Annotated in this window: 36 protein-coding genes and 1 pseudogene; 29 read left to right on the forward strand and 8 right to left on the reverse strand. The window is 36.9% G+C overall.

Going from position 1 to position 40,622, the window contains the following annotated elements:
• A pseudogene (locus IE867_RS14985) lies at nucleotides 1–237 on the forward strand (hypothetical protein); the annotation flags it as partial.
• Between the two features lie 30 nt (nucleotides 238–267).
• Here the strand turns inward: IE867_RS14985 and IE867_RS09945 are convergent.
• Nucleotides 268–426, reverse strand: a complete 159-nt coding sequence (locus IE867_RS09945) for a hypothetical protein (protein WP_192484575.1) — start codon at nucleotides 424–426, stop codon at nucleotides 268–270.
• Nucleotides 427–1,147: 721 nt separating this feature from the next.
• Here IE867_RS09945 and IE867_RS14830 point away from each other — a divergent pair.
• Nucleotides 1,148–4,231, forward strand: a complete 3,084-nt coding sequence (locus IE867_RS14830; RefSeq protein WP_235998616.1) for a hypothetical protein — start codon at nucleotides 1,148–1,150, stop codon at nucleotides 4,229–4,231.
• Between the two features lie 112 nt (nucleotides 4,232–4,343).
• Here the strand turns inward: IE867_RS14830 and IE867_RS09955 are convergent, their stop codons facing one another.
• The gene (locus IE867_RS09955; protein ID WP_192484576.1) at nucleotides 4,344–5,039 is read right to left on the reverse strand and encodes a helix-turn-helix domain-containing protein; all 696 of its coding nucleotides are present in this window, start codon (nucleotides 5,037–5,039) and stop codon (nucleotides 4,344–4,346) included.
• A 311-nt stretch (nucleotides 5,040–5,350) separates the two neighbouring features.
• Here IE867_RS09955 and IE867_RS09960 point away from each other — a divergent pair, with 311 nt between their 5' ends.
• From IE867_RS09960 to IE867_RS10040, 17 genes are all read left to right on the forward strand, one after another.
• Nucleotides 5,351–6,190: a DotH/IcmK family type IV secretion protein gene (locus tag IE867_RS09960; RefSeq protein WP_192484577.1), complete on the forward strand. Its 840-nt coding sequence runs from the start codon at nucleotides 5,351–5,353 to the stop codon at nucleotides 6,188–6,190.
• Between the two features lie 2 nt (nucleotides 6,191–6,192).
• Entirely contained in the window at nucleotides 6,193–7,338 is a 1,146-nt protein-coding gene (locus IE867_RS09965; protein ID WP_192484578.1) for a DotG/IcmE/VirB10 family protein, read from the forward strand.
• A gap of 34 nt (nucleotides 7,339–7,372) precedes the next feature.
• Entirely contained in the window at nucleotides 7,373–8,185 is an 813-nt protein-coding gene (locus IE867_RS09970) for a hypothetical protein (RefSeq protein ID WP_192484579.1), read from the forward strand.
• A 26-nt stretch (nucleotides 8,186–8,211) separates the two neighbouring features.
• Nucleotides 8,212–11,169, forward strand: a complete 2,958-nt coding sequence (locus tag IE867_RS09975; protein ID WP_192484580.1) for a hypothetical protein — start codon at nucleotides 8,212–8,214, stop codon at nucleotides 11,167–11,169.
• Nucleotides 11,169–11,639, forward strand: a complete 471-nt coding sequence (locus tag IE867_RS09980) for a type IVB secretion system protein IcmW (protein ID WP_192484581.1) — start codon at nucleotides 11,169–11,171, stop codon at nucleotides 11,637–11,639. Before IE867_RS09975 ends, IE867_RS09980 begins: the two co-directional genes overlap by 1 nt.
• Complete coding sequence (locus IE867_RS09985) at nucleotides 11,636–12,259, forward strand: DotI/IcmL family type IV secretion protein (RefSeq protein ID WP_192484582.1); 624 nt, start codon at nucleotides 11,636–11,638, stop codon at nucleotides 12,257–12,259. The genes IE867_RS09980 and IE867_RS09985 overlap by 4 nt, the downstream gene beginning before the upstream one ends.
• An 18-nt stretch (nucleotides 12,260–12,277) precedes the next feature.
• Complete coding sequence (locus IE867_RS09990; RefSeq protein ID WP_192484583.1) at nucleotides 12,278–12,745, forward strand: hypothetical protein; 468 nt, start codon at nucleotides 12,278–12,280, stop codon at nucleotides 12,743–12,745.
• Complete coding sequence (locus IE867_RS09995; protein ID WP_192484584.1) at nucleotides 12,745–15,723, forward strand: DotA/TraY family protein; 2,979 nt, start codon at nucleotides 12,745–12,747, stop codon at nucleotides 15,721–15,723. Before IE867_RS09990 ends, IE867_RS09995 begins: the two co-directional genes overlap by 1 nt.
• Before the next feature lie 121 nt (nucleotides 15,724–15,844).
• Complete coding sequence (locus IE867_RS10000) at nucleotides 15,845–16,861, forward strand: hypothetical protein (RefSeq protein WP_192484585.1); 1,017 nt, start codon at nucleotides 15,845–15,847, stop codon at nucleotides 16,859–16,861.
• A 284-nt stretch (nucleotides 16,862–17,145) separates the two neighbouring features.
• Nucleotides 17,146–17,319 carry a hypothetical protein gene (locus IE867_RS10005; RefSeq protein ID WP_192484586.1) on the forward strand — a complete coding sequence of 58 codons (174 nt, stop codon included), beginning with the start codon at nucleotides 17,146–17,148 and terminating at the stop codon, nucleotides 17,317–17,319.
• 43 nt (nucleotides 17,320–17,362) lie between these two features.
• Nucleotides 17,363–18,139, forward strand: a complete 777-nt coding sequence (locus tag IE867_RS10010) for a hypothetical protein (RefSeq protein WP_192484587.1) — start codon at nucleotides 17,363–17,365, stop codon at nucleotides 18,137–18,139.
• A 19-nt stretch (nucleotides 18,140–18,158) separates the two neighbouring features.
• Entirely contained in the window at nucleotides 18,159–18,932 is a 774-nt protein-coding gene (locus IE867_RS10015; protein ID WP_192484588.1) for a 16S rRNA (guanine(527)-N(7))-methyltransferase RsmG, read from the forward strand.
• Entirely contained in the window at nucleotides 18,892–19,200 is a 309-nt protein-coding gene (locus IE867_RS14990; RefSeq protein WP_225630024.1) for an integrase core domain-containing protein, read from the forward strand. The genes IE867_RS10015 and IE867_RS14990 overlap by 41 nt, the downstream gene beginning before the upstream one ends.
• Before the next feature lie 117 nt (nucleotides 19,201–19,317).
• Complete coding sequence (locus IE867_RS10025; RefSeq protein ID WP_192484590.1) at nucleotides 19,318–20,745, forward strand: hypothetical protein; 1,428 nt, start codon at nucleotides 19,318–19,320, stop codon at nucleotides 20,743–20,745.
• Between the two features lie 805 nt (nucleotides 20,746–21,550).
• Nucleotides 21,551–23,398: an RCC1 domain-containing protein gene (locus tag IE867_RS10030; RefSeq protein ID WP_192484591.1), complete on the forward strand. Its 1,848-nt coding sequence runs from the start codon at nucleotides 21,551–21,553 to the stop codon at nucleotides 23,396–23,398.
• A 37-nt stretch (nucleotides 23,399–23,435) separates the two neighbouring features.
• The gene (locus IE867_RS10035) at nucleotides 23,436–24,638 is read left to right on the forward strand and encodes a hypothetical protein (protein WP_192484592.1); all 1,203 of its coding nucleotides are present in this window, start codon (nucleotides 23,436–23,438) and stop codon (nucleotides 24,636–24,638) included.
• Nucleotides 24,639–25,166: 528 nt separating this feature from the next.
• Nucleotides 25,167–26,213: a trypsin-like serine protease gene (locus IE867_RS10040; RefSeq protein WP_192484593.1), complete on the forward strand. Its 1,047-nt coding sequence runs from the start codon at nucleotides 25,167–25,169 to the stop codon at nucleotides 26,211–26,213.
• A gap of 33 nt (nucleotides 26,214–26,246) precedes the next feature.
• On the opposite strand, the gene IE867_RS10045 is transcribed toward IE867_RS10040, so the two are convergent.
• From IE867_RS10045 to IE867_RS10055, 3 genes are read right to left on the reverse strand one after another with little or no spacing between them, the layout of a single operon-like run.
• On the reverse strand, nucleotides 26,247–27,029 hold the full coding sequence (locus IE867_RS10045) for a hypothetical protein (RefSeq protein WP_192484594.1): 783 nt from the start codon (nucleotides 27,027–27,029) through the stop codon (nucleotides 26,247–26,249).
• A 17-nt stretch (nucleotides 27,030–27,046) separates the two neighbouring features.
• Nucleotides 27,047–27,331, reverse strand: coding sequence for a hypothetical protein (locus IE867_RS10050; RefSeq protein WP_192484595.1), 285 nt, complete (start codon nucleotides 27,329–27,331; stop codon nucleotides 27,047–27,049).
• Between the two features lie 24 nt (nucleotides 27,332–27,355).
• Entirely contained in the window at nucleotides 27,356–27,970 is a 615-nt protein-coding gene (locus IE867_RS10055; RefSeq protein ID WP_192484596.1) for a response regulator transcription factor, read from the reverse strand.
• Between the two features lie 370 nt (nucleotides 27,971–28,340).
• On the opposite strand from IE867_RS10055, the gene IE867_RS10060 reads away from it, so the two are divergent.
• The 10 genes from IE867_RS10060 (at nucleotide 28,341) to IE867_RS10105 (ending at nucleotide 36,667) form a co-directional block, all read left to right on the forward strand.
• On the forward strand, nucleotides 28,341–28,931 hold the full coding sequence (locus IE867_RS10060; protein WP_192484597.1) for a hypothetical protein: 591 nt from the start codon (nucleotides 28,341–28,343) through the stop codon (nucleotides 28,929–28,931).
• A 46-nt stretch (nucleotides 28,932–28,977) separates the two neighbouring features.
• A complete protein-coding gene (locus IE867_RS10065; RefSeq protein ID WP_192484598.1) occupies nucleotides 28,978–29,430 on the forward strand; it encodes a hypothetical protein in 453 nt (150 codons plus the stop codon).
• 77 nt (nucleotides 29,431–29,507) lie between these two features.
• On the forward strand, nucleotides 29,508–30,020 hold the full coding sequence (locus IE867_RS10070) for a DotD/TraH family lipoprotein (RefSeq protein ID WP_192484599.1): 513 nt from the start codon (nucleotides 29,508–29,510) through the stop codon (nucleotides 30,018–30,020).
• On the forward strand, nucleotides 30,014–30,796 hold the full coding sequence (locus IE867_RS10075; protein ID WP_192484600.1) for a type IV secretory system conjugative DNA transfer family protein: 783 nt from the start codon (nucleotides 30,014–30,016) through the stop codon (nucleotides 30,794–30,796). The genes IE867_RS10070 and IE867_RS10075 overlap by 7 nt, the downstream gene beginning before the upstream one ends.
• A complete protein-coding gene (locus IE867_RS10080) occupies nucleotides 30,783–31,910 on the forward strand; it encodes a type IV pilus twitching motility protein PilT (RefSeq protein ID WP_192484601.1) in 1,128 nt (375 codons plus the stop codon). Before IE867_RS10075 ends, IE867_RS10080 begins: the two co-directional genes overlap by 14 nt.
• 20 nt (nucleotides 31,911–31,930) lie before the next feature.
• On the forward strand, nucleotides 31,931–32,188 hold the full coding sequence (icmT, locus tag IE867_RS10085; RefSeq protein WP_192484602.1) for an IcmT/TraK family protein: 258 nt from the start codon (nucleotides 31,931–31,933) through the stop codon (nucleotides 32,186–32,188).
• On the forward strand, nucleotides 32,181–34,508 hold the full coding sequence (locus tag IE867_RS10090) for a type IV secretory system conjugative DNA transfer family protein (protein WP_192484603.1): 2,328 nt from the start codon (nucleotides 32,181–32,183) through the stop codon (nucleotides 34,506–34,508). Before icmT ends, IE867_RS10090 begins: the two co-directional genes overlap by 8 nt.
• A 16-nt stretch (nucleotides 34,509–34,524) precedes the next feature.
• The gene (locus IE867_RS10095; RefSeq protein ID WP_192484604.1) at nucleotides 34,525–34,824 is read left to right on the forward strand and encodes a hypothetical protein; all 300 of its coding nucleotides are present in this window, start codon (nucleotides 34,525–34,527) and stop codon (nucleotides 34,822–34,824) included.
• Nucleotides 34,814–35,896 carry a secretion/conjugation apparatus DotM-related subunit gene (locus tag IE867_RS10100; protein WP_192484605.1) on the forward strand — a complete coding sequence of 361 codons (1,083 nt, stop codon included), beginning with the start codon at nucleotides 34,814–34,816 and terminating at the stop codon, nucleotides 35,894–35,896. Before IE867_RS10095 ends, IE867_RS10100 begins: the two co-directional genes overlap by 11 nt.
• Nucleotides 35,897–36,067: 171 nt before the next feature.
• Nucleotides 36,068–36,667, forward strand: a complete 600-nt coding sequence (locus IE867_RS10105; RefSeq protein WP_192484606.1) for a hypothetical protein — start codon at nucleotides 36,068–36,070, stop codon at nucleotides 36,665–36,667.
• A 223-nt stretch (nucleotides 36,668–36,890) separates the two neighbouring features.
• Here IE867_RS10105 and IE867_RS10110 read toward each other — a convergent pair whose 3' ends face one another.
• From IE867_RS10110 to IE867_RS10120, 3 genes are all read right to left on the reverse strand, one after another.
• Nucleotides 36,891–38,381 (reverse strand): hypothetical protein, encoded by a 1,491-nt coding sequence (locus IE867_RS10110; protein WP_192484607.1) that lies wholly within the window; start codon nucleotides 38,379–38,381, stop codon nucleotides 36,891–36,893.
• Nucleotides 38,382–38,594: 213 nt separating this feature from the next.
• Nucleotides 38,595–39,836, reverse strand: coding sequence for a hypothetical protein (locus IE867_RS10115; RefSeq protein WP_192484608.1), 1,242 nt, complete (start codon nucleotides 39,834–39,836; stop codon nucleotides 38,595–38,597).
• 349 nt (nucleotides 39,837–40,185) lie between these two features.
• Nucleotides 40,186–40,622 (reverse strand): integrase core domain-containing protein (locus tag IE867_RS10120; RefSeq protein WP_192484609.1); only part of this gene is annotated, 437 nt, incomplete at its 5' end.

The raw sequence follows: 40,622 nt of genomic DNA on the forward strand, positions 1-40,622 counted from the left end.
ATAAAAGATTATGCTGATATGCAAGAAGCCAAACGCTCATTAAAACGATACTTTGAGTTTTACAATTATGAAAGACATCATCAAGGTCTTGCGTATAAAAAACCAGCGGAGGTTTATTTCAACACTAGCTATAAAAACACTGATGCCGACGCATTTAAAGAGAAACTATTATCCGGCTTAAAACCAAACAAAAACATTTGTTTGAAGCCTATAGTTGATGAGTTGAATTTGCAGTAGAAAAATATCCCATTTTTATTGCAAAGTGGTCTAGACAATGGGGAGTACTTTAATTCGATTTAAGCGTCTAATGTAGTCACCAAATTTTCCTCTTAAGGCTGATTGTATTGCCACGTGTGAAATACCATAGCACATACCACCTTCATTAATTTGATATCCATTTGCTTTCATTAATTCTAAAATAGTCATTAATCACCCCATTATTAAATCATATAACTGTCTAATTTTTAACAATTTAATATTTCTATTCGTATCCATTATTATTCCTCATTGTCGATAATTTATGCACGCATGATAGTCTGCCCTAAAGTTGACAATGTAATAATAATTGGCTCGTAAAGCGGACAATATGATGAGTTTTTTGGTTTGAAAGCAATAAGTGAGCAATTTGTAAAACTAACTCACATCATGGAATGAGCTATTGATGACAAATACTTAGATGTAATAGGCGCTATATTTTGTAGGTAAAGTAGCCTTTGAGGATAACAGTGGAGCGGTGACTCAATTAGGGTTGTGGTTAACCAGAGGATACGTGAGGATGTATCTGGAAACTTCCAATTCTTATTCTTTAGGATATTCTGACTACCTAAATCATTGTGGGTTATCTAATCGGGGGGAGTCTGGTGCAGCATCTTATCGGGTGGAGAATGATCTTTTTCGTTCTAAAAGTAAAATGCTCATCATTGCAGTATCTTATGCGTAATAGTTGCTGTGGGGGCGATGCGATTACATAAGGTTTTCTGCAAATTAGCTATAGGACTAAGTGTCCGTAATTTGACTTATATATTTACGGTGATATGAAAAGGTTGGTAATGGCATCAAGCGCTGATAAATCAAAGCGCTTGTATGTTTAAAAGCAGATTGATAAATAATTTAAGTTGTAAATTAACAGAATATAAAGGGTGTTTTTATGAAAAAAGTTATATATATTATTTTAAGCGCATCTTTGTTAAGCGCTTGTGGCGGAGATGGAGTCGATGGAGAAAGGTCGTCTTCTGATTCTTCTCCTACCCCAACAAGTGTACTACCAACAACGTTACCATCACCAACAACGGTGCCATCACCAACAACGGTACGATCACCAACAACGGTACCATCATCAACAACGGTACCATCACCAACAACGGTAGCATCAACAACTATATCACCGGTGCCTAGCCCGCCATCATCTGTTCTAGCGCAAGCAAATCAGATCGTTACGCGAAATTACAATCCTGATCGATATATTGTGGATGTTGATGGATTTCGAGAAATTGAGTATGAATTTGAGATTATCCCAGATATCGTTGGAGGTGATCTTAGCGACTATCGCTTTGCTAATCAGATAGTTTCAACAGAGAATGCGTTGCATGTTGTAGCCACGCGACAAAATGGCAATCATCATTTTGTCACTGTAGCTTATGTTCCACAGATTAATGGACGTCAACAATATGATGCTACGCTAACGGTAACGGCTACCAATCCGATAACAGGACATGCAGTTAATACGACTGTCAATGTAACTGCACAAGATCCGTTTAATATTCAACTTATGCAGCATAGTAGGGCAAATGATCTAGCGCAGCTTTTTGACATGACCTTAATGGGTGGGATTGTTGGAGCTAATTTGCTGTCATTTAACAAAAGTTGGTTATATCGATCTGTAAATATTACTGAGCCTGGTCAACAGACTTGGATTGATAGATTTGGTGCTCAATATACCTTCCCATTCAATGTGCCGTTGATTCAGACCTACAATCCTGCTCAGTCATTATTCTTTAATCCAATCGCGATAAAAACAGAGGCGCAAAATGGTCATGTTATGTATTTTGTTGTGCAATATAAGCCGACAGATGCACAATTAATAGAAGAGTTAGGGGGGAGTGTAACTGAGCAGCAGTTTAATACCGCAATAAAATATCATAGCTTGTTTTCAGATGGGAGAGTTGGGCATCAAGCACTTAATTTAAATGCAACATTAACAATAGACGGTCAATCTTCATCTCATATTGCCGTTAATCCGCATGACGGAGTTTGGTCACCAGCAACGAACTTAACTGTATTAAAAAAGAAATTGTTTAATAATGACAGTAGTGTAACCGTATCGTCTTTGAGTAATATTTCAAATCACCCAGGGCAAGTGATTCATGCGGTGCATGTTTTATTGAATGATGAAGATTTTTCAGCAATTGAACATATGATGGGTCTTAATGGCGTCAATATTTCTCAGCAGTTCTACAGCAGGAGTCTACATACTTTACCTGAAGCATTACAAGAGGGAGTTAACCGTTATAGACAATTATTCCAAGATTATGAAATAGTAGCATCAGAAGACGTGCGACCAGCAGTGTCAACAGAGTCAGAGATTTCTCAGGGGGAGTCATCAGAAGTAGGCTTGCCAGAACCCTCAGTTGTAGTGGCATCAACTGAGGTCACTCAAGGCATGTTAGATGCTGTCGATACTAATTTTGCTGGAACAATTTATATGGGCTTTGATGATACAGATAAGGGGCTATTATTTAACTATGCCCGTGCGGTCGGAGTTACTCTATCTTCAACTACATTTAATAGTTTAACGGAAGATGATTATAAAAATGCATTCGCGCATCTGTGGCATCAGACACCACAAGCCATAAAAGATACACTAGCAGGTAATAGCTTTCCTGCTTCAGCAAGCGTATCTCTAATGCATGGACATTATGAGCTTGAAGCTAATAAGACACATGATCAAAATGCGCTTAGGGCAAATCAAACAAATTTAATGCATGGGCTAGATAATCACAATAATAGTACTCATCAATATCCTGTCTATCAATACAATACTAGTCAACAAAACAACTATGAAACGATTGTGGCTAACTATGATGCTAGTCATGGAGTCGTTAATGGTATTTTATATCAAAATTTATTTTCTCGGGATATTTATCAGGCACTAAATGCGATAACATTACCAACTGTCGCTGATGATGAATTCTCCAATCAGATATCTCGATGGATGAGGTATATAGCCCCCACTACAAGAATGTCGTCAATGAGTCAATCTCTGGGATTAAGTTCTACTGCTGATGATAATCCTACTGGCAGCATTAGCCTGACACAAAGTCTTAAGGAAAAGTATTATTTAGTTTCACAGCGTGTTCCTGATGCAATTATTGCGCATCAACAACCATCGGATGAGGAAAAAAAGGCATTATTTATAGCTAATTATAATGACTTATTTGCTGACGGCTCAGATTTTGAATCAATACGTTCTCGTTCACTGACTTTGGAAAGCTTAAGTGATATTGTCTCATTTATAAATGATAACAATTCGCTTAACACAGAAATACAAAGATTATGGTCTGAAAGTGTAAGAAGTTTATGGGTGGGACAGGCCTATAATTGCTTGGATGGCTGCAATGATGGAAAGCACCAAAAACTCAATCAGGTCATTGCAAGCATTCCTGCTGATGTGTTAGGGGATATTGTTGCAGATCTTTATTTGCCACGACTAAGCATACTGCCAAAAATCGCACATCTTCTGTCGCAATTCAAAGCGGATTTGTTAGAAAGTAAATTATTGCAAATTATTCCTGATACTGGAGACGAAGCAAATTTATACAAGCGCATTCAGGCTAAGATTGAGCTTGGAAAAATTACTAGTAATCCGACTCAAATTCCAATTGTAGATTATCCTTTGATGCTGCCAGGTAATCAATTGGATTCGATCAATATTTTGAACCAAATGCTTGAACATCCTAATCTTCGTGATGAGTTGATTAGTTATATTTATGCGCACTTTGAGGGAACTCCTGGTTTGGTGAATAGTACGATAGTAATCACAAAAGATGATCTTTTGCCTTTTAAATATTCATCTCAGGCAATTGCAGACTATGCAAATATAACTATGATGATAAACTATAATGATGCAGTTTATCTTAAAGACGTTTCAGGTATGCCACGTTTTAATGCTCATGAGGCATATAAGCGTAAGATGGCTGAAAATCTTTTACAGGTCTTAGCTATTATCAGGTAAATAATGAATCAGGAAAAAATTGAGCCTTAATTATCATCTCATTGTTCAGTTTAAATCGCACAACATCTCGCATAAGGGTGGATGTGCTTATTATACGAATCCGCCATGTACTTTACAACAATCCGCTGTAAAGCAAATGCTTGACATAATCATCCATCTGTGACACTTTGACGACTAACTCATATTTGTTTTTACAGTTGAGTTTATTAGATAAGTTGGCGATTATTTTCTCAATGGTTCTTGGTGAGCGATTTAGCTTAAGCGAAATTTCTTTTGCATTATATGTGCCGCTGTATATTTCTTTAAAACATTCTGTTTCAGACTTAGATAATGATATTCCATTTGATGGTAATGTTAATATCTCAGTATCAAGCTCAATCGAGTCAATTGCTTCACTCACTCGATAGTCCTCCCATAGTGATTTATATTTACAAAACCTATCTTGAATCTCACGGATAATTTCATTGAAATAATCATTATAAAGAGATGGTGCACATAGGACCTTACGATTTTCTGTAGAGAAAAAGAGTTTTGAAATACTATGGTCCTTATTGAGCTTAGTATGCATGCATGCTCCCATGTTATTATCCTCTAACAACTGTAAAAGACTCCACTTTGATGTTGGGTCTTTAATGAAGGCTAGTGTATCTTGATAAATGATGTTTTGTGGGAGCAATAACTGATTCTTATAAGATAAAAAAGGTGCCTTTTGAGGTGAGTTATGTGACCATGCATCAAGCAATTGATGTGCTATCACAGGGATAATAAAAGCTTCGCCTGATCGCAGTGTATGTGTATACATTAGCATAGATAGTTGTAGCTTCTTGGCTATTGACTGATTCTTGAGGGTGAGAGAAAAATTGTTTTCAAATTGCTTAGAGCATATTTCACGAATGCTGGGCATCTTATTTTCTAATCTGAGATGATTTCAGTATTTGTAGTTTATATCTCAAACTAAACCCGCCTATTTCATAAATGTTTCACGGATGAAATAATTGCATGTCTACGCATATATGGGATTTAAAAAGGTTAGTTTGATCGAAGCGCTGTTATGCGGTTGATGTTGTGGTGATGTGCTAAATAGACTGTGCAGAAATCAAGATACTTTTGGAATAAATAGTGCTTCCTTTAAAAAAGATATATTTATTTGCTATAGGCTTTCTACTTCTTAATTTCTGTCACGCAGGTCAGGATAGTAAAGTCAATACGATGGTCAATGCGATGTTCCCATTAACAGCAAAAGATATTCAAGAAGCTAAACCTGAAATTAGTGCTCGACAGCAGGCCGCTGCCGTTATGCCGTCTATGTCAAGTGTTGAAGGTGTGCAAAGAGTCGTTATGGCTAATACTGCTTTGGGTGAAAAAGGATCGCCTCCTAATGTGCGTTTGGGCGTAGGGGTTGTCAGCTCGGTCGTATTTACAGATGCTAAGGGTAAAGTATGGCCAATTAGCAGCTATGTAATTGGTGATGATGGCAATTTCAATGTTAATTGGGACAAAAAAAGCGGCATTTTAATGATGCAATCAAAAAAGCCTTATGCCAATACTAATATGTCGGTGATGTTACAAGGAAGAGCTACGCCAATTACTTTAATGGTGCAATCAACCCAAAAAGAGTGGGATTACGAGCTTTATGTACGTGTGGCGGGCAATACTCAAGACAATGAATTGTCATCTTTTTCAGAGCAGCCATCATATATGTTGAGTCTACTTTCAGGTATTTCGCCGCAAGGCGCTAAAAAGCTTAAAACGTCAGACGTAAGTGGAAGAAGTCAATTTTGGCGTTATCAAGATCACTATTTGATCTTGACCTCCGGTACACTTATTTCGCCACGTTATATTAGACACATCGAAGACAAGAGCTCAGGTGTAGTCAATGTCTATGAAATTAATGTTCTACCACAAGTGTTGATTTCAGATGATGACGGTTTGCATAAAATAAACATTGAGGATCAATAGTTATGTTGCGTTTTTTAAAAAACCATCCAAGACTAAGAGTATTGCTGATTATTATCACGGTATTCGTGATTTCAATTATTATGCTGATCTCATGCGGTAAATCACGCCAGACTTATTTAACGTCAAGCATACATCTCAATAAAGAAGAAGATTATCAAGTAAGTGGCGTTGAGGATGTCGCTAGAAAAAAACTTATTGAGCATCATAAAGAAACGCATTATAAAAATGCGACTGAAAATCATGCAAGTTATATTGAGGGTGTTTTTTCAGGAGGGAAGCGGCAAGCAGGCAGACAAGAGAATAAACCGGAGCCTATTGATAATGATGGCAGGATGGAGCCTGTGGAATTTTACAAGCAGAAAGCGCGTGAAAAAAAATCTCTAAAGGGTGGAGATGTTCAAGACTCAGTTTATGGTAATAGCATGACAAAAGCTCAACTTGAATCGCAGCAGAAAAATTTTGAAATGATTCTTAAATCTTGGAATAAAAGACCTATGATGAGTAAAAACAATGCAGTTGTTGAGCGCAATCAAAGTGAACTTACTAATGGCTTATCAGCACTTGATAAGCTTAAAAAAAGGCTATTTAAAGCCGGTGATATTCAAATTGCTGTTATTGATACAGCTGTAAATAGTGATCAGGAAGGAACACCTGTTTTAGCAAGAATTGTGGTAGGTCCTTATAAAGGGGCTAAATTACTAGGTGGTTTTGTGCGCAAAGAAGATAAGCTGGTGATTCAATTTAATACTCTATCGATTGCAAACCGCCCAACAAGTATTGAAATTAATGCATATGCTATAGATCAATCTACGGCACAAACAGCACTTGCTAGCGATGTAGATCATCATTATTTATTGCGCTATGGCAGTTTATTTGCCGCTTCCTTTTTGGATGGTTTTGGTAATTACTTTACCAATTCACAGATGAATAATCAGCGAATGTGTTATTGGGATAGCACAAGTAATAAAACAGTATGTATTGGTAATGAAGCAGATTTAACAGCAAAAAATGCGGCATATGCGGGCGTCGGTAAAATTGGATCAGCCCTGAGCAAATCGGTTGCGAAGGAATTTGATCGTCCACCAACGGTAACAATAGATCAAGGTTCTGCTATAGGTGTATTGTTTATGCGTGATGTGAGTGAGTAATTTCAATTAATAAATAAAAGCTAGGATATTGTTTATGAGTAATTTTGATTTTGATGATAAACCTGAGAGTAAAGGTCATGGAGAAAACCCTCCTGGTCAGCCGTTGTCTGACCAGGAGGAGCTGCTTATTCAAGAAGGGAAAAAGCGATTGGCATTTAAATTTGAAAAAATTTACTTAGCGTATGTCGTTATTGCCATTGCGTTTATGATTGGTGCTTACATTATTCTAAGCACACTATTTTTTAATGATAATAAGCGCAATGAACAAAAAACAGCAATAAGACAACATCAAACGCTTAATGCTGACTTTGTTGAAGTGAAACCAAAAACGGCAGGCAATAGCTTTGACCGGGAGAAGGTCAATCATCTAATGGCAGGTGAATCAATCAATTTAAATAAGCTATCTGATAATACAAAATTAATGACTGACAAAGTTGATGATTTTCAGCAAAAGATGACGAAAGAGTTACAGTCATATGAGCAAAGAAGTATTGACTTAGCGAAGCACATTAAAGTAATTGAAGCCAAGCAAAATGAGGTGCTTAAGTTAGTCAGTGGTTTTGAATCGATATTAATTAAGTTGAGTAAGGACAAAAAAAGTGATGAGTTATTTCCACTCATCCATTCACTTGAGCAACAGTTACAGTATATGAATGCTAAAGAGCATAATTTGGCAGAGAAGCTCCAATTAACAGCAGTTGTTGATGGTATCGCATGGTTTGAGGATAAACAAGGGCACTCACTGTCAGTCAAGCAAGGGCAAACACTTGATGGTTATGGCAAAATTATCAAAATTGATGCTTCAAGTGCTCAGGTATATACCTCTTCAGGGTTTGTTTTTAAATAGTTTCTTGAAATTTGATGTAGGTTAAGATGATCAATATGCTATATAGCGCAATCGAAAAATGTTTTGCGTGGGTTAATTATTATGGTAAAAAAGAGAGCGCAAGCTATTGTGAACTTGAAAGTGCTGATGATGAGTTCACATTGATCGCCAAAGATGGAAGTTTGTTATCAATCCTTGAATTTGATGGTGTGAACCATTTGGTCGGACATGATGAGTATAGCTATTTATCTGAGCAGTTGACGATGGTATTAGCGCCATTCTTGCAAAAACAAGGGATTACTATCAAGTGTGTTTTTCGTCATGATGTGGCGGGTGTGTATGAGTATGTAAATGATTTATTACTTGGTTCAGAAAAAACTTCTCAACGGATCAAATTGAATTTTAGTGATTTGTATGCGCATAAGAAAAGGAAATTAGAACAGACATGCGCCTTAGAAAAATGTTATCTATGTATATGGACCTCCCCTAGTGTATTGTCTAGTCAGGAGACTAAAAATGCATATAAGAAAAAAGCGCAAAAATTTAGTAGTCATATTTTAAAAGTGTCTGCCAAGACTCAGCATTTTTTACATGTCATTGATGAAGTGCGAACACAGCATCAAAGTTCAATATCTATTTTAATAGAGTCTTTTAATGCCCTTGGCTTAAGAATTGAAAAGTTAGCGCTATCAGAAGCATTGCCTGTGATCAAAAATCAAATCAGTTATCAATCCAATGCAGGAAAGTGGTGTGCTGCTTTGCCGGGTGATAAATTATATCCAATTGCAGATACAACGGATTGGTCCACTTGGTTGTGGCCAAGCTTGGCTTACCAGCTTTATAGTGATGAGGCTAAAAATAACAATATGTCTGACTGTGTGATAGGGAATCATCGTTATGCATCGGTCACGATCAGTCTGTTTCCCCAAGTAGTACAATCATTTGATAAACTTTTTCTGCAATTGAAAGAATATGATATGCCTTGGCAAGCCTGCTTTTGTTTAATGGCAAATGGCGTCAAAATTACCCAAGCAAAATCTTTATTAGCAAGGTTTCTGACATTTACTTCGCATGAAAATCGATTAATTTGTAATGCGCATGAACTGCTTAAAAATATCAGTGAGAATACGGATATTCCGATTCTTAAGTTTTCTATCAATTTCATTACATGGTCTCATAAAGATGATACCATTGGGTTTCAGCGACAGAAATCTGCACTTACTAAAGCAGTTCAAAGTTGGGGGGGCGCGCAAACCACTTCAAACTTTGGTGATCCTTTTAATATTCTGCAATCAAGCTTGGTGGGTGTTAATAAACGTTCATTACCTTGCGCTGTTGCTGCACCGTTGAGTGATGCGGTAAAGCTGATGCCTTTTTTTCAGCCAGCAACTTCCTGGCAAACAGGGGCTACGCTTTTTTGTACATCAAATGGTAAATTATGGCCATATCAAAGCGGGTCATCACAGCAAATTAGCTGGATTGAGTTAATTTATGCCAGATCAGGTGCTGGGAAATCAGTACTGTTAAATGCCTTAAATTTATCGGCATGTGTAAAGTCTGGGCTAGAGGAATTGCCTTACTTGGTGGTATTTGATATTGGACCGTCATCCAAGGGGTTAATTGATTATGTTCAGGAAGCCAGTGGCGACAAAGACGTTGCTGAGCATCATTACTTCACTTTTTCACACAAGGATGCGATTAATCCTTTTGACACTTATCTAGGTGCTCGAATACCTTCTCAGTCGCATAGAAACTATTTGGTGAATTTATTATCTGTTTTATTGCTTGAAGATATGAGTAAGTCTTTGCCAGAGGGTTTTGATGCTTTATTGAAAATGGTGATAGAGGAAACTTATATTCAGCATGATGATCAGCATCAGCCCAAAAGCTATCAAAGAGGCTTAGTGCCTGAGGTTGACAAGTTGGTAGAGAATCATGAATTGATATCTTGGTGGCAGGTTGTGGATTATTTATTTGATCAGGGGCATATAGACTTAGCTAAGGTAGCTCAACGTTATGCAATGCCTATTTTATCCGACTTAATTACTGCGGTTAACCATGTGAGTATTGCTGATTTATATCGGGATATTAGCTTAGCAAATGGCGAGAATTATATTCAGTATTTTTGTCGAAATATCACTTCAATGATCAAAAGTTTCCCATCATTAAACATGGTTAGCAACCTTGAGGTTAAGGCTAAGGTTGCCGCTTTTGATTTATCAGCTGTAATGTCAGGTGTATTGGCGACAGAAGTTAGAACATCAGTGGTTGCTTATATGCTGGTACGTCACGTGACAGCAAGCTATTTTTATCTCAATGCTGCAGATTTAGAAAGCATAGCCCAGATTTATCAATCATATCATCAATCTCAGATCAAAAATATTTTAACGATACCAAAGCGAGTTGTGTTCGATGAATTTCATCGTATGCAGGGGTGTGAGCCGATTATGCGACAAGTTCTAACCGATATGCGTGAAGGAAGAAAACATAGTATTCAGATTACGCTAGCATCACAATCTTTAAGTGATTTCAATCCTGTGATGTTAGAGTTTGCAACATCTGTTTTTATCTTAAGTGGAGGCAACCAGTCCTCCATAGAAAAAACCAAATCACATTTTGGCTTGAATGATACAGAGACATCAGCACTTAAAACATCTGTACATGGTCCTTCCTCCAGAGGAATGAATTTTATTGGTCAATTTCACACAAAAAATGGTGTGAACACACAGTTGCTTAATTTGACATTAAGTGCTTATGAAATCTGGGTATTTACAACAACGTCCGAAGACTGTTATCTCAAACAACGTTTGATTGAGTGTATTGGTGTTTCTAGTACGCTATCTATTCTTGCTGCACATTTTCCAACAGGAAGCGCCAAGCCTTACTTAGAGTCTCAGACAAATATCTATAAAGATCAAAGTGCTAAAGCAATTACCGAAAAGCTAGTAAATGAGATGGTTGAGAACTTCTATAAAGACGGCTATCAAAATGACAAGGAAATATAATGACGATAGAAAAACAGCAAAGTGATCTTCAGCGTCAAGTGATTAGTTATTGGCATGGCTTTGGTAGTCAATATATCAGTGATCTATTGATCGGGTTCGATGTCAAAGAGACGTTACAAGCAACTTGCCTGATTGATGATAAAACATGGCGTAGCTTAGAAAGTTTTTATGAGATGATGCTCGATTTAGACTCAGGGTCTATTAGTGCACAGGATATGGGGTATTTGGCAGGTATCTTCGAGCAACTACCCACAGCAGTTATGATGTATTTTATGCAAAATATTTATCAAAAAAACAAGCCGCTATTTCAAGCAATTTATCAGGATATCTATTCAGACAAAAAATTTACTGAGTTATATGCGCGATGTTTAAGCTTTGAAAAGTTAATTATTTTATTGCGTGCGTTTGATGGAACGCGGATGGAATTATTTGAAAAAGTTGTCAAAGCGTTATCCGAGGGGTATCAATGAAAAACAATACACTAAAAATTATTGCTGAAAGAGCAGATTTTTACAAAAAAAACTTCAGATTGATGATTAATACATTATTAGTCAGTGGATTAATGAATTTCTTACTGGTTGGATATATTATCTATGACTTTACAACACATACTACGTATTTTTTAGCTGTTGATGATAAGGCATCTGTTAAGTCTTTAAAAATGACCTCAACACCTGAAGTTACCCGAGATATGGTGATCAATTGGGTGAGTTTAAATGTGACGAAGTTATTTCAGTTGGACTTTCTCAACTATAAAAATCAGCTTTTTGAGCTTAAAGGATTATTCACGTCAAGTGCATGGCATGAGTTTAACAGAGTTACGCTAAAGGAAATTGAATTATTATCTGCAAACAAATATGTCTCAAGGGCATCTTTAATCGCAACGCCTGTAATAAATGCTAAGGGGCATATCAATGGTGTCAAAAGTTGGAAAGTAACCGTGCCTATGATGATTACTTATTCTGCTGATAGTGGTTTGCTCAGTAAAAAAATTATATTAACCCTAACTATACAGCAAAACTTAGATGCAAATAGCATCAATAGTACAGCGTTATCTATTGTGCAAATTGTTCAAAAAGACGATAAGTAATGATAAGGGAGCATTAAAATGATACTAAGCAAAAAAAAATCCAATCAAGTCTCAAAGGCTAAAAAGGTACGCTTTAGGCGCACAAAGAAAATGTTTTTAGCAGAGAGCTTTAAAAAGCAGCATGTATATCTTACAAGTATGCTCAAGAAAGTTTTCATGATTAAAAAGCCAAAATCAAACATGTCATATGAGGATTTACCAACTATTGGCGTTGATCATAAAAAACAAGTTAAACTAATTAAGCGTTTTACTTTGCTGTACAGAGTGTGCATGGCATTAGCAATTATCGATTATTTCTATGCGTTGTACTTACTTATTTATGCAGATGGCGTGCTCGTATCATTTGTTTGTTTTTCGCTATTATTACTGATTTTAGCCAATGCTTTTAAATATCATTTTTGGCGCTACCAATTGTTGCGCAAAAAACTCGGCTGCTCATTTAAGGAGTGGGCACTTGATCTTGTGTCTAAAAGGAGCAGTTGCTGATGAGTGCTAGTGTAGAGAGCACGTATACTGCTTGGAAAGTTATTCAGGAGTTATTTGGTTTTAGTCAACCAAATGCTGCTGCCACTTTGGTGGGAAATTATAGTGATGTTGCGATTCGAACGCTGATTTATCATTTTAACTGCGGTATCTTGATGGCAGTTATTGCAATTTATGCCTTTATCCTTGTTGTCGGTACGATTAATACCGCAAGAGATGGTACCTTCTTGGGGAAGAATTGGGATTCTTATTGGATCCCACTGCGTGTGATCTTAGGTTCTGCTGCCGCAATTCCATTAAAGTCAGGGTTTTGTATTGCTCAATACCTTATTTTTTTGTGTGTGTCACTGAGTATTAATTTTGCTAATAATGTTTGGCAAGGCACCTATGAAGGTTTGATGGAAAATCGCTCGCCGCCAGTAGCAAGTGTTGATATTGTTGATGGCATTAAGAGTAATTTAGCACTTTTCTTGTTATCTCGTTTTTCAAGTCATATTGCACAAAATTTGTTGAGCCTTGAAAAGGGGAAAGATATTGGCACTATCGACATGCAGACAAAGCTTGATCAGATTAGCATTGTGCAAGCAATTGATGCGATTGAAAAAACCAAGGCACCAATATATAAAGAGGGAAAGTATGAAGATTCATTGTTGTGGCGTATTAAAAAAACAATTGTGAACCGTGGTGATGCTGGATCACAAGTTTTTTACAGTCTAGAGCCTAATTTAAATGCCATCAACCAAATTAAACAAGGGAATTTACATTGGTCAAGTTTGGTGAAAAATGAGGGAAAGCCTGATAATAGTTTGTATCAACAATATAGTATTGCTAAGCTCATTAATAGCTATGATTTTAGAATTCCTTCAAGTGCTAGCAATGAACAGCAGCAGGAGCTCATTGATGCTATTAATGCCTATTGTGTGCCCATTGACAATAGAGATGGAAAGCAACGTTCGTGCAGTGATTTGCAAAGGGAATTTCAAAACATTTTTAATCAGCCTTTAGACTATGAACATTGGTCGGTAGATCCAGCAAACCTTTCGTTTCTAGCGTTGTTGCCATCATATATTCTTAATGCTTTGCAGAACAAGATAAAAGAAGATCAAAAAACAGGCTCAAAAACCAGCGAAGAATGGAAGAAGGAAGCTGGAGATTGGTGGAATGCCGATCAGAAATATTTGATTATCGATGATAATTTCTCAACTATTTTAAAAAATTTCTATGATAAGTTTAATGTTTTTGAACAGTTAAGTTCGCAATTTCAAACAAATAATCTCGCATTAAACAAGAAAGAAATAACCATAGAGTATTATAAAAATAAATACTCTATTGAAAAGCTATTAAAAAACTTACAAGAGGGACGGATCAATTACACAACAGTAGTAGATGGTGAGTCTTGGAGCTCTGACAGCTTAAAGACGGAGAAAGTGGATGTTTCTCATGTGAATAAAGATACTGATAGTGACAAATATATTTCAGTAGATATGTCTAAATTTAAACAACATATCATCAATGCGCTAAATATAGGTAATAATATGGATTTAGCAAATAGTAGATGTAATGCACTATATCATCTTTTGTTAGCGCCGCAAAAAAGTTCGAGCTCGAGCCAAAAATACAGTTGTGAGCAGTTGGTAAGTAAATTGGTTCCAAATTCTGTTTCTGCTGACTTTGGTAAATACTTTTTGGTGATTGATGCGGCGTTAAGCAATATAACAGCAAAGCCAAAATATAAGCTAGAGTATGCAACGGCATTATTGTATCTATTCAGAATTTTTCAGCTTGGCGGTGTCGGACTTTTTCAAGATGGTATACTTGTATCTGATTTAGCCAGTCCAGCAGAGAAGTTTTTAGATGGTATTTTCTCAAAAATGGGTATAAGTGCCAGTTCAGTAGGTGTTTTTAGTGCTTTATATAACATTGGGATGTCTGTTGACGGTAAACCAAGCCCTTTATCAACATTGCAGCAAATTCAAGCTGTGGGTAAATCAATTATCTCGTTAATGATAAATACATTGCAAGGCGTTGCAGGGAAAGCGCGTGATGCACTAAGAGATGTGATCATTGAAGTGTCGGTTTTGCAAGGTGCTACGCATGGTGTGGCTTTAGGTTTAGCAGCTGCTTCATTCTTTACGCCTGCATTAGCCGGTGTTGTTAGTTCAGTTGGAGATTTCGGCGCGCAACTTGCAACTATGGTTACAATGTCAAATTTAACGATGTCACTTATTTGGTTGCCGTTAGTATTTTTTATTTTGGTGACGCTATTTACTACGGCAGTTATCTTTGCATTGGTAATTCCGCTGACGCCTTTCTTGTTATTTTGGGCAGGGAAGGTTGCCTGGCTATTCTTACTGATAGAAGCAATAATCGCAGCGCCGATTATTGCACTAGGTGTGACGCATCCAGAAGGGCATGAAGTATATGGTAAATCTGAACCCAGTGTGCAGATATTGCTTAATTTAATTTTACGCCCAGTATTGATGGTTGTCGGTCTAATCATAGGTATTATTTTGACCTATTTACTGATCCGCTTTTCAGCGATTGGTTTTCATGGTGTTGCAACTCAGATCGCGAACTTTTATGGTGGTGCAGAAGCGGCAGGAGATAATTATGTTGCAGGGAGTTTAAATATTATGATGATGTTTATGTACGCCAACTTTATTGCGTTGGCTTTCTATAAATGTTTCTCATTGATATATATTCTGCCAGACAAAATATTGCATTGGGTTGGTGGATCGCATAATGAGCGTGCAGGTGAACAAGACCTGCAAGAAATGAAATCATCAGCAACTCAGTCAGCACAAGGTTTGGGGCAGTCGGCAACGCAAGTGTCTGAGAAGTATACTCAAGCAAAAACAGAGCAAATGCATGGTACTCAGCAGCTAGGTAGTTCAGCCAGTAAAGTGCTAGACAATAGTGCGGAATATCGGCGTGAACAGAAAAAGAATAAGCCAAAATCTTCGAGGGTGGAGATTAAATAAAAGGTGAACCAGACCCAGGCGGCAATCATATAAATCTACCCAAGTAATTTAAATAGGACTCATAATGAAAAGCAAGAATTTTTATATATCCATCAGCAACCAAAAGAGGAAAATCTGTCATATGTTGTGTAACGGCTCTAATAACTGTTGTTATCGACTAATTTGGTTTATATGTGTTTTATTTAGCTTATTTAGCACAGTGCAATTGGGGGTGGCGTCAGATTATGGCGTGTTTTATTTTAATTACACTGGCTACAATGAAGAGGTTAAAACATTGAAAGTTAGATTTATGCCATATGACTATACTCGTGTGAAATATAAGGAAGGTGATAAAGACATAGAAGTAGAGTTTGAAAAAGAAGTTGAAAGTAGCAGTTATAATGCTAGTAATGAATTTTTTGAGTTTGAACCTTACGTAAAAGCGATAAAATTAGGTGAGCTTAAACCTTCTAGTCTTGATACTAGCGTCAAAAGGAAGTGGGGTATTAATGATGGAAATACTACTTTTGGTACGGGTTTACCTGAGCGTTACTATTATATTATGAAAGGGACACTAACATTTATAGTTAATAATGACAAACAGTATAAACTTGATAATATTATTCTGCTAAAAAAAGCCGGTCCCACTAGCGCGCTCATGGGAGGGGATAGCTGCAAATATATTCCAAAAGATAAAGGTGCTATAACGAGTAATGTGATTGCTTGTGCTACAACAACAGGTGAAATGGTATATCTTAGGACTGGAAGTTCAGACATTAGAACATTGGAGGTTGATTTTAATAATAAAATGGTTCCAGGTATTAGTCTTTATAGTGTCGGTTTAGGTAGAGTCTCATTAGGCTCATGTGCGATGAAAGCAGGCTCTGCTCTAGTATTAAGATGCCCCAAAGATCAACCCTACTCTAGACATATTCTGGTGCGTTTTAGTAATATTTATCAAAGTTGCCGAATAAACATCCCAGAAGGCAGCATGATTCCAGATAGTGATAGTATCGATTGTGATGCAGGCATAGATTATGTCTATTATGATCATAAAATTGTTTTCTTATGTATTGACTCAGCAGGTAATAAGTGTCCATTAATCAAACCTGATTTGCTTAATGGCATTGACCCCTTGAGCTTTAAGTATATCTACTAGCTTCAGCCGAAAACTCATCAAAATGATGAGTTTTCGGCTGAATAATTGCATATCCTTTTTGCTGAGATATTATTATCTATAACAAAATGGCTATGGCCATATTTCTGCCCACTTTGATTGTGTAAGCGTTGGCTGAGCGTAAGTCGAAGCCTCTATGAAGTGTGGTTACTCACTTCGACTGATGCTCAGTGCATCGCTTCGACTTACGCTCAGGGTACGGTGAGCACTTGTGGCTGAATATTTAGCCTTAGCTAATAAAATAATGTGCAATTAGGAGAGTGCTAATGAATGCAAAAGCAAATGATAATACCAACCTCATAGAAGTATTAAGCAAATCAGATACTCAACAGCGAGTGAGTGAAATGTTAGACGCAATGGGAGGCAATAAAGAAAGCGATCGATATCAAAATTTATTTCATATGCAAAAAGAGATGCCTTCAATCGCTAACGAAAAGTAGCTGATTGTTGTATTAATCAATCAATTTCAAGAGGTATAGAGTAATGGATGCTAATCAGTCAAATGAGTCGACAAACATAGAGTCAATAGATGATGAGGATAAAAAAGAAAGTAATAACCAAGTTAATATTGAAAATTCTGATTTTACTCAATTTTTCAAACGCGAAGATATGGCTAAGTCACTAGCAAACGTTGTCAATCAAAAGAATCAAAAGAGCCAAGCGAATCAAAGTATTAAACTAACCTACAAAGAAGCTGTAAAAAATAAAGATAATAAAAATATCGAAAGTTATAAATATGAAGCAATAATGGGTGCTGAAAAAACGTATGATCTATTAATAACAAAAACTGATAATGGGCTAAAAATCACAGGTGAGTTTGCTGATTTATCTCCACAGGATTTTGCGATGGGAGCCCTTCAGTTAGTCCAGGTTCTTCGCAATCATCAAATCAATAAGTTAAAAGAAGATTTGAAAAATAAACTACAGAATTGTAAGAGTAATAATCAAGCAGAAGTTATTGCTGATTGGTTAAGGGGTAATGCTAAAAATTTCCCTGAGGTAAAGCTATCGATCCCTGCGATTCTTGATGGCAGCAATAAGATAGATAGACAAAAATATAAAGATATTCAAGAGGCTTATCATAACCAAGGCATAAAAGTAAAGTTTGATACCAAACTAAGTGACTTAGATGACGGGATGCGTGAAGAGCTGGAGGAGCTTAATGAATCAGGCTTATCGTCTGACAAGCTTAATGCATTTTATAACGCTGCAAATGAAGCAGCTGTAGAGAAAAAACAACAGAGCGTTGAGATGAACTAAGCAGCATAGAGGGAAACCAATGTCGGCAAAATTAATTAACCAGAGTATCAAAGTTGAAGCACAAGTAGCAGCGCTTCAAGAAAACTTTCGTCGAAAGCAGCCTTTTATCTATTATCTCAATTTAGCGCAAGCTGAAAAAGAACAAATAGCGCGTTATCAATCGGAATTAAAGCGCTTGATGGAGGAAATTAAGCGTGAGCAAATAGAGTTTAAGCAGTTAGCTTTATCGATTCGGCAGGATGAAATAACAGCAGATAAAAGAATGAGAGAACTGTTAGATGAGATCATAGCGCTTCATACTGAACTTTCTCAAACATATGAAGCATTTGATAAATATTATGATGAGATGTTAGAAGAAAAAAAGCATATGAATCTATCTGGATTAGGCACTGATGAGGGATGTGTTTTTGTACCAAATGTTTATCATATGAGCACGCAAGAAGTTGAGCATTTTGTTGATAGCGCATTAAAGCAACAGTTTTTTTTTAACGCTAACGAACAAGGAGAAAAAATGAAGCAAATTTTATGTGTAGATAGCAGTGAGCATGGTATCGCAAATGCGCTAAAAATTGGAGAGGAAATACAAAAACGTGGGCATAAGCCCTGTGATATTTTTTCACTTCAAATGATTAACAAACCTCAGCATGATAACAAGTGTGCAGATGAAACAATGTTGCATCAATTGTCCTGTTTATTTAATGATAATAAAATTTCAAGCTATCAAAGGCTTGATGAAAAGCTATTGCAGAAAGATGGTAGTGCTGTGGCTGAGATGCATAGCATTATCCAGTAGAGGTATTACTATTTCAATCGATGGTAAAGGGCGAGCTACTGATAACATTTGTATTGAGCGTTTTTGGCGTAGTGCGAAATGCGAGCGAATTTATCTTAATGAATATGGTTCTTTACCTGAACTTAGGTCTGATCTTACTGATTATATTGATTTTTATAATCACCGTAGATTTCATGAAAGTTTGGGATACAAAAAACCAATGAACGTGTACAAAGAAGGTGCTCTTGACTTTAAAAGTCAGGCGCAAAAAACATTGCAGGTTGCATGACATGTGTAGGAATAAGAATTTTTAAAAAACTGTATTGACACTTTGGGGTAGAATATCCAGCAAAGACCCTGCCGTTCAATAAACGCTAAATTAAAACGAAATAAAATGAGGAAAGAAATGACAAAAAAGATAAGATTTAAAAAGTTAGAAAAACCAATAGTCAAAAGCTCATCTGATGACAAAAGAAAAAAACCCAGGTTCGTTATCCCTCGCGAGCATGTAAATTCACATATCACTGAATTTTTTAATCTAAATCTGGAAGGTGGCTTAAACTTTACGTCCCATTTCGGAAAGAAAGATAAGGACTATAACTATGGACTGCGCAGGGATAAATCAATACCGGATTCTATGCCATCGATTAGTTCTTCTCAAGTAGAATTGATGCCGCAGGCGTCATCATCATTTGAGGATAGTGAAGTAGAGCCATATACAAAAGAGCATAAAGGATTAGTTAAAGAAGAATATACAAAAGAGATTCTTCAAAGTCAGCTTAAGCACCTTATAATGTCCAAAAAATCTGAACGCTCGGATAAATTTATAACTATAGTAGAAAGACCCAAGGCATTAAATGACTTGCTAGAAAATAAAAAAAGCGCCTTAGAACCAGATACCGATAACACAATAAAGATAGATGGGAAGGATTACTATATATTATCAAATTATAAACCTAACGAGAATGACAATGGATATTCTTTAGACGGATCGGTGATATTATTTAATAGTTCAGATACAACAAATCTGAGTGCAAGGTTTAAAATTGTTGATTTAAATGATACGAATGTCGCTACATCAACACAAGGTATATATGATAAAGAAAAAAAATTACTGATAGCTCCAGCTCACTATGCGAATAAATATGATGGCATTACAGCCCAGAACGACGACAACTTTAAAATAGCCAATAGTATATTAGAAAAATGTAAAACGTGGTTAAGATCGAATTTTGATGATAGAGAAGAAGATGTCTCAATCGTATTTCCAAATGCAGACACGAATTATAAGAAAAATAAAGATACTATGGAATATAACGAAAAGACGGGAATGGCAACACCTAATGTTTATGCTAACAATCTAAAAGACAGACAACAACAGAAGTTCAATCTTTGTGTAAGAGCCTCACAGGGACAGCAACCATATAATTTATCTAGCGCAATAAATTGTTTTGATATGCATGAAAGAGCATGTTCAGCTATTAATCCAGCGCACAACAGCGACAAAGAAAACGTTACATCTGATCATCGCTTTTCACACCTTACCTTACGCACTAAAAAAGGATTAGAAAAGTACTTAAGAGACCTCATCTCAAACAGTGAAATCAGTAGCAATATAAAAAATCATGCCTCAAAGCTATTAGACGAACTGAGTAAATCTTCATATCAATATCAGACTTATCTAAAGGATTATTTAAAATTCAGAGAGGATTACTCTAAAAACGTCGCATGCAAAAACAAGGAAAGAAGCAGAAGCAGTTCTCCAATGATATTCAACGAAGCAAGCAGCTCATCAGCTGCACCAGACGACGACATAAGTATGGATACACGGTAACAGGTACAGGTTTCAGTCGCAAACTGAACGTACGAACTAATAACAATCGTCAACCAAGCTGTCTATAATCAATGCCTAAAGAGAGCATTCCTAATATAGTTGTTATGCTACATTTTTATAAATACACTGCTTCACTAATTTCCCGTCTTGAGCCCACTAGTGTTACAATTTTTAAACACGCGAATATCTGACTGCTCTTGTTAAAGTTATATTTTATGTGGTATTAACCATCTCTAAAGTATTCGCGTATCTTAGATATGTGACACTAGTTACTTGCTAAAGAAGTTCTAAGTTGCAACACTCTGTGTGCAGACTCTCGATTCCATTGCTGTAGCGTCCCCAACTATTTGGCGTCAATAATCCCACGGTGAATGCGGAGATGATTCTGGCTATTTTTAGATCTCTTGTCTTATCCGGTTAAGAAGGCAGGAATGATTTGTATGTTAAATTAAAGTGGTTGCCTGCTTCTACTATTTGCTCTTCAAATAACGGCCATCTGGACTTCGCTAGCACGCTGTTACATCCAACTTTATATGGCTCTTAACTGCGGTTTTTGTCTCGCACTGGTTGCGTAGTTTGAGAGCTCCTTATACGCACAAAAGGGCAGATTTGAAAAGATACTCTTTAAATGGTTTGCGGACGGTACATATTTTCATAGAAGTGCAATCTCCTGTTCCCTAATTATCAAAATGTCCGTCAGACAATCAGATTTATTTTTTAACAAGAACGGTTATGTAAAATCCTCCTGTGTGTACAGCAGTTGCAATGTCTTATTGCTAAAAATCAAATTGGAGAGATTTAAAAAATGACATCGATAAAGATTAAGCCGATCATATTAAGTTTGAGTGTGGCAATACTAGCTGGTTGTGGTGGCGGAGGTGGGCAGTCAAGTCAACCTTCACCTGTTAAGCCAAGTGTCAAAGGAGCGATAAATGCCCCAGCGAGGATGGTTGAAGGAGAGACTTATTCAGTTGGTGTTTCATTAAGTTCAGCAGATCATAATCTCACGGCGGGGGCAGTGGATGGTAACTATAATGTATCATTAAAAGAAAATAATGGACTCATCAGTTGTATGCCCACACAGCATCAAATGAAAGTGGGAGAGAGCTTTAATTTTAGCTGTACTGTTAGTGATGAAAATGCTCAGCAAGCTAAGCTTGAAGTTTTTGCTGATAGTGATGATGTAGGTTCAAGTACGATTTCATTGATTGAAAATATAGCGCATGTAAGCGTTATTGATGATCAAGGGCAATCAATGGAGAAAATCGCTCAGGGCGAGCATGCACAGCTTGTAATAACGACTGATGTCGATAATCCTCAAGCTACCTATCAAATCGGATTACCAGAGAAATGGCAAATTTCCTCTGAAGATAGTCAGATAAAAGCAGGTCAATGTACTTTAGATAGCGATCATAAAAGATGTGACTTCCCTCTTGCTGTAGCCAGTGACGCTGATATTGGCAATCAAAAAATCACCCTTACTGACGTGGGTGAAAATAAAACCAAATTAGATCGTAAAGAGCTAGCAATTAGTGTTGTCCCGCAACCTATAAAGTGGAGTAGCATTAGTGCGGGCTTAAACTTTAATTGTGCCATCGATAGCGTTGGTCAACCCTATTGTTGGGGAGAGAACGTGTATGGTCAGCTAGGAAATAATAGTACTACTACTAGCTATATTCCAGTTAAGCCCAATCAAATAGAGGATATTACTTCACTTTCAGCAGGTAGCTTTCATGCTTGCGCTGTCAATAATTCAGGAGAGGCTTATTGCTGGGGGAAAGGCAAGAGTGGTCAATTAGGTAATGGTGATATCAAATCATCGCCAGAACCTATTAAGGTTAATCAAGATCGATCCGTGAAGTTTCAGATGGTTTCAAGTGGTGGAGAATTTAGCTGTGCGCTTGATCAGGACAAAAAAGCTTATTGTTGGGGTAGTAATAGTATGGGACAGCTAGGGTTAGGAACGACCACAAATATGAGCGAGCCCACAGTGTTATCATTTGGTTCAGAGCAAGTACTCAGTATCAGTGCAGGAACTAGTCATGCATGCGCGATAACACAAAGTACTACAAATGAAGCAAAGTCAGTCATGTGTTGGGGCTCAAATGCTCAAGGTCAGCTTGGCTTGGGTAATACAACTGCCAAAGTCCTAAGTCCAAAAGCAATGAATCTTGATGGTATCAATGCTAAGCCTGTTGTTGTCAAAGCGGGTAATCAGTATACATGCGTTGGTTTTGATAATAATACACTTTATTGTACCGGCTCTAATAAATATGGACAGCTAGGACAAAAAGATAAAATACCAACTAGCACAAATCACTTAATAAAAGTGGAAAACCTCGAAAATATACAAAGTTTTTCAGTGGGTAATTACCATACATGTGCGATGGATAATAACAATAAAGCATGGTGTTGGGGGACAAATGATAAAGGACAATTAGGCAATGGCACTTTTGATCAAGCAAATGTCCCATCAATGGTTATAGGTGACTCCTATAAAGCAATTGCTAATGGTAATCAACATAGTTGTGCAATTACACCGTCTGCAACTATTCAATGTTGGGGTGATGATAGTAAAGGTCAGTTGGGTGTTAATCCAGAGAGTATCTCAGATAAGAAATCAAATAAGCCGCTAGATATTGTAACGGCATAACGAAATATTTTTAACCAAAAAAACGGAGAAAAGAATAATGTATCAAGCTAAATTGAAAACTTTAACACTTGCCATGGTTACTATGGGCAGTATAGCGCTATCACAAAATGTGTTGGCGAATGATATATCACTTCCTGAGTTAAATGCACCAACTTTTGAGGGGTTGCAAAGTGACTTAAATGGAGACTGGAAGACTTCCTTGGAGGATAGCATTAATAGCAAGGCGGATAAGAGTGAGTTAGCTGACAAGGTGTCAAACCAGCAATTAACCGATGGTCTTGCTACTAAGGCAGATAAGAGTGAGTTGGCAAATAAAGCAGATAAGAGTGAATTAGCTGCTAAAGCAAATCAAGCAGATTTGATCACTTTGCAAAATGCAGTAGGCAGTAAGGAAAAAGACACGGGTATTTATAAAGATATTCAAGCAGCTACCAAACAAGCTCAGAATGAGTCTGAAAATTATACTGATACAAAAGCACAGGCACTGCAAGGTAAGCTTGATAAAAAAGTAGATAAAGAAACAGTCATTGTAGCAGAGGAAAAAAAACGATTTGATACATTATTAGATCTAGCAAAAGAACTCAATCCAAGCAAAGAAAATCCGGTAACCATCAAGTTGTATCCTGAAACATATTACCTTAAACCAGAGTATACTTATGATATTCCACCATACGTAACCATTGATGGTGGGATCTACAAGACGGCCATTTTAAATGTGGAAAATTTTAAAAAGAAAGGGAAAAAGAGCGTTATTGATATATCTCCTAATGTCACAATAAAAAACCTTAATATTTTTTCCAATAGCGAAGATGTTAGTATTCCATTATTTAATATAGTCAATTTGAATGTCGAAGGTGCCTCGATAATATTTGATAATGTTTTAGCGACAGCTGCAAATTATTTGATTTTGAACCAGAATAATAAGTCTAGTAAAGGAGTAAGCTATATTTTTAATCATTTAGTTCAAACTATAAGTAAACAAATGTCAGCGATTTTTGCTGCAAATTCATTGGGGTGTAAAGATAGCGTATTAATGACCAACAAATCTAAAGGAAAAGTAGGGGATAATATTTGTTATAAATCCCCAACAGAACATACCAATTTAAATTTGCAAAATAGTGTGAGTAATTTTTCTTACGAAGGTGCTCCTGATAAGAATAAAATAAAGCCGTTAATTGTTTACTATGTAACAAATTATGACGAAGGTGCTCACTATTTAGACGATAGATTTCAATTTTAAGCTAAAGACTATTTCTCCTTGTGGGATCGTTCGTGCAGTTTAAACTACACGGATGAGGGAAAATTAAAATCCGATATAGTTCAAAAAATGGATTGATTTAGTATGCTGGATTTGAGCTATAAGAATAAATCAAATAGGCTATGACCATACTCAGCTCACTTTGATTGTTTAAGCGTTGGCTGAGCGTAAGTCGAAGCCTTTATGGCGTGTAATTTTCCCAAGCTTACTCAGTTTGACTGACGCTCAGTGCATCGTTTCAACTTATGCTCAGGGTGCGATAAACACTTGTCTACATGTATCGATTTATATCTTGATAATCTTCATTGGCGTGCGTCCATATTTATGTTATCTCTAGGTCTTCTTTAGTGCATTAAAAACTGGAGTTACGCACTTTAGAAAAACTATGACTTTATAAACACCCCGTCAGCCTGTGGCTGCCACCCCTCTTTGCAAGAGGGGTGCCGAGCGTGCGAGGCGGGGTGTTGAAGTAGCAAAAGTTCGTAACTCCAGTTAAAAAAGAGATGAGATATGCGTATTGTATTGTTGGTTAGTTTTGCGTTGTTAGAAATCGGTTTGGGTTTTGCCAAGGGTAAAATGCAAGCCTATGATTATTTGTCGTGGCGCCAATGGCAATATGACATAACGAGTTATAACAATAAGACATTGAATCTTATCTTTAATGCAATGGTTGGCATTCAGACTGGGGGTGGAGATGAAAGTAAGAATAATGATAAAAATAAAAAACAGTTCTGTAGTGGCATTGCGCTAACGCCTAATAAAATTCTAACAAATTATCATTGCCTTTATCGTACATTTGAAAATCGCAAGAATAATGCTTTTGTAGATATTGTCTATCAGCAGAATCAACAGATTGAATTAGCAAGTACCGATGGTCATAATATGACGCTGATGCTAGGGCGTGATTATACTGTGGCGCTCCACCCACTACTGACGCGTATAGCCTGGCAAACATATGTTGGTTCGAACCGTTTATTGAATACCTATGCTGATCTTGCTGTGATCACGATAGTTAATCCAGACAAATATTTACATTACTATCTTGCCGAAGAAGTAGATCAAGCATTAAAATTTGTTATCAAAGATGAAAAAGAAATTGCTGACTACTTGCTATACTCTGATAATACGATGGTAATATTCAAGTATCAGCATTCAAATGTAGGTAAATATGCTGAGATAGATAGCAGCTTATGCCAAGGTAAGTTAGTAAAGCCACAGATTAAACGAGATTTGAGTTATTTTTCGTTATTATCTAATAACTACTTATCTGTTGATTACCAGCGTATTCAAATCGACTCTCAAGGCAGTGTTGGATATGTTACTCTAGAGTATTTTGATGAACCGCCCTCCTTTTCTAAACAAGCGAGTAAACGTTTTGGTGAGAGTATTGTCGTTTGTAAATCAAACCAAAATGAACTACAAGGTTGTAAGATTCTAGGGATTCGTTCTTTAGCGTCGCGTGTAATGGGGGTAAACAATGTTTATAGGGATTATTACTCAGCAACCGCTTTTAGCTATAGTTATGGCTTTATCAAAAATTCCTTATACCAATTGTAAATAAGTTGTCTCGGTTAGTCGCTCTCCCCTTAGTTAATGAGAGAGTATGGAGTATTTTTTTGCATAGTCATATAGATCATAATTATCATGAAAGTGAAATGTTTTCTTGAGCCTAAATAGGTAATTATCAATACTTCTTGGTGACATATTGAGTTTATTGGACAGTGTTTTCTTATCAGATATGCCTTGTCCAAGTAACTCAATAAAGCCAACTTCTTTGTCATTGAGATTATGCGTAATTTGTATGCGTTTTTTTGCTTCTTTATGAAACCAGTTGCTAGGTAGAACAATGCTTTTGAAGCATTCAGGCAGTAGGCTAAAAGGCTCATAGAACTGACCGATGAGCTTTAGAGTGTCTTTTAATAGTGAGCGTAAGCGAATTTCCAAGTTGGTAAACTGCGTAAATAACTGAATCATTTTATGCGGGTTATCAAAGTAGATCACAAAGCGATGGAAGTTTAAATTATCGCTTATCCAATAACTGATAGCATAGCAGGTGCCGTAATCTGAGTGTTTGGGATTAAATAATTCTTGCCATGATGTAGCGTGTACAGCAATTTCAGCAAGTTGACAGAACTTAGGTAAGTAAGGAATAAGGTCATAGTTTAAATAAGGGTCTTGTATGCGGTAATTGCTATTGTTGTGAAAACGTGCAGCATATTTATGTTTAGTCAATGGTGCGCACCAAGTAAATGCTTCATTAACATTCGCATAGTCGATGCCACAGCACTCAAATACTTGACATAGTTCATTGATGATCTCATCCACGCCAAAATATTGGATATGTTCTAGGAATGCTTTTTTTTGAGATAACATGGTAGATCCTCCGTGATTTATATCCATTGTTTGTATAAGGCATTTTGAGTCGTAATATGAGGTTGTTGGATGATGTCAAGTAGAGAAACAGAGCATTCTCCTGACTGACCAGCATAAGACTTTATGTCTATTTCCAAGCGAGCACACCACTTTCTGACAGTGCTTGCTTTATAGCCTGTCATATTGGCTATTTGCTCGAAATCATACTCCATATGTTTAAAATGATTTAATACCTGCTTAATAGGTGTATTGTATTTTTCTTCGATGTAGTGTTGAAAACTTTCTGCATATTGATTAGCCATGCTATATATCCCTATCCTAAATTTTTATTGCAAATTGGTTCCAAATTTTTCAGATAACAACTCAATGGTTAGTTTATTCAACCAATGACCAAGATCAAAATATCGTGATAAGGTAATGATGTCATAGATTTCAAATATAATATGTAAATCCTGAATAATGTTTCTGACGGTAGATTCTGCGCGATATATTCGCTTAGCAATCTCAAGATTGCTAAGACCTCGGCATTTGAGTGTTAGTACATAGAACTTAAGCAGTGATAATTTTGCAGGTTTAATATAATTATGAATGGTGAGATACTTACCATCCCAGCTAACAGGTGACTTTGATAATTTGAAGAAGAACCCTCGGATAATATAGGGAGCATGTTTAATAAAAGCACGCGTTGTAATGATCGGCTCAGGACCGGATTCATTAAAATAAAAAAGCTCGCGCTGGATTGAAGTGCCTTTGAGTAGAATAGATTCACGCTCACCAATACTATATTGTTTATGAAAAGGCTTAAGCTCACAAATATCAACTTCCATCTTGCCAACCACATCAGCGATATTTTTGCCAAGGTGCTTTAAATAACCTTGATCTACACTGATAAGCTTCCCTTGATGATCTTTTTCAAAAAAACCAATATTATAATTATTCATTATTTACATTTCTCCTGCTGTAATAATATTTGAAATAATTCGACCCATGGCGTCTGAGTGGGTAATGTATCATAGTGTAACCATGATTTTCTATGGGGTAAATTACCCGAAATTACGGTGCGATTTTTGTGCAAGATGGGTGTGTGCTGTTGGATAAATATTCACTTGTGAGCCATAAGTAACTCCAATAAGTAAGATTGGAAAATGATCTTTTGCATAATCGTGTAATAAACCGATGGTCTTAGGACAAACTGATGAACTCTTAAGTATGTTGTTTATTTCCGTCGGCATAATGGTCAAGAATACCCAGCATGTAAAAGACCTGCTCATAAATAATGGTTGGGTGGTGTGGTTCGCTGAGGGTAATGTTATGGTTGAATATATTCAGGAATTGCTAAGAACGTTTACCGGTGAAAAAGGTAATATCGATTATACCGTTTTTCAGCTGATTGATTACGTTAGTATGATTATGGGATTTTGTTTGCTTTTTGCGGCACTAATACGCTTGAGCAAGCATGGTAAAACGCAGCAGATGTTTCGATATTACGCGCCATCGACCACTATTTTGATGTTTGTTGCTGGTGTCATGCTTTTGTCAATGTCAGGATTTATTGAGATGGTTAGCAACACGCTCTTTAGTCATATTCAATTTACGCCAGAAGGTGCGGGTGAGTATGAATATCATCTAATAGATAGTGTTAGCGGCTATGCAGATCAGGTTGCGAAGCATCAAGATCCTGCTCAAGCACAAAAGTATTTGATTTTTGCACTGCTTGGACTGATCGGCTTTATCTCGTTAATTCGCGGTATGTTTTTATTAATTAAGGTATCCGAAGGTCAGCATGATGCCGGTGTTGGTCGTGTGCTATCGCATATGATTGCTGGAATTATTGGCATGAATGCCCCGATGTGTATGGCGATTATATCAAGGGTTTATGCGGATATTCCTCATATGGGATAGACGATTAAAGAGAATATTACTAGAAAGCAATTAATAGGAGAAAGACATGAGTAGATTAAATCTAAATAAGACAGTTAAATGGCGTCTGCTAGGCAGGTTGCTATTGGGGGTTGGTATGATCTTTGCTGCGGTTAGTTTATCATTTGCCGCAGATGATAAGAACTTTTTAAAATGGGCGGTAGGGATTGTAGGTTTTTTTGATCAAATTAAGGCTTTTGTTCAAGTTGTGGCTACTGTGATTGGTATGTGGTTTGTCTATAGCGCTTTGCAGTTATTTAGAAAGCATCATACTACTCAGGGCGCGCAAGGTGAGCATGTTAAGCATGGCAGTGGGCATTTGTTGTTGGGTGTGTTTTTAATGTGCTTAGTCCCTGGTATCCAGATGCTACAAAACACGCTGGGCAAGGATCTTGGTGATGGAGTAAAGAATAAGTTTGTTGTTAATGAGAGTATTTTTTCGGGTAACACGCCGTCTCCTGATCCTAAGACTGATGATTAATCCCAGTTAGGAATGAGTGAATAGGATATAACTTAGCAACTTAATAGACTAGAAATAGTCTGCTTAAAAGGTCATGTATGAAAAATAATAAATATTTAATGCTCGCTTTGCCGTTATTCTTGTTGGTAGGCTGCAGTCATGTTAATAATGATGCCTTAACAAAGACGGAGTCGCAGCAAAAAGAATACATTAATAGCGTGATGTCAGTAGAATTAGTTAACTCATCAAAAGTAATACAAGCATCCTTAACTGAGTTAAACCGCTCTAATGCCATTCGCTTTGGCAGTGGTGAATTACCTTTTGCTAACATTAAAGATGCGAGTTTACAAAAGCGCGTGTCTGTTAGCTACTATGGTCCGATAGAAAATATTTTGCAGCAAATAGCGCAAAAAACAGATTATAAGTTGCAAGTGTTTGGCAAGGTCCCACCATTTCCGGTTGTGGTGGTTGTTGGTAAGCTCAATGCGCCAGTTGAAGATACTGCAATTAATGTGTTACGTGATGTTGCGGTTCAGGCAGCTAAGAAGTTAACGATTAAGTTAAACACTAAGGCAAAAGTCATTAGTGTTAGGTATGCTGACGTATGGTAGCACTCGATTTACATACGATTAATCATTTGGATTATAATACGGATTTAGTCAGGTATGACCCCAATCATTTGACGTTAAGAGAAAAAGCAGTCAAACAAGCTGCTTTGGAGCTTGGCGTGCAAACTGGCTTATACTTTGGTCAACAAGAAATCAATGAGAGACTTGATCAAATAAGGGCAATGCTTTATCAGGTGTATAATTTCAATACATTGTTGTTAAGTCGCAATATTATGCCGCCTGTTATTGAAACAGGATATAACCAATCGAATGTTTCAGCTAATGAACGTGAAGTGCAGTTAAATGGTCAAGTGTATAAAATTGTTAAACAAGCCTATTTTGTATCAAATGTCCCAACGTGGCGAGATTACCTCATTACTAATGTTGTCAAACCAGATCCGCCTGATAAATCGATATTGCCTAAAAATGATGCGGAGAAAAAGATCTGGCAAGAGACAATACGTAAAGCATGGGAAACAGGGGTTGAACAGTCGGTTGAGATTTTTAAGCAAAACTTATACAGATTGAAGCGTGATTTTTCGGGAATGGTCATGTATTACGAGTTGCTTAATCGCAACATGGTAGTGTTGCCTTATGTCAAAGAGGCAAGTAAAGCTATTGTGAATAAGACAAACTATCTCGCGATTGACAATCGGAATTATCAATTGAGTGTTGAGCCACAGTTTCAAGGCAATAGCAAAAATTGGCGCGCTTTATTAAACGGGACGTTTCAATCATCAAAGCCAGTAAAGGATGATCATTCAGATGACAAGCATTGACAATAATAGTAGGTATTTATTAGCAGGAGAGCCACCGTACTTCTTAAAATTACATTATGATGAACTTTTACTCAGAAGTGGGCAGTTGGGCTGTAGTGATTTGACCTTCCAGACAAACTCGCCGGTGATGGCAGTGAAGCATGGCCAACATATAAAGGTGACGCAAAGAGCGCTGACTGCGAATGAAGTTGAGGATTTTGTGAATATTATTTACGGTAGCAATGCAGTGGCAAAAGTGCTAAGTGGTCAAGATCTTGACTTTAGCTACAGTGTTATCGGTGACCATCATTACAAAGTACGCTTTAGAGTCAACGCAAGCTTAATATCACTGGAGTCACGCTTAGGGTTGCAGGTGTCTATGCGCCAACTGCCGAGCAAACCACCTACGCTTGACGCACTAAATTTACCTGAATCTATTAAAAGATTAAGTCATGTTGATCAGGGAATTGTTTTAGTGTGTGGCGCAACAGGCTCAGGTAAGTCAACACTTTTGGCATCGATGCTGATGGAGAGAGCTATGTATAATCATTGTGGTGAAAAAATCATTACCTTTGAAGCGCCTATTGAGTATCTGTTGCCATCATGTGATAAGACGCTCGTTGCACAAACAGAAGTTCCACGTTGTTTGCCTAATTTTGCCTATGCGGTACGTAATGCATTAAGGCGCACGCCAACGACAATTATGGTGGGTGAGGCGCGTGATCGTGAAACTATTAGTGCAGTGATTGAAGCGGCATTGACTGGGCACAGTGTTTTTAGCACTTTACACAGTCAGTCGGTGGTGCAATCGGTTAATCGCTTGCTTATGCTATTTGATCAAGAACAGAAACAGCGTGTCTATTATGATTTTTTCTCAACGGTTCAGGCCATTATTTGGCAAAAGTTGATACCGACGATTGATGGCAAGCAAGTAGCCTTGCGTGAGTACATTATTATTGATGCCAACTTGAGAGCTCAATTACTATCACAGGAGATAACAATGCTATCGCAATTAATTAAGACAGCGATGACTGCTGCAAATACGACAGTAAAAGATCATATTGAAGAATTATTTAAAGACAACATCATTAGTCAGGAGACTTATGAGGCATGCCTAAAGCGAACGTTATATTAGTAATGATTTAAGGAGTTAAAATGTCTGAATATTATGCGCATTGGCGAGATTCTGGGCGCACACCAAAACTATTTATGATTGAAGCGCAAGCATTTTTCCCGATTGTGCTTACGCTGTTTCACTTTAGGACATGGACGGTATGCTTGAGTCTTGCAGCAGTTACTTTACTGTTTATCTTAAGTCGATATCAAATATCGCTGATGATATTTTTGTTAAATTTGCGGGAATGGATTTTGGGGCGAGAAAAACAAGTAGAGAAAATCGATTATTATGAGTAGAAATGGTGTGCGCGGGTTATCGCGAAAGCAAGAGGCAAGACCCAGCGATACGATACGTGATACACGTGGCTTAATATTCCAGCTGTATGATCTTGCTTCATCAAGGTTTGGGGCGATTTTGTTAATCGCCATCAGCATGATTGCATTGGTTGTTTTTCCGCTAGTGAGTGATCTGCTGTTTATATTTATCGTCATACTATTTTGGAATGCTTTTTGGCAAACACCAAGAATCCCTTTTCGTTTACCGCTGGGGGCGAAAGATCTTGATTTATCCGATAGCAATTTACAACAAAAAAAAATAGGCAAAGCCAAAGGTTTGTACTTCTTTGGTAATGAAATATCAACTAATCATGAATTGTGGTTCGCTGATGATGATATGCGCACACATGCGTTGATTTTAGGCTCAACAGGTTCAGGGAAAACACAAACATTATTATCTATTGCATTTAATGCATTATCACATGGCTCAGGCTTTATCTATGTTGATGGCAAGGGGGATAACTCACTATATGCACAGGTGTTCTCAATGGCAAAATTTATGGGGCGTGAAGATGATCTGTTAGTCGTTAACTATATGACCGGTGCTGAGGATATTATCGGCCCACAAAAAGAAAGCATTTCCAATACGCTTAATCCGTTTGCATTAGGCTCATCGAGTATGTTGTCACAGCTGATTGTGAGTATGATGTCATCGTCCAACTCAGGTGGTGGAGATGGTGATATGTGGAAAGGTCGTGCAATCTCGTTTGTCGAAGCATTGATGCGTTTGTTGGTGTATTTACGAGATAAAGGGTATTTGCTGCTTGAAGCAAACACCATACGTCGTTATTTTATCTTGGATGTTGTTGAAGATTTATTGCACAATCAACAAGTGCTTGATCATAATAACCAAACGGTGATATTGCAAGAAGCACTACCGGATGGAGTAACTGACCCTATGCATAACTATCTGGCAACTTTACCGGGATATCAGGCAAAAAATGTTGGCAAGCAATCGGATAAAACCTATGAACAACATGGTTATATCACAATGCAGTTAACGAGAATTTTTGGCTCACTTGCCGATGTTTATGCACATATTATGCGTACCAATCTTGCCGATGTTGACTTTGCCGATGTGATTTTAAATCGTCGTATTCTTGTAGTGTTATTGCCCGCATTAGAGAAGTCACCCGATGAGTTATCCAACTTAGGTAAGTTGATTATTGCCTCGCTTAAAGCAATGTTAGCCGCGGGATTGGGAGCTAAGATTCAAGGTGATTATAAAGAAGTCATCGAGTCAAAACCTTCCAACTCCGATACGCCATTTTTGTGTATTTTAGATGAATATGGTTACTATGCGGTAGAGGGATTTGCCGTGGTGCCTGCGCAAGCACGATCATTAGGTTTCTCTGTGGTGTTTGCCGGACAAGATATTCCAGCCTTTCAAAAAGCATCTAAAGAGGAAGCCGCTTCTATTTTCGCCAACACCAACATTAAGCTATGTATGAAACTGGAAGATCCAACAGAGACTTGGGATTTCTTTAATAAAACAGCAGGAGAAGCCTATGTGTCAACAGTGCGTAGCTACAATATGGGTAATGATGGCAACAGTTTAGGTTATAAAGACAGTAAAGAAGCCGGTGTTGAAAAACGTGCGCGGGTTGATCTGATGGATTTAAAAGATCAGTTGCCAGGTGAGGCACATGTGTTCTTTAAATCAAGTATTATTCGCATGCGTTCATTTTATGCCGCACCTAAGAAAACGAAATTTATTGGTTTAAATCAACTCCTAAAGGTTGAGCCATTTAGTGTCAATTTCATTCAGTCGATGAAAGCCGCAACAACAAATAACTTTGGCACCATAGAATCGATTAATTTAAGCTCTTCACTACTGCAGCAATCACCGGTAACACAAGTGTATAGAGATACGCAAACAATAGAAGGATGGATTGGCGCAGAAAACGCGGATGCTTCTCAAAATGTAGATAGCAATAAGCTTAACCAGTTAAATAACAACATCAAAAAACTAGATGAATTATTAGAGAGTGCTCAACTAGATGACGGAGGTGTTTTGTTCTCTGAGATATCTTTGGAGGATAAGATGAACAGTCCATATTTTGATATCACTCAGACAGCTATGACTCAATACTTGGTTGATGCGTCTCGGTTGCTAGATTTGATGTATCGTTTTAACACGATTAAAGGCATGCCGCGTCAGCAAAATGAACAACGTCAACAAGCGCGTATGGCGCACATGAAAAAACTATCAAATGCCTATCTTAAAACACTTGATGTTGATCGCATTAAACAGCTACTTACGAAAATGGAAAACGATTAAATATAGAGAGATAATCATGCAATTAGAGAATATCTTACTCAGGCTGAGCCAACAGGCAGAAATGCGTTATATTGAAAACGATAAAGAAAAAACATTTGATCAGCTTCAGCAACAAAAAAAATTAATTAATCATTTGATGGTGACAGCAGATAGTGCCTATAGCTATGTTTTTGATGAGAGTATTTTCAACAACATCAATAATGATAGCTTTGACTTAGTCGAAGTGGCATTTATTTATGATGCACTAGTACAGTTTAGTGATGATAATGTCATTAACATTGATAGGCTATTTGCAGGAGATAACGATGGCCAATAATACGCCAAATGCTGATGATACAGGCATGGCTTCCTTTTATGTTGTTACCATTATTTTGTTGCTGTTATTGTTTCTATACTGGTTGTTTCATGATTGGATCGTCTACGTTGTATTCCTAATCAAACAAGTTGAATTGATGTTTATTATGCTATGGGATCACAGCTATGTCATGCTCATGAATTGGAGCAATCATGTACTAGAGTCTCAAGTTACCTTAAAACAGCTTAAATACCTTTCATACAATACTTCTGAAGCCTTGTATCCGCTGTTTTTAAGCAGTGGTGTGGTGATGATAGGGCTGATTTTTTTCTATCACCCGTCACGACGCTATCGCACAGGCTTTAGTATGAAGAGTTTGTCATTATTTATTGCTAAGCGCTTTAAAAAAGTTTTTTTGCTATCTGAAGAGTCAAGTGATGTGCAGAATAAATTATTTGAAACGGGTTTATCACCGATAAATTATTTAAAGCATTGTCAATTAATCAAGAATCACCAATTAGATCTTAATTTACTGCAGAAAAAGTTAATTGAACAGCTAGGTGAGGTATGGCATATCAATACGCAATTATCGATTGAGGTTTACGGGCTGTTTACCGCTTTTGCATTGTGTGTTTGTGATCAACGACAAGCTTCTAACGAGTTACTCGAGCGATTAACGGGTTACTTTAGTGCAGATGGGTCTGTGAATAAAAAGCTAAGCCGTAAGCGCTTATATATTGATATTGATAAATACTTTCCTCAGTGTTTAGATCATCCAAAAATTAAGCAAATTATCACAGAACATCATTTTACCTCTACTTTGCTGTGTGAGTTATTAGCGCAAGCAAGACGGGGGGGAATTCTTGCAAGCTCTGGATTTTTGTGGCTTAAAAAGGTCAATCGTACTTTGTGGTATGTGTTGAATAATGTTGGGCGCAAGACATTTTTTGTTGAAGGTGCTGCGGTAATCGTGCATTGGCAGGCGGAGCGCAGTTTGAAAAAACCGATTGCAACACCGATGCTACAAAAGTTAATAATGGCTTTGCAACAGGAATATCAGTTATATAAAACGGTTGAAAGAAATGAAAAATAAAGAAAATGAAGATCAAATAACAAGTAAAAAATCGGCTAAGACCAAATATTCACCCATAAGTGCTCACTGCACACTGAGCATCCGTCGAAGCGTATACGCTTGGGAATCACACTTCATAGAGGCTTCGACTTATGCTCAGCCAACGTTTATAAAATCAAAGTGGGCAGGAATATGGTCATAGCTAAAAAATCAAAAAGTAAAGAGTCAGATAGAAGTGTATTACCACTTAAATTAATGGCTATCGCGGGTAACTCGCAGACATTTTTGACGCGATTATCAGCACCAAAGTATGACCAATGTCTTAATACATTGCAAAAAAAACAAAACAGCTGTTATTTCTGTCAAACACAATTGAATCAATACTATATAGTTAATATCAATCACGACTATAACAACAATAGGATGGAAAACTTAGCGTTAGCATGTCACTTCTGTAGTTACGTGCAGCTACTGGATTTAGCACAATTAAACGACTATCCTCAGCAAGAAATTATCTACTTACCCCATAAGTCACAAGCGGAGCTTAATCGATATTACCATCAGTGGCAGCATATGATGTTAGAAAGATCTGGTCTCTTTGAGATTAAAGAGGCAATAGCGGAATTATCAGATTTAAAACAGCATGTCGGACAGTTGTTAGGATTCCAAGGTGGTTTTGATGACTACCTTGGTTTATTTAGCCAAAATTATGTCGACAATCACTCGTTATTGAGCCATTTGCGTTGGCTGCCGAGTGTTGAGTTTTTGGCACAGGTTTATCGGTTGCGTTAGAGCTATGACCTGATTCCAGCTCACTTTGATTGTGTAAGTGCTGGCTGAGCGTAGTCGAAGCCTTTATCAAGTCTGATTTTTCGTGGTATTCAGCGTACCCATTTCGACTGACGCTCAGTGCATCGCTTTGACTTATGCTCACTGTATTGCTTAGACTTACAATCAGGGTGCGGTGAGCACTTGTGGGTGAATATTTAGTCTTAGCCCGCTTTTGATTAAATAATTATTTTGTATAAAAGGTACTTAAAGAATTGTTAGAACGTTCTGATTCGAACTCTTTGAACAACGATATCTTCTTATCTACTGTTTTACCAAGTAAATGAAGATTATTATTTATTCTTGATATGTTATTCATTTGCGCAACAGGACCACCTTTTTTATTAAGGTTTATTTGTTGATGGCATGGTGAAATCGATTCTTTTATACTATCCATCGGTATGTCATTTCTATCAAATTTATTGTTGCGATTAAAGTTCATAACTGTATCTTTATCAGCATGTTGTCTTTCTCCTGTTTTCTCATTGCAGGTTTTTGTGAGGTTAAGGTTATATGCGATAGGGAAAGACTGATCATCAAGATGTATGTTGCAAAATACTGAATGATATTTATCAACTTGATTTAAGATTCGCTTTACTTGCGTATCGTTCTTATTGATGTCTAATTTAAATTCAGTACATACTTTATTTTGCTTATTGCTTTTAATCTCATCTTCGCTGCTACCTTTTGTACTTTGTATATCACTAGCCAATTCTGAAGATATTGAACCTACATGCTTTCCTGGTAGTGTAACAAACTCAGTATCCTGTGCAGTACAAAAAGTTGTTGAGAAATTTTCAATGAGTGAGTTATTTCCTTTTAAAACTTTGTGCATTTTAGTTGATAAATCCATCGCTTCGGCGGCACCATAGGAAAAGAGATTTTGATTCTTATCGATAATAGCATCTGCAATTGCACCATTAATAAATAAGCAGTATTCTCCAGGGTAGGCATTTTTGCCTTGCAAACGGCGGCAAGTAGCATTTTTAATATTCTCAAGTTCAATTTCTTGTTTTTGCCCTGAGTATGCTTCTTCAAATTTACTTAAATCATACTTATAAGGTGCTGTCATTAATGCCACCCTTGGTAGAAGCTCTTCATCTTTGTGATCTAGACCATTTGCAATAATGCGATGAACCTTTGAGCTTGTTTGTGTATGACTACCATTTGTTAAATCAAGTCCAAGCTCATCAAAACCATCAATAAAATGATAATAAATATCTTTTGGCTCAATTTTTGTTATATTGTCATCTTTTATTATACTGTTGGCAATCTTTTTTGCTTCAGTAAATGCCTGATTCCTTGCCATGCCATAAGGGTTTTGATTATACTTTTTAATATCCTTATGTTTGATCTTATCAGTTGCCGTTAGGAGGTTATATGGTTGAGAAATATGTAAATTAACTTTACTAAGTTCATCATCATATTTAAGATAACCATTTTCAACTAAAAGACCTTTTACTGTATTTCTTAATCGTGAGCAATAACTATTTGCATCTTTAGCATCCAACTTTTGATCACTGTTGAGTTTATTCCAATTGTAATTATAAGTTATACATAGGTGATTTTCTTGACCGACGCACGCTTTATTATCTTCAGTTTGTTGTTTGATAGCGTTAACAATTGCTTCAGCCTCTTTTGTTATTTCTTCGTCAGTTTTTGGCAAGGCTTTTGCCACGGTTTTGAAGTAATGCACTATAGAGTTAGGGGCGTGAGCGCGTTGGTTAAGCGTGTTATTATAATCATCATCACTGTCATAGCACCTCTCTAAGTGATTAGCATAATAGCTCGTTGCTTGCTGTTGCTTATCTTGAACATTGTCTGAGAGTAGTTTATCCATTATTGTTCCTTATTTTATTTGATGTTGAAATGAGTATGTTTTAGACTAAATCTAACAATTAAGATTGGTACTGTTACTTGACTTAGACGCATTTATGTTCTCAAGAGTTTTTTTGAAAATATTCTCAAGCGTTGGTTGCTCAACTTTATCATCGATAATGCAGCCTAATCCATAAGTTGTTGCTGACCTCTCCCTTTTAAGATCACATTCCTCGATGTTTTTCTTGTCTCCATAGTAGCCATTAAGTGCGGTTGATCCAGTGGTTTGATTATCATATTGTTGATCTGTTTTTACTTGACTATCATTATTAATATTTTCAGCTACATGCTTGCCAGGGGCGGTAATCACTGAGTACTGAGAGATAACTGTGCCAATCATAGGCTTTTTATTATAGTCGCGACTTTTACTTTGTAGATCTTTTTCTATGTCGGAATGCTTATTGTATAGTGCCTTTGATTCACCATTAGTCAAAAGATATGGTCCGTTGCGTTCAATGTTGTTGTTATATTTTTTCTCTTCATTTTTTATAGTTTTTGTGGCCTGCTTGATATAAGGTAAACCATAAGCTGTAGATGGCTCTGGATCATACTCATTAGCATAAAGCTTAGATGTTGCTCTTTGATCATAGCCCTCTACATAACTATTCGGATTTTTAGGGTCAGTATATGTGTAAGAGCTTCTAATTTTATTGGTTATCCCGTAGAGCTCATCACCTTTCGGGGTTTTATTAATAAGTAGCGTATTTCTCAAAGCATCGGCTGGGTGGATTGGTTGTGAGTTTGTGTCAAGCAAATCTAGGCACATCCCATCCAAACCTGTTTCCGGGAAGTCTTGTGATACATAGTAGGTATTCCAATTATCATCTGCATATTGACTTGTAATGTTATTTAGAACCTCATTTCTATGATAGCCATATTTTTGATTTGTATTCCACTCTCCCGTGTATATTAGATTGATTCCGAAATTTTGGTTATTTTCATTGAAATTGTCTATCAACGTTTTAACCTTAGCTTTATCACCATTTATACCTACAGTGAGCTTATTGTATGTTGGATCATTATTTATATATGTGCTTAATAATCTGTTTAGTACTTCAGTTTTCGCTTGAGATTCTTGGGAAATACTACCTAATGGACAAATTACGCCAAAATGTATGGTGGGTTTCTTGTTTACGTAAACATGTTGAGATATTAGCTCTTTAGAGCCTAAAGCACTATAAAGTAACTTTGCCCTATGAGTTATATCTTTATCTTTGAACTCTAATGAACTATTGGAAGGAATGTTATTATCCATGCTAATCTCCTTTATCTTTTAGGTTTAACAAATTATGAATTAAAAAATCTAAACAACGTCGACTTAGATTTGATGTTTAATATACTTAGCTAATATCCTTAAGTACATAATCCGTCTACTATCTGGACATAATGATGAGAAAGAAACCTGCGTTTCTACGCAAAAGTAGCGATTTTACTACATCAAATGGATTAATTTGCTGAAGCAGAAGTGTATTTCAAATAGTTTCACACGGTAAGTGACGGCTTACTGATGAGCATCAGTTAAGCCAAGAAGACTTAACGATATCGTGTTGGACTAAAGTACTCCCCATTGTCTAGACCACTTTGCAATAAAAATGGGATATTTTCTACTGTAAATTCAATTCATTAATTATAGGCTTCAAGCAAATGTTTTCATTTGGTTTTAAACCTAATAATAGTTTCTCTTTAAATGCGTCAGCATCAGCATTTTTATAGCTAGTGTTAAAGTAAACCTCCGCTGGTTTTTTATACGCAAGACCTTGATGATGTCTCTCATAATTGTAAAACTCAAAGTATCGTTTTAATGAGCGTTTGGCTTCTTGCATATCAGCATAATCTTTTATGTAAACCTCTTCATATTTAACGCTACGCCACAAGCGTTCTATAAAAATATTATCAAAGGCACGACCTCGACCGTCCATGCTAATCTTAATATCATTTGCTAAAAGAAGCCCTGTAAATTCAGTACTGGTATACTGCGACCCTTGATCACTGTTAAAAATATCAGGCTTTCCGTAATGCAATAACGCATCTTCTAATGTGC

Origin of the sequence: Cysteiniphilum marinum (assembly GCF_014857925.1) — a bacterium.
In the GTDB taxonomy this organism is placed as follows: domain Bacteria; phylum Pseudomonadota; class Gammaproteobacteria; order Francisellales; family Francisellaceae; genus Caedibacter; species Caedibacter marinus.

What these genes read in the sequence shown, in the direction of transcription:
- IE867_RS09945 (WP_192484575.1), bottom strand. Translation starts at nt 426, where the DNA reads ATGACTATTTTAGAATTAATGAAAGCAAATGGATATCAAATTAATGAA.
- IE867_RS14830 (WP_235998616.1), top strand. Translation starts at nt 1,148, where the DNA reads ATGAAAAAAGTTATATATATTATTTTAAGCGCATCTTTGTTAAGCGCT.
- IE867_RS09955 (WP_192484576.1), bottom strand. Translation starts at nt 5,039, where the DNA reads ATGCTAATGTATACACATACACTGCGATCAGGCGAAGCTTTTATTATC.
- IE867_RS09965 (WP_192484578.1), top strand. Translation starts at nt 6,193, where the DNA reads ATGTTGCGTTTTTTAAAAAACCATCCAAGACTAAGAGTATTGCTGATT.
- IE867_RS09970 (WP_192484579.1), top strand. Translation starts at nt 7,373, where the DNA reads ATGAGTAATTTTGATTTTGATGATAAACCTGAGAGTAAAGGTCATGGA.
- IE867_RS09975 (WP_192484580.1), top strand. Translation starts at nt 8,212, where the DNA reads ATGATCAATATGCTATATAGCGCAATCGAAAAATGTTTTGCGTGGGTT.
- IE867_RS09980 (WP_192484581.1), top strand. Translation starts at nt 11,169, where the DNA reads ATGACGATAGAAAAACAGCAAAGTGATCTTCAGCGTCAAGTGATTAGT.
- IE867_RS09985 (WP_192484582.1), top strand. Translation starts at nt 11,636, where the DNA reads ATGAAAAACAATACACTAAAAATTATTGCTGAAAGAGCAGATTTTTAC.
- IE867_RS09990 (WP_192484583.1), top strand. Translation starts at nt 12,278, where the DNA reads ATGATACTAAGCAAAAAAAAATCCAATCAAGTCTCAAAGGCTAAAAAG.
- IE867_RS09995 (WP_192484584.1), top strand. Translation starts at nt 12,745, where the DNA reads ATGAGTGCTAGTGTAGAGAGCACGTATACTGCTTGGAAAGTTATTCAG.
- IE867_RS10000 (WP_192484585.1), top strand. Translation starts at nt 15,845, where the DNA reads ATGTTGTGTAACGGCTCTAATAACTGTTGTTATCGACTAATTTGGTTT.
- IE867_RS10005 (WP_192484586.1), top strand. Translation starts at nt 17,146, where the DNA reads ATGAATGCAAAAGCAAATGATAATACCAACCTCATAGAAGTATTAAGC.
- IE867_RS10010 (WP_192484587.1), top strand. Translation starts at nt 17,363, where the DNA reads ATGGATGCTAATCAGTCAAATGAGTCGACAAACATAGAGTCAATAGAT.
- IE867_RS10015 (WP_192484588.1), top strand. Translation starts at nt 18,159, where the DNA reads ATGTCGGCAAAATTAATTAACCAGAGTATCAAAGTTGAAGCACAAGTA.
- IE867_RS14990 (WP_225630024.1), top strand. Translation starts at nt 18,892, where the DNA reads ATGGTAGTGCTGTGGCTGAGATGCATAGCATTATCCAGTAGAGGTATT.
- IE867_RS10025 (WP_192484590.1), top strand. Translation starts at nt 19,318, where the DNA reads ATGACAAAAAAGATAAGATTTAAAAAGTTAGAAAAACCAATAGTCAAA.
- IE867_RS10030 (WP_192484591.1), top strand. Translation starts at nt 21,551, where the DNA reads ATGACATCGATAAAGATTAAGCCGATCATATTAAGTTTGAGTGTGGCA.
- IE867_RS10035 (WP_192484592.1), top strand. Translation starts at nt 23,436, where the DNA reads ATGTATCAAGCTAAATTGAAAACTTTAACACTTGCCATGGTTACTATG.
- IE867_RS10040 (WP_192484593.1), top strand. Translation starts at nt 25,167, where the DNA reads ATGCGTATTGTATTGTTGGTTAGTTTTGCGTTGTTAGAAATCGGTTTG.
- IE867_RS10045 (WP_192484594.1), bottom strand. Translation starts at nt 27,029, where the DNA reads ATGTTATCTCAAAAAAAAGCATTCCTAGAACATATCCAATATTTTGGC.
- IE867_RS10050 (WP_192484595.1), bottom strand. Translation starts at nt 27,331, where the DNA reads ATGGCTAATCAATATGCAGAAAGTTTTCAACACTACATCGAAGAAAAA.
- IE867_RS10055 (WP_192484596.1), bottom strand. Translation starts at nt 27,970, where the DNA reads ATGAATAATTATAATATTGGTTTTTTTGAAAAAGATCATCAAGGGAAG.
- IE867_RS10060 (WP_192484597.1), top strand. Translation starts at nt 28,341, where the DNA reads ATGGTTGAATATATTCAGGAATTGCTAAGAACGTTTACCGGTGAAAAA.
- IE867_RS10065 (WP_192484598.1), top strand. Translation starts at nt 28,978, where the DNA reads ATGAGTAGATTAAATCTAAATAAGACAGTTAAATGGCGTCTGCTAGGC.
- IE867_RS10070 (WP_192484599.1), top strand. Translation starts at nt 29,508, where the DNA reads ATGAAAAATAATAAATATTTAATGCTCGCTTTGCCGTTATTCTTGTTG.
- IE867_RS10075 (WP_192484600.1), top strand. Translation starts at nt 30,014, where the DNA reads ATGGTAGCACTCGATTTACATACGATTAATCATTTGGATTATAATACG.
- IE867_RS10080 (WP_192484601.1), top strand. Translation starts at nt 30,783, where the DNA reads ATGACAAGCATTGACAATAATAGTAGGTATTTATTAGCAGGAGAGCCA.
- icmT (WP_192484602.1), top strand. Translation starts at nt 31,931, where the DNA reads ATGTCTGAATATTATGCGCATTGGCGAGATTCTGGGCGCACACCAAAA.
- IE867_RS10090 (WP_192484603.1), top strand. Translation starts at nt 32,181, where the DNA reads ATGAGTAGAAATGGTGTGCGCGGGTTATCGCGAAAGCAAGAGGCAAGA.
- IE867_RS10095 (WP_192484604.1), top strand. Translation starts at nt 34,525, where the DNA reads ATGCAATTAGAGAATATCTTACTCAGGCTGAGCCAACAGGCAGAAATG.
- IE867_RS10100 (WP_192484605.1), top strand. Translation starts at nt 34,814, where the DNA reads ATGGCCAATAATACGCCAAATGCTGATGATACAGGCATGGCTTCCTTT.
- IE867_RS10105 (WP_192484606.1), top strand. Translation starts at nt 36,068, where the DNA reads ATGGTCATAGCTAAAAAATCAAAAAGTAAAGAGTCAGATAGAAGTGTA.
- IE867_RS10115 (WP_192484608.1), bottom strand. Translation starts at nt 39,836, where the DNA reads ATGGATAATAACATTCCTTCCAATAGTTCATTAGAGTTCAAAGATAAA.